Here is a 57,671-nt window from a genome sequence, read left to right on the forward strand (position 1 = left end):
CGTCAGGGTCGTATTCGCCTGAGCATGAAAGAAGCGGTCAGCGAAGATGCTGCACCTGCCTCTGATGCAACCCCTGATATGAATAACGCTGAATAAAATTTGACGTAAGGCATGGCGTCCTGTAAAAAGGGCGCCATTCGGCAAAAAAGCAAAAATGCACTCGGTTATTGTCAGTCAGAGGATTTTCCTTTAAAAGGATCTGACTTCGGGAGTAGGAAATGAATTTTTTTCTGCGTTGGTGGAGCATTGCGGCTATACTTTTTATCGCAGGATGTAGCGGCGGTAAAAATTGGCACCTTCGGGAGCCTCTTGCGGTACCCTTGCAACCATCTTTACAGCAGGAAGTGATCCTCGCCCGTATGGAGCAAATCCTGGCAAGCCGGTCATTGACTGAGGACGAATACGCCCAGCTGCTTTATCAGCGTGGTGTGTTGTATGACAGCCTTGGATTGCAGGCATTGGCACGTAATGATTTTACCGTTGCGTTATCAATGCGTCCGGATATTCCGGAGATATTTAATTACCTGGGCATTTATTTTACGCAGGCGGGCAACTTTGATGCGGCCTATGAAGCGTATGATTCTGTATTAGAGCTTGATCCAACTTATAACTACGCGCGTATGAATCGCGGTATCGCTCTGTATTACGGGGGCCGGTATCCGGTAGCGCGGGATGATCTGCAGGCGTTTTATCAAGATGATCCAAACGATCCGTTTCGCTCGCTGTGGCTCTATCTGGTCGACAAAGAGATAGATCCGAAGAAAGCACTGGCTGATTTACGCCAGCGCTATGAACAGGCGAAAGGCGGACAATGGGGCTGGAATATTGCTGAATTCTATCTGGGTGACATCAGTGAAAAAACACTGCTGGCACGCGTCGCAGAATTCTCAACGGATAACACTTCGCTCGCTGAACATCTCAGTGAAACCTACTTCTATTTAGGTAAATATTACCTAAGTCTGGGGGATACGGATAGCGCTGAAACGCTATTCAAGCTGACGGTTGCCAACAACGCACACAGTTTTGTTGAGCACCGCTACGCATTGTTGGAATTAGCTCTGTTAGGTGATGAAGAACAGGACCTGACGGATTCAGATCCACAATAGCTACGAACAAACTTCAACCCATTTTTTTTCACCATCGCTGATGTGATGGGGGGATTATTTGTTCGTTTAATAATCTTATTTGAGCCAGTTCACACTTTTAAATGAAAACAACCGACATGCGTTCCAAAGGGTTGTGTAGACTGGCCGCCATTTTGTATGAGGCACCTTTACATGACTACTGAGACTGAACTCTCTTTTGCTGAAATTGGTTTATCAGCTGATCTTTTGACTGCACTGGATGATCTGGGCTACGAGAAACCGTCCCCAATCCAGCAAGAATGTATTCCACACTTACTCGCCGGCCGTGATGTTTTGGGTATGGCTCAGACGGGGAGTGGTAAAACGGCGGCATTTGGCCTGCCATTACTGCACAATATTGATGCATCACTGAAAGCGCCACAAATCCTGGTGCTGGCACCGACCCGCGAATTAGCGGTTCAGGTTGCAGAAGCATTTACTGATTTTTCAAAACACATGCGTAACGTTAACGTGGTTGCCCTGTACGGCGGCCAGCGCTATGACGTGCAGTTACGTGCCCTGCGTCAGGGACCACAGATTGTTGTCGGTACACCGGGCCGTCTGCTGGATCACTTAAAACGCGGCACATTAGATTTATCCAAACTGAAAGGTCTGGTTCTGGACGAAGCAGATGAAATGCTGCGTATGGGCTTCATCGAAGATGTTGAAACCATCATGAGTCAGATCCCTGCGAATCACCAGACTGCACTGTTCTCTGCAACAATGCCGGAAGCGATTCGTCGTATTACCCGTCGTTTCATGAAAGATCCGCAGGAAGTACGCATTCAGAGCAGTGTAACAACCCGTCCGGACATCAGCCAGAGCTACTGGACTGCATTCGGTGCGCGTAAAAGTGAAGCACTGGTACGTTTCCTGGAAGCAGAAGATTTTGATGCGGCGATTATCTTCGTCCGTACCAAAAATGCGACCCTGGAAGTGGCTGAAAGCTTAGAGCGCAGCGGCTACAACAGTGCGGCACTGAACGGTGATATGAATCAGTCACTGCGTGAGCAGACACTGGAGCGCCTGAAAGATGGTCGTCTGGATATCCTGATCGCAACGGACGTTGCCGCCCGTGGTCTGGATGTTGAGCGTATCAGCCTGGTTGTTAACTATGACATCCCTATGGATGCAGAGTCTTATGTTCACCGTATCGGCCGTACCGGTCGTGCAGGTCGTGCGGGTCGTGCACTGCTGTTCGTGGAAAACCGCGAACGTCGTCTGCTGCGCAACATTGAACGCACCATGAAGCTGACTATTCCTGAGGTTGAATTACCAAATGCAGATCTGATTGGTCAGCGCCGTCAGGCTAAATTTGCTGAAACTATCCGCAGACAACTGGAAAGCAGTGATCTGGATCAGTACCGTGGTCTGCTGAAAAAACTGGTTTCATCTGAAGGTGATGAGACTGAAGTTGATATCGACATGGAAACACTGGCTGCAGCGCTGCTGAAAATGGCTGAAGGTGAGCGCAAGCTGATTCTGCCGGCAGACGCACCGCGTCGTCCGCGTCGTGAATTCAATGACCGCAATGACCGCAATGACCGTGGTGATGATCGTCGTCGTGGTGATCGTAATGACCGCGGTGGCGATCGCAATGACCGTGGTAGCGATCGTTTCAGCGACCGTGCTGCGGCTGATCGTGGCGCATCTGCACCACGTCGTGAACGTCGTGACGTTGGCGATATGGAGCTGTACCGTATTGAAGTGGGCCGTACAGATGGTGTTGAAGTTCGTCATATCGTGGGCGCGATTGCTAACGAAGGTGATATTAACAGCCGTTATATCGGTAACATCAAACTGTTTGATACGCACTCAACTATCGAACTGCCGAAAGGCATGCCAACTGATATGTTGCAGCACTTTATCCGTACCCGTGTCATGAACAAACCAATGAACATGACATTAGTTGGTGATGCGAAACCATTTACCCGTGAGCGTCGCCCTGGCGGCAGCACTGGTGGTAATGGCGGAAACGCAGGTAACGGCGGCCGCAGCTTCGGTGGTGGAAATCGTCGCGAAGGCGGTTCTGATCGTCCGGCAGCTGACCGTGGTAATGGCGAGCGCCGCAGCGTCCGTCGTGATGAAGGCGGCAGTGCCGCTCCGCGTCGTCGCAGCAGCAGCAGCAGTAACGGCAGCAACAATGCATAATTGATTCTCTGAATCATAAAAAGCCCGGCAGGAGTATCTCCGCCGGGCTTTTTTTTATATCTGTTACATATTGTATTTTGAAAATTACATTAAATTAATTAATGTTATCGTAGAGAACCTTTTCTCACCGAGCCTGCATAATGGCCACTATTTTGCTTGCTGCCGTTCCCACACCGGGACATATGAACCCATTGATCACCATCGGTACATGGCTGACTGTGCATCATTCAGTGCTGTTTTATACCCCGTCATGTTTCAGTGAAGCGGTAATAGCCGCAGGAATGACGCCTGTTCATGATGACAGTACCCGGTTTGATTATCGTGCTGTAGAGCACAGTTCTGTCGACTGGAATGCTGAATCCGACAGCGATTACAATACCGCGCAATTTATTAATGCAATGATTGATCATGATCTTATTAACCAGTTTAACCAGTTTAACCAGTTAGTAACGGTTATTGCAGAACAGAAAGTTGACCTTATGATTTTTGACAATATGTTTTACACGGCGTCACTACTGCTTAATGAAACAGCAAGGTATATTCCGCCGGTAATGATTATTGGTGTCACGCCGTTGCCGTGTTCGGCGCCGGATTCTCATTATTGGGGGGCCCGTCTGCCACCGGAGATTACAGATTCATTATTCGGGAAATTATCATTGCGTCAGATACGGGTACAGCAGCGTATTGCGGAGACAGAATCAAAGCTGCAGCGGGTATGCCATCAGCTCGGTCAGCCACTGATAAGCGGTCATTATAACGATTTTCTTCTGCATCAGGCAGACGCATGGCTGCATCTGTCAGTCAGGGAATTTGAGTTTATTCCCCGAATATTGCCTGAAAATATAAAGTTTATCGGGCCGTTGCCGGTAACAGGGAGAGGCTGTACGCCTGATAATATGATCCGCTGGCCGGTTCGTTATCAGTCATTACCGCTGGTGATAGTAACCCAGGGGACACTTGATACTGCAGATTTTTCGGCACTTATTGAACCTTGTCTGCGACTACTGAAAAAGAAACCTGTCAGAGTGCTGGCTGTGACAGGCAGGCGTCCGGCAACGGATATCAGGATAGCATTGCCGGATAATGTGTGCGTTGCAGAATATATTGATTTATCTGTCTGGTTACCGCAGACCTGCCTGCTTGTCGCGTACGGAGGATACGGTATTGTCAATATTGCACTGAAATATGGCGTACCTGTATTGGGTGTCAGTGACGGGGAAGGGAAAGCAGAGACATTATGCCGCTTGTTATGGAGCCGCTGCGGACTGGCGCTATTTTCCCGAACCCCGGACGAGGAGGAATTAATGCAGGGTCTGAACAAAATTCTGACAGAACAGCATTATATGCTGTACAGCGGGGTGATGCAGACACTGTATCAGCGTTGTAACCCGCAGGCAGCAGTACTGGATACAGTTCAATTGCTGACGGAGAAAACGGCTAAATCAGCCCCAGAGCTTCCTTCAGAGGTTTGAGATAGCGGCGGCTGACCGGGATAGCCTCTCCGTTACTCAGGATAAGCTCTGCCTGGCTGTTATCGCCCAGCAGGATTTCCCGCAGCCGGGTCAGATTAACCAGATACTGACGATGGCAGCGCAGCAGCGGAGTCCGGGTTTCAAGGGTGCGCAGCGTCAGTTCAGTAAAGCCTTCCTGCCCTTGTGCGCTTACCACAAACACACCACTGATACGCGAATTCACATACACCACATCTTCAACCGGCATCAGCCAGATACGATTATGTCCGCTGCATGGAATATAGCGTAGCTGCTCCGTCTGCCCGGGTAATTCTGCCGGACGAACCTGTCCCTGGCGCAGGCGGTTCAGGGTTTTATCCAGCCGCTCTTTTTCCACCGGTTTAAGCAGATAATCAAAGGCATCTTCCTCAAACGCCTGCAAGGCATACTCTTCAAAGGCGGTCAGAAAAACAATTGCCGGGCGGTGACCGGGATCAAGCATACCCACCATCTCCAGACCGGTGACGCGCGGCATCTGAATATCCAGAAATACCACATCCGGTTTAAGACGATGGATTTTACCTATCGCATCAATGGCATTGGTGCATTCACCCAGAATATGGATGTCAGGATGCGCATCAAGCAATAAACGCAGATTTTCACGGGCCAGCGGTTCATCATCAACAATTAAAACATTCATTGTGTCATTATCATTTTTTTAGTTATCAGGCGGCACAGTGGTACCTGCCGATGAATCGAGAGGTAAGGTCAGCGTAATCGTTGTTTGTACTTCGGGCACACAGTGAACACTAAGACCGTACTGCTTACCATAGCGGACTTTGATGCGTTTATCGACCAGGCTCATCCCCAGTCCGTCGCTTATTCCGTCCGGACAGTACAGCCCGGCGTTGTCAGTGATACTGACGACAAGAAGAGGACCTTCTGTATGCGCTGTCAGGGTAATTTTTCCCTGCTCAAATATCTGTGATGTACCGTGTTTTATTGCATTTTCGACGATAGGCTGCAAAGAAAAGACCGGCAGTCTGGTATGTTTTAATGTATCGGGGATGGCTATCTCCACGCACAGTTGCTCGCGAAAACGGGCTTTCTCTATTTGTAAGTAAGCATTCACATGCTCAATTTCGGCTGCCAGTGTCGCAATTTCACCCGGACGCTTTAAATTTTTACGGAAGAATGTCGAGAGATTCTGAACCAGGCTTCCGGCCTGTTCTGCATCTCTGCGGATCACTGCCTGAAGCGTATTCAGGGCATTAAACAGGAAATGTGGATTCACCTGTGCATGCAGCAGTTTTACCTCTGTCTCCAGTAGTGATTGCTTACTCCGTTCAAACTGCCCGGCGAGAATTTGTGCTGATAACAGGCTGGCTATCCCTTCACCCAGCGTCCGGTTTATGGAGCCGAACAGACGGTTTTTGACTTCATACAGCTTGATGGTACCCACCACCTGATTGTTCTCTCCGGTAAGCGGGATAACCAGGGTGGAGCCGAGTTTGCAGTGCGGGTTAATCGAGCAGCAATAAGGCATTTCATTACCGTCCGCATAAACCACTTCATTGTTGATAATAGCCTGGCGGGAGTAGGGGGAAGCAATAGGCGTACCCGGCAGATGGTGATCATCACCGACACCAATGAATGCCAGCAGTTTTTCTCTGTCAGTGATCGCCACGGCGGCAACATTCAGTTCATCATACAGAACCTGTGCCACCTGGCGGCTGTTGGTTTCATTAAACCCCTGGCGTAGTATGCCGTCAGTACTGATCGCCAGTTTCAGCGCCCGGGCGGAAAACGCACTGGTGTATTTTTCAAAAATGGCGCGTCTGTCCAGAAGAATACGGATAAACATGGCGGCACCAATGGTATTGGCGATAATCATCGGCGCGGCAATATCTTTTACCAGGTTCAATGCTTCATTAAACGGGCGGGCGAGTAACAGAATAATCGCCATCTGCGCCAGCTCGGCGATAAAAGTGACACCCGCTGCCGTCCAGGGATTAAATAATTTATTGATTTGCCCGCGCTTCATATAGTAGCGGTGAACCAGCCCGCCAATCAGCCCCTCCACGATGGTGGAAATCATACAGCTGAACGCGGTCATTCCGCCGAGGGAATAACGGTGCAGTCCGCCGGTAAAACCCACTAACAGCCCGACTGACGGACCACCAAGCAGCCCGCCGAGTACGGAGCCGATGGCCCGGGTATTGGCGATTGAGTCATTGATATTCAGTCCGAAATAGGTGCCCATGACACAGAAAACGGAAAAAATCAGGTAGCACATCAGTTTATGCGGCAGGCGGACGGTGACTTGCAACACCGGCAGCACCAGGGGCGTTTTACTGAGTACCCAGGCGATGACCAGATACACACACATCTGCTGGAGTAGCAGGAAAATCAGATTAGGATCATACATTTCGCTGTCAGATTACTCGTCCGGGAAAGATTATTTGTAACTAACTGAGATTTTATATCAAAAGTAGTTGTACAGCCGGGGGGTAAGGTTAATATTATTGCTTATATATTGTGATCCGGCGCACAAATATCTTAACGGTTTGCCGGAAAATCAGTGATACTGACGTGTTTCCCTTCTGGTAGTTTCTGGCGTGATAATTAAGGTCGAAATTAATAATGAAAAAAAAGAACCATTTTCCTGATCCTTCTGATGTTGGTACTGATTGCAATGGCGGCACTTTTCCGCGCGCATAACCAGTATCTTTTATTGCAGGGAGAAGTTGATGCGCCTGAAGTCATTGTTGCTTCTAAAGCAAAAGGGCGCGTAATTGACCGGCTGATTGAACGTGGTGATGATGTGAAGCAAGGGCAGGCACTAATCCGCCTGGTCAGCCCGGAGCTTGATGCTCAGATTGCATCATTGGTGGCAGCGCGTGATCAGGCGCAGGCGCAGTTAACCGAGTCTCTGAACGGCACCCGTGAAGAAAGTGTCCGTAACTACGCCGCACAATTGGCACAGGCTCAGGCCGAACTGGCAAATGCACAGCGGGATTTTCAGCGCATGAGCAGTATGTCCGGCAAGGGATATGTCTCAAAAACCGAGCTGGACCAGTCACGCCGTGCGCGTGATGTGGCACAGCAACGCGTACTGGCGGCTAAAGCGCAGCTTGATCAGGCAAAAAATGGTGACCGGAGCGAGCAGCGCCAGCGCTATGAAGCCGCACTGCGTCAGGCAGAACAAAAACTGGCTGAACTGAAAGTACAGCAGGATGAATTAACCGTGACAGCCCCTGTGACCGGGGAAATTGGTCCGATACCGGCAGAAATTGGTGAATTATTTAACGCCGGCAGCCCGTTGGTGACGATCATCCGTCTTCCGGAAGCCTATTTTGTTTATAACCTGCGGGAAGATATCCTGGCGAATGTGAAGAAAGGCGACAAAATCACGCTTACGGTTCCTGCCCTGAATAATCAGGAAATTGAAGCTGAAATCCGCTATATCGCGCCGATGGGGGACTACGCTACTAAACGTGCCACCCGTGCCACCGGGGATTTTGACCTGAAAACCTTTGAGGTCCGCCTGTACCCGGCGGAGCCGGTTGACGGGTTAAGACCGGGAATGAGCTCATTATGGCGCTGGGATAAATAAGGTTGCTGTGATGAGATTCCCGTCAATCTGGCGCGGCTTTCGCAGCGCTTTTTCACAAGAAACACGCCAGGCTATCCGCAGCCCGGTTTTTCACTGGCTGAGCTGGCTGTTTCCGCTGATTCTGTTTACGCTCATCAGCGCAAACTTTTCGGAAGGTACATTACTGAACCTGCCGGTTTCGGCTGTTGATTATGACCACAGCCCGTTATCACGCACGCTGGTGCGTAATCTGAATGCGGGCTCTCACGCCAGTGTCACGCCGCATGATGATCCGTCTGTCGCACTGGAGCGGATAGGCAGCGCGGAAGATTACGCCATGCTGATGATCCCCGCACGCTTTGAAAGTGATGTATTATCCGGGAAACAACCGACAGTCAGGATGTATTACAATGCGCTGTTTTATGCCTCCGGCAGCTATGCTATTCAGGATTTCAGCGGGCTGATTACAGAACTGAATGCGCAGTACCGCGCCACACTTGCCACAGAGATGGGAAAAACCGTACCAAGGCTCGCGCAGGTGACAATGACCTATGACAGCCTGTTTAATGCCAGCGGCAGTTACATTTATTATCAGCAGTTTGCGGCGACTATCCATATGCTGCAATTATTTGTGGTCACTCTCACTATCTACAGTATGTCACGCGGAACTATGCTGTTATCGATTAAGCCTCTGTTCAGCGGTGTGCTCGGGAAACTGGCGCCTTATACTTTTTTCTTTACCACCCTCCTGATGATTGAACTCGCCGCACTGGTCACATTTTCCGGTGCGAAAATGGCAGGTAACCCATTGTATATGTTACTTATCGGTTTCTTCTATGTGATGGCGGCACAGAGTGTCGGGCTATTGCTGTATACCTTCACCAGTAATGCAATTATGGCTTACAGTATGATCGGGATGCTGGTGAGTATCGCGATGGCCTTCTCCGGGATGGCGGTGCCTGAGCTGTCGATGATTTTACCGGCGCGGATTATCTCTAATCTTGAGCCGCTGACCCATGCCCTTAACGCGATGTTTGATATCTTCCTGCGCGAAGTATCATTGCAGCATATTTTGTATGTTTGTTCGGTATTGCTGATTTATCCGGTGGTGAGTGCGTTCTTTGTTCGTAACCGACTGCCTAAACGGCTGGCATTGCAGGGAGGTGCGGCGTGAAACTCTACTTTCAGACCTTCGTGAAAGTTCTGCTCGGGATGCTGGCAAAACCCATGTGGATGCTGCTGGTGGTATCACTCTGTGTTATGAGTCTGGTGTATATCCGCCCTGTATTGTGGGATTTGCCGGTTGCTGTAATAGACCGGGATCACTCTGCTGCCAGCCGCTCACTTATCCGCGATCTTGATGCAACCGCAAAAGTAGAATTACACAGTTACGATAATCTCAATACCGCACGGCAGGATATGATAATGCGTGAGTTATTCGCCATTATTATCATTCCGGCAGATTTCGAAAAGAATGTCCTTCAGGGTAAAAATATCACTGTACCGGTCTTCGGGGATGCGACAAACCGCCTCGCCAGCGGGCAGATCCAGCAGGAACTGGGTAAGGCGTATCAGGAATTACTGGCGGGTTATAATACGCGGATTTTACAGAATGCCGGATACAGCCCGGAGCAGGCATCACTGATTATCTCGCCGATTCAGGCAGAGACAGTAGCGATGTATAACCCGGGCGTCAGTTTTGCGGCGATTGTTTTTCCGGGTTTGCTGGTGATGTTATTGCAGCACTCCCTGCTGATTGCCTGTGTGCGGGTCAGTATCGCGGTGCGCGGCACTCCGAAAGGCAAACCTCCGCTGGCGGTCTATCTCGGCGCTCTGAGCGCGCTGCTGCCGATATGGCTGTTTCTCTCGACCGTCTTCTTTGCACTCTGGCCGTGGGTGCTGGGTTACCGCCAGGAAGCGCCGATGTATGAACTGTGGTTGCTGACCTTCCCGTTCCTGCTGGCAGTGCTCGGGCTGGGGAAACTGGTGACAGAATGCCTGCGCAGCGTGGAGATGATTTACCTGACGCTGGCATTTGTCACCACGCCGGTGTTTTACATGTCGGGGACTATCTGGCCATTACAGGCGATGCCGGAATGGGTGCGTTTTATTGCCTCGGCGCTGCCGTCCACCTGGGCGACAAAAGCCATCGCGGGGATTAACCAGCTTGATTTGCCGTTCAGCAGTGTGCAGGGCGATATCATTATGATGCTGGTGCTGGGGATTATTTACACGGTGACTGGTGTGTTTGTCGGCATGCTGCGCGACGGCGAACTGCGGCATCTGACCCATACATTGCGGCGGGTATTCCGGCGGAAAAATAAGAAATCAGTATGATTTCAACCCCTGCAATTCAGATAAATGCAGGGGCTTTTACTTTATGTTTATTCCACCAATTCAAGACCTGCAATATTGCGCCAGTAGCCGTTACAGTCTTGTGCCTGTGTCAGATCCAGCGGCTGTGTGCCGTCCCGGTTGTGGCGGAAATCGTCGATAACGGCGATATCTTCCGGGGCATCAGGTGAAATGCGCACAATATCCACTAATCCCTGCATTGAACGCAGATCGTTACCGAGGTTATAACAGTAGCCGCTCTGGGTCTGTGTGCCGTTGAGCACAAAGACCTGCTGATTTTCCTGTGAGAGAACCTTGCGCCCCTGCGGATACTTAATACAGCAGGTTTCACATTCATCTTTACCGCGGTTTTCTGAACGCGCCGTGAAACAGCGGGCGGAATAGGCCAGTGGCAGGTGTCCGTAGCTCATCACTTCCACTTCGAATTTATCGCGGATCCCCAGCTCGTCGCATTGCTTCAGCAAATTAACCAGCCAGTCGCGGGATAACTCAACCGGCATACACCAGCGCATCATGCCCTGTTTTTGCAGGATTTTCAGTGCCGGGGCGTTATAACAGTTCAGTCCGTGTCCTGCCACAAAAGGCAACCCGCGCTCATGCAGCATGTTAATCACACCAAAATCATGGGCTTCCAGCATAAACTCGCCGTTATCCACCAGTTTGGTTATCTCTTTCAGTTCAGAAGGCGCCTGGAGCATTGCCAGGGTGGAAATCACCACCTGTTTGCCGCTTTTCGCCACCGTTTTGGCGAGATCTATCCAGTTATCCGGCTTCATTTCCCGGCGCTTGCTGCACACGGTTTCCCCGAGATAGATGATATCGGCACTGCTTTGTGCGGCCTGCTGATAAAACTGCTCCAGTGTCGCGTTCGGCCAGTAATAGAGGACTGAACCTAATGAAAATTGCATTGTTTTTCTCCCCGTTACTGCCATTTGCGGTGATAAGCGCCGAGTGTGGTCTGACGCCCTTCAGACATACTGCCCAGCGCCTGCATCCAGGCAGCATCCGGGGCATAATTTTCCGGGTCAGCTTTACAGCGATCTATCGCCTGGCGCCAGACTTTCGCCACGTCAGTGACATACGCCGGACTGCGCTGACGACCCTCAATTTTCACGGAGGCAATATTTGCCGCCATCAGTTCCGGCAGTAATTCCAGTGTATTCAGGCTGGTTGGTTCTTCGAGGGCATGATAAGGCTTGCTGTCCACACAGTAGCGGCCTTTACACAGCGTCGGATAACCGGCGTTTTCATCAGCACCGTAGCGGTCAATCAGCACATCATTGAGGCGGGATTCCAGCCCCTGCGGGGTCTCCTGCCAGCGGACAAATCGTGCCGGTGAACAGGCACCGACCGTATTCGGTGATTCGCCGGTCAGGTAGGAAGAGAGATAACAGCGGCCTTCCGCCATAATACAGAGGCTGCCGAAAGCAAAGACTTCCAGCGGCACCGGACTGGTACGGGCGAGTTGTTTTACCTGCTGAATGGAGAGCACACGCGGCAGTACAATGCGGTGGACGGCAAAATTGCGCTGATAGAAGCGGATAGCTTCGGTATTCGTGGCAGACGCCTGAACGGAGACATGGCGCTCAATATGCGGATAGCGCTCTGCGGCATATTCGAGCATTGAGATATCTGCAAGGATCAGTGCGTCGGCACCCAAATCGGCTGCCATATCCACGGCGCGCTGCCAGCGGCTGAATCCGTCCGGATGTGCAAAGGTATTAATCGCAATATGCAGATGGCGCTGATGGCGGTGAACATACTCCACCGCCTGTTCGAGTTTTTTTTCAGTAAAATTCAGACCGGCGAAATGACGGGCATTGGTATCATCTTTTAAACCGATATAAACCGCATCTGCGCCATTATCGACGGCGGCTTTCAGTGCGGGTAAGTTACCGGCGGGACACAACAGTTCCATGGTGAGACTCTCAGACTGAATAATAAAATGATCAGAAATTGTAAATGGCAGGCTAAAAAAGGTATTGACCTGAGGCAGGTTAGTGAACAATTTGTCGCAAAAAATAATACCGTTTTCGTGCATAAAGGCGGAATCTTGTCTGCCGTCTGCCTGCAATTCGAATGACGTTGGGTATATAATTGAGTGAATAATGCGAAAATTTGACCGGAAGCCTGAGTTATTACGCAATCTTCTGGCACAATGACGCAGGAATTCAGATTAAGGAGTCAGTACGGTGTTTGCCAAAATTCGTTCCTCGCTCGTGCAAAACGGGCCTGCGTTATTGCGGTTTCCGCTGAAATTAACGCCGTTTACCCTGCAAAAACAGGTTCTTCAGCAAGTTCTGGCGCGTCAGTTTGAAGAGGCGATGACAGAAGGCGATCTCGATTTTCTGGAAGACAAGTGGCTGAAAGTGGAAGTCCGCGATATGGCGCTGTGCTGGTTTATCAGTAATCAGAATGGCCGGCTGGTGGTCAGTGCGGATGAGCAGGAAGATGTCAGCTTCAGTGGTAACGCCAATGATCTGGTACTGATTGCCGCCCGTAAAGAAGACCCGGATACCCTGTTTTTCCAGCGCCGCCTGCGTATTGAAGGTGATACTGAGCTGGGGTTGTATGTGAAGAATCTGATGGACTCAATTGATCTCGATGCGATGCCCGCGCTGCTGCGCAGTGCATTAATGCAACTGGCTGAATTTATTCAGGCGGGTATGGACGCGGAGGCCGCGCAATCACATACCGCGGTGCCGTCATGTTGATCCGCACAGAGATCCCGGTTGATGCCGCCGGTATTGATGCATTGCTGCGCACGGCATTTGGTCGTGATAATGAGGCAGATCTGCTGCACGCGCTGCGTGAGGATGCACTGCTGACTTTAGGTGTGGTGGCAACGGATGATGACGGACAGGTAGTCGGCTATGCCGGTTTTACCCCGGTTGATGTGGAAGGCGAGGATTGTCAATGGGTGGGGCTTGCACCGCTTGCAGTGGCAGAAGAGTACCGCGCTCAGGGAATTGCCCGCCAACTTGTTTATGAAGGGCTGGACAGCCTCAATGAGTTTGGTTACGGCGCGGTTGTGGTGCTTGGTGACCCCGCAATGTACAGCAAATGGGGCTTTAAACCGGCAGCAGAGTTTGATCTGCACTGTAAATGGCCGGATAGCGCCGCATACTTTCTTATTCATCCGCTGGATAACGATGCCACAGATGATTACCACGGCTTAGTCAATTACTCCGATCACTTTGACAGTTGTGAATAATCACTACCGTTAAGATATGCGGTTAAATCAGAAGGCTGGTCAGTGACCAGCCTTTCTTTTTTCTTTTTCGCCAGTTGTTTAACTCTGTACTCTTCCTTTGACGCACAGGCGCGATCAGCCAGTGCCGTCTGATAAACCACGTCCAGACCGGTTTTTCCCCGCAGGTATTTAGCCCCTTTCCCGGACTGATGTGTCGCGAACCGTTTTACGACATCCCGGGTGATCCCGGTATAAAGTGAGCCGGATTCTGTCCTGATTATGTAAAGAAACCACATTTTTATATCTGGATTACTGGTCATTTTTGTTTAATCGTGCGTTTTAATGGTTATATGAAAGGCGAATATTTTGTTGATTTTAGTCGGGTTATAATCACGCAAGTAACTAATTAATCAATGATATTCCCCATGGTAATTCTGCCCGGTGATTAATTAATTTTATTACCATCAAATATTTTGAATGACTATGGCAAAAATAGCTAATTTTCTTTTCTGCCGAAAGCGCATAGTATGACTCACATCACAGAGAGAGACTAAAAACGTCTCACGATATTATTAAAATTCTAAGGAATCATATTATGAAAATGTCTGCAATCATCCCTGCTGTTTTAGCGTTAAGTGCTGTTTCATTTGGTTCAATGGCTGCAACTGAAGTACAAACCAGCACTCAGGCTCCGGCTGGAGTTGTGTCTGTCAGCAATGTTGACACCCTGGCAAATGTAACTGCCGCTTTATCCAAAAAAGCTGATGAAGCCGGTGCGACTTCTTTCCGTATTATCTCCGCTGGTGGTGAAAACCTGATGACGGGTACTGCGGAAATTTATAAATAATCACTGAAGTCTGCCATAAAACAGCCCGGATATCCGGGACTGTCTGAACCAGCACCGGATGATATACTATCACCCGGTGTGGTTTTATTTGGGGATCAATATGGACGGGCAGCACGATTTATCAGAGATCCGACGCTATCTGAAGAAGAATCATGTTTTTACCTTGTGTACCACGGCGGATAGTGAGCTTTGGTGTGCCAGTTGCTTCTATGTGGCTGATACTGACGCCATGCTGCTGTATTTCCTCACTGAACCTCATACACAACACGGCACCATGATGCAGAAGAACCCGCAGGTTGCGGGCACCGTTTCTGCACAGACAGTCACTGTCGCAAAAATTCGCGGGATACAATTTCGTGGTGAAGTGATTGTTCTGTCAGATGAGGCAGCAAAACAGGCGCGGGCACAATATTGCCGGCGGTTTCCGGTTGCCATCGCTGCAAAGACCCCGGTCTGGGGTCTGCGGCTTGATGAGATAAAGATGGTTAATAACACGCTGGGGTTTGGTAAGAAACTGCACTGGTCGCGGATCAGCGCAGATAGTGAATAACCTGATTTGAACTGCCGCGCCAGATAATCATCGGATCATGCAGCTCCTGCACAAACTTCCCGTCGACTAACACATTGATGTGCTCAATCACTTCCCTCTGAGCATCATTCAGTTCATCCAGTTTATAGCCGGTCCACATCCAGATATCTTTCTCCGGCGGGCATTCCAGGCGGATGCGCTGCACCAGTGCCAAAATCACCGGCACATTCTGCGGATGCAGCGGATCACCGCCTGACAGTGTAATTCCCTGACGTTTGATCCGTTCATCACAGAGGTCGGCGATAATCTGTGCTTCCAGTTCCGGCGTATAAAGCGCACCGGAATCTGTGCGCCAGGTGCTTTGGTTATAGCAGCCGCGGCACTGATGGACGCAGCCTGAAACAAACAATGTACAGCGTGTACCCGGCCCGTTGACGACATCAACGGGATAGTACTGATGATAATTCATATACTCAGCCTAACTGCCCGTTTGACAGATGTTTCACGCGGCGTTTTACTTCTTCCTGCTTCCCGGCATTGAACGGACGTGCATCCGGGCTGCCGAGATAACCGCAGACACGGCGGATCACAGACACGCGGGCGGCATCATGGTTGCCGCATTTCGGGCAGACAAACCCTTTGCTGGTACAGTTAAATTCCCCGTTAAAGCCACATTCATAACACTCATCAATCGGTGTGTTGGTGCCATAATACGGAACGCGGTCATAACTGTAGTCCCAGACATCTTCCAGGGCTTTCAGGTTGTGCTGAAGGTTCGGGTATTCGCCGTAACAGATAAAACCGCCGTTCGCCAGTGGCGGATACGGGGCTTCAAAATCCAGTTTGTCGTACGGATTAACTTTTTTCTCAACATCAAGATGGAAGCTGTTGGTGTAATAGCCTTTGTCTGTCACGCCCGGGATTACGCCGAACTCAGCGGTATCCAGACGGCAGAAGCGATCGCACAGATTCTCACTTGGTGTGCTGTACAGACTGAAGGCGTAGCCGGTTTCTGTTTTCCATTCATCTGTCGCACGGCGTAAACGTTCAATAATAGCCACACCCAGCGCGCGCTGCTGCTCGTCGTCATACATGTGGGTATCGGTACCCGCCAGCGCATTAATGGTTTCGTGGATGCCGATATAACCCAGGGAAATGGATGCGCGACCGTTTTTAAAGATCTCTGTTACGGAGTCATCCGCTTTCAGCCGCACGCCGCAGGCGCCTTCCATATACAGGATAGGCGCGACGCGGGCTTTGACATTTTCCAGCCGGGCAATTCGGGTCATCAGTGCTTTTTTGGCAATCAGCAGGCGTTCATCCAGCAGCGTCCAGAACTGTTCTACGTCGGTGTGCGCTTCAATCGCAATACGCGGCAGGTTCAGGCTGATAACCCCGAGGTTATTACGACCATCATGAATTTGTTCGCCGTTCTCTTCGTATACACCGAGGAAACTGCGGCAGCCCATCGGCGTTTTAAACGAACCGGTCACTTTTACGACCTGGTCGTAGTTCAGAATATCCGGATACATGCGCTTGCTGGCGCACTCTAATGCAAGGCGTTTGATGTCATAATTCGGGTCGCCGTACTGATGATTCAGCCCTTTTTTAATGGCAAACACCAGTTTCGGGAAGACCGCTGTTTTATGATTTTTACCCAGCCCGGCAATACGGTTGCGCAAAATCGCCTGTTGGATCATACGGGATTCTTTGGAGGTTCCCAGCCCGAAACCAAAGGTGACAAACGGGGTTTGTCCGTTGGCCGTGTGCAGGGTGTTGACTTCATATTCCAGTGACTGAAAGGCGTCATAGCACTCTTTTTCGGTGCGGGAATCGGCGTAACCTTTTGCATCAGGAATTTGCCATTCTTCAGCCGTTTTCAGATGTTTGTTGTAGCTGGCGGCGACAAATGGAGCCAGAATTTCATCAATCCGGTTAATGGTGGTGCCGCCGTAAATATGGCTGGCAACCTGCGCGATAATTTGTGCTGTTACCGCAGTCGCGGTAGAGATGGACTTAGGCTGCTCTATCTCGGCGTTACCCATTTTAAAGCCATGAGTCAGCATGCCTTTTAAATCGATCAGCATACAGTTAAACATCGGAAAGAATGGCGCGTAATCCAGATCGTGATAGTGGATTTCACCACGTTCGTGTGAAATTACAACATCACGCGGTAAAATGTGCTGTTTTGCATAGTGTTTAGCCACAATGCCCGCCAGCAGGTCGCGCTGTGTCGGAATAACTTTGCTGTCTTTATTAGCATTCTCATTGAGAATGGACATATCACTTTGCTCGACCAGCCCGCGGATCTCATTATTCAGACGTCCACGCAGCTCACGCTCGACATCACGATCATGGCGGTATTCGATGTAGGTTCTTGCTAACTCTTTGTAATCACCTGACATTAACTGATTTTCAACCGCGTCCTGAATTTCACGGATATCAACATTTTCCCGGTTTTTCATTAACGAAGTGACATGAGACGCCACCTGAGAGCAGTAGTCATTATCATTAATTTGCGCGGCTTCAGCTGCTTTTTTAATGGCATCCCGGATGCGCGATTCATCAAAATTGACCTGACATCCATCACGCTTAATCACGATAGTGTGCACTTTGCTTCTCTCCGGAAATTTGGTTATCCACAGGCAAAAGCCAGCAATAATGCCTCTCTTGGGGGGTGTGGATAACACTGTGAATAAATACTACATCTTGTGTGCTTTGTATTATATAGCACTAGATATAGATTTCCTCCGGAATAAGGCGCTTAAAATTGACCTGTGTCAAAGAATTTCGGTGACATCAGAGAAACCGCACACTCCGGTGAAGTGTAAAAATGTGCGGTCTGGTTACAAAGATTATGCTAAAAGTTATTTATGTTACTTATAGCCGGTGTTTTTATCATTTTTGAAGACGAAAACATAACCGGCAACAGCAATGAGCAGGACACTGACACCGGCACCGATAGCAAGTAAGAAGCCGGTATCGATACCATAAGTATCAATGATCATCCCGACACCGGCAGAGCCGAGAGCAACCCCGACCGCCAGCCCGGTGATAAGCCAGGTAAAGCCTTCTGTCAGCATGTTAGGCGGCGCTTCCCGCTCGACAAACCCGATAGCCAGGATCATGGTCGGTGAGAAGAAGAAACCGGCGACAAACATAGTCAGCCCCAGCCCGGTAAGATCAGTGACCAGCAGCAGCGGCAGAGTGGTTAACAGCGTTGCCGCCGCCGTGAAGACAAATTGTTTTGTATAACTGAACGGCAGGCGGACAGCGCCGAAGATAAACCCGGCAATACAGGAACCGGCGGCGTAAACGGATAAAACATAACTGGCACCTTCCGGATATCCCTGCGCATTGGCGAATGCCACCGCCAGCACATCGACTGTCCCGACAATCACACCAAGCGCGAGCAGTGCCAGCATCAGCAACTGAATCGCAGGCAGGCGCAGCACTGTGCCTTTTGCCAGTCCGTCCCGCTTGTGTACCGGCGGCTCTGTGCGTTTCTGGCTGACCACCAGGAGTGTGCCGACGACCAGGAAAATAATGGCAACCAGCGGGCCTGCCTGCGGGAAGAGCGCAATACTCAGTGTGACGGAAAGCGGCGGACCGACAATAAAGCTGATTTCATCGAGTACGGACTCAAATGAATACGCGGTTTGCAGGCGCGGATCGCCTTTATAGATGTGTGTCCAGCGGGCGCGGATCATTGCAGGCATACTCGGGATTGCCCCGACGAATACAGCGGAAAGCCAGATAGCCCAGTCCGGTGCGTCATAAACAGTACACAACAGCAGAGCGATGGTGCCGAGCACGCTGATGATAATGCTTTTGGGCAGAATACGGCTTTGTCCGTAGCGATCCACCAGGCGGGCTATCATCGGCGCACAGAAAGCAGCAGAAAAGGTATAAACAGCGGCGGTGATACCTGCCATAAAGAAGGAATCACGCAACTGCGCAATCATCGTAATGATCCCGATCCCCATCATTGCGACGGTCATCCGTGCGACAAAACCCGCGCCGGAGAACGCCCGGGAGCCGGGATGCTGAAAGATGACGCGATAGGAACTAAACATAACAACCTCACAGAATATCCGCCCGTTTTCGCCGTCAGGGGGATAAATATATTTTGTCACTGCCGCCGGACCCGGCGGTAATACGATTCAATAGGTAATTAACATACATTGCGTATGTGAATCTATTGATATACGCGATGTATGTCAATTAAAAAGTGATATAGTGAGCAGATGAAATATGTTAACCCCCGGAGTGACAAGATGGTTCATAAACCACGCGCAGAGATGATAGAAGAGACCAGGACAAAGCTCATTACTGCTGCCCGGCGGCAGTTTGGCACGGCGGGCTATGCCGCGACAGTGATGGATGACCTGACCGCTCAGGCGGGTCTTACCCGTGGCGCGCTTTATCATCATTTCGGGGACAAACGGGGCTTATTCCTGGCGGTATTACAGAATCTGGATCAGGAACTGGATGCGCGCCTGGATATGGCAGAAAAAGAAGCAACGGATGAATGGCAGGCATTCAAGGCGCGCTGTCAGGGCTATCTGGCAATGAGTCTGGAGCCGGAAGTGCAGCGTATTATGTTTCGTGATGCGGCATCAGTACTGGATTATTCCATTCTTAAATCTAATGAACTGGCGTGTGTGCAGGGAATTACCCGGCGTCTTACCCATCTGATGGAAAAGGGATTGATAAAGCAGGTTTCACCGCAGGTGCTGGCGCTGTTTATTAATGGCGGGTTATATGAATGCGCAATGTGGATAGTCCACAGTGATGAACCGGATATTACATATAAAAATGTACGGGTTTCATTTAACCAGTTAATGGAAAATCTGCGGATGTAGGATGAGGTGGTTATTTAATCGTCATTTCACTATTTATCGTTCAAAACCCGGTATTCATGATTTTATTTATTAAACCGCGATATTTTTAAAAAAAAGCCCATGAAGCATGGGCAGTCAGAGGTAAAAATAATTCAGCAACAGCTGATGAAATGAAATAATAATTCTATTATCTGTTTCAGTATGTATACCCTTATTCATTCAAACTGCAGGTTCGTTGGCCGCACTACGCCTGCCGGGTCACATACTTATGTATGCTCCCCGTCTATCTTCCCTTGCCGCCTGCCTGCATCTTGAATGACGTTGGGTATATACATTAAAATGATTCCCAATCATCTCCGGCATTATTTGCATGTACCGGTTTTTCAGGAACAGAGCGCGGTAACGGCACCATAGTGCGGGTTTGAGTACCGGTCTTCAGTTCTCCGGCCTGTATATTAAATACAGATACCGCCTGAGTCAGTCTGCTTGCCTGCTCTTCAAGTGACGCTGCGGCTGCGGCAGATTGCTCAACTAATGCGGCATCCTGCTGTGTCACTCTGTCCATTTCCGTCACTGCCACACCAATCTGCTCAATCCCGCGGCGTTGTTCATCCGATGCAGAGGTTATCTCATTCATAATATTGGTGACCCGGGTAACGGCGCTGACAATTTCATCCATCGTTTCACCGGCACGCTTAACCAGAACTGCACCGGCATCGATTCTGCCGGCCGAATCCCCGATCAGAATTTTGATTTCCCGGGCGGCCTGTGCACTGCGCTGGGCAAGGCTGCGGACCTCACCGGCTACAACAGCAAATCCGCGGCCCTGCTCGCCCGCCCGTGCTGCTTCCACTGCGGCATTCAGCGCCAGAATGTTAGTCTGAAAGGCAATACTGTCAATCACATTGATGATATCGGCAATTTTCTTCGAGCTGTTCCCGATGCCGCGCATGGTATCCACGACATCATCCACAACTTTCCCGCCACGTTCTGCGGTCTCGGAGGCGGTTAACGCCAGATGGCTTGCCTGACGGGCATTATCGGCATTCTGACGCACGGTGGCTGTCAGTTCTTCCATGCTGGCTGCAGTTTCTTCGAGAGACGCTGCCTGTTTTTCTGTCCGTGCAGACAGGTTGTTATTACCGGCAGAGATCTCACTGGCACCGCTGTAAATGGCATTGGCACTATCACGGACATCCCCGACAGTTCTGGAAAGTTCACTCTGCATGTTACGCAATGTTTCAGATAGTTTTTTGATTTCATAACTCCCTGTAACATGAATCGGTTTTATCAGATTACCTTTTGCAATATGCTGAATGCTTTCCAAAAAATGATCTATAGGTAAAATAAGCAAGCGACGAATGCCGACCCAGACTAAAATAATAGTAATACAAATGCTGGCAAGTAATAATATTGTTATCCATATTATCAATGTTTCATTGCTTTTACTGTTTTTAATAAGCTTATCATGATAAATGACATCTGCGGCATAATAATTTTCATATAATTTACCGAATGTATTTTGATAGTCATTGGTAGGTTGATTGTTAAAATCATCTAACATGTTTTTGCGCAAATAATAAATTAACTCAAGCTGGGCATTATAATAATCATTAAAAGCAGAATTCATATTAACTTCAAGATTTTTTCCGAATTTACCCGGAATCGATTTAAATTCTGACCAGGCAGATTTTGTTTTTTTTTACTTGTTCCTCAGCATAATCAATTCGCTTGTTTTTTTGTGTGTCGTTTTCATAAACACCTTTCATTATACCTTTTGATATGATGTTGAGTAATGACCTGTTCTCTAAAAATATAATCCAGACACGGTCGAGTACATGGTTTTTTTTCTGATTGTATCGTCATCGTGTTATTTATTTCGTTCTGTGAGTTTATAAATCTGAAAAAATAGAATGATGATATAAGTTGCATCAAAAGAAATGCGATCAGAATAAGGGGGATCCCCGTAGATATCTTTACTTTTTCTAACATTTCTCCGCCTTCAATTAACGTTTTAGTTTCAAAAGTCAGTTATGGGATGAATTCTATAACAGAGGGTAATTAGTACCGATACTCACTACTGATATTTACGCCTGAACTATATTCAAATTTTATTGAAAAATAATGGAAAGTAAAAGGCAGTATTATTATGACAAATATCATCGGGGCTATGAAACAAACAGTAGGTGGTTTATTTGTAAGTAAGAGACTATAATTGGCCGTGTTTGTATATAAATGTTCCTGTAAGAGTAGGAACTACCTTCAGTATTCGGAGTGAAAATATATTTCGTTGGCGGTTTTATGGATTGTTAACTGAATACGTTAATGAAGTGTAATTTATTTGTTTCTGCAAATGCGAAGTGTTTTTTTGTTCTATATCTCTGTGTATATCAGATAACCGCTGATAATAATAAATCTTATTGTCCGGCCCGGTTATCGTGCTTGGTTGCTGTGCACCTGTTAAATAGACAGAGCCCCCTGACAGGGGGCTCTGTTCAAAGTCATCTCTGAAAGAGATGCTTTTTTTTACTGTCGTTCTCAGAAAGCGCAGTAATTATTTACGGACTGCGATTGCTTCGATTTCTAATTTCACGTCTTTTGGCAGACGGGCAACTTCAACGCAAGAACGTGCAGGGAAATGCGCTGCGTTGTTCTCTTTGAAGAAGGCTTCGTATGCTGCGTTCACAGTAGTGAAGTCATTCAGATCTTTAACGAAAACAGTTGTTTTCACGATATCAGCAACTTTCAGGCCTGCTTTCTCGATGATTGCTTTGATGTTTTCCAGAGATTGGCGTGCCTGAGCAGTAACGTCATCTGCAACCAGACCTGTTTTAGGGTCAACCGGGATCTGACCTGAAGTCATAACCATGTTACCCAGGTCTACAGCCTGTACATATGGGCCGATTGCTGCTGGTGCGTTTTCTGTTGCGATTACTTTAGTCATTACGGACTCCTGTAGGGTTATTATTGCTGTTAAGTTTTTAAAAACGCGGTCATTATAATCGTCTGAAATATCCGGGCAACTGACCTGGATCTATCTTATCCGTTATTAATGATGGCGTGGTGATCAAATTCTTTCTCACAATACTTACAGGTTAACACAATTTCCTGCGCAATGGACTTAACAGTAAAGCTACTTTCTACCGGCTCATTGTGACTGATACAGTTCCCGTTCGGGCAGACAATCACCCCGGTTATCCGTTCAGGCAGATTAATCGGCAATTTTTTAACTACCTGATAATTTTCAATAATATTAATCGTGGCTTTCGGTGCATAAAACCCGAGCTGGTTTGCCTGCTCCGGCGTCAGAAAGGTATCTTCCAGCTTAATCAAATCTTTACGCCCCATATTGCCGGACGGCAGATTCAGCCCGATGGTTATGCGGCTGTCTGTTTCCGTCAGGCGGAAAAATGAGAGCAGTTTAAACCCGACGTGTGCCGGGATGTGGTCGATAACAGTGCCGCATCTGATAGCTTCAACCAGTAATTTATGATCCTGAGTCATGATGTGCTCCTTATGCCGGGAAAGTTTCGTTTAACACCAGAGATAACAGCGCCTGACGGGCAAAAATCCCGTTACCGGCCTGCGGGAAGTAGTACGCGTAAGGCGTTTTATCCACATCCGGGGATATCTCATCAATGCGCGGCAGCGGGTGCAGCACTTTCAGGTTTGGCTTCACATTCACCAGATCGGCTGCGCGCAGCACAAACTGCGCTTTGACATTGGCGTATTCTGACGGGTCAAGGCGCTCTTTCTGCACGCGGGTCATGTACAGGATATCCAGCTGCGGCAAAACATCATCGATAGCATTATGTTCGCTATACGCCACGCCTTTTTCATCCAGCATGTGCAGGATATGATCCGGCATCGCCAGTGCTTTTGGTGCAATAAAATGCAGATGGTTGCCGCTGAATTTCGACAGCGCCTGTGCCAGTGAATGCACTGTGCGTCCGTATTTCAGATCTCCGACCATCGCAATGTGCAGGTTTTCCAGTCGTCCCTGGGTTTCCTGAATGGTAAAGAGGTCGAGCAGTGTTTGTGTCGGGTGCTGGTTTGCCCCGTCACCGGCATTGATAACCGGCACAGTACCTGAAAATTCAGACACCAGGCGCGCCGCACCTTCTTGCGGGTGGCGCATCACGATGGCATCAGCATACTGACTGATCACACTCATGGTATCTGCCAGCGTTTCCCCTTTTTTGCCCAGTGAGGTGTTGCTGCTGTCTGAGAAACCGACCACCGACGCGCCGAGGCGGTGGATAGCCGTTTCAAAGGAGAGCCGGGTGCGTGTCGAGGCCTCGAAGAAGCAACTTGCTATCACTTTGTGCTTCAGTAATTCAGGTTGAGGGCACTGTTTCAGCATTGCGGCTGTGTTTAATACCAGTTCCAGTTCATCGCGGTTAAGGTCGTTAATCGAGATGATATCGCGCAGGTATAACGGATTCGCCATTGGGGGTATCCTCATGTTCGTGTTCGGCCAGGCAAAAAAAAAACCCCTCGATTGAGGGGTTTCCAAAAAAAATACGGGAGGAACGCAGACCGCGCCACGCTGTGGCTGTCTGTGATATGCCGCGTTGTGCGGCACCGTCTGTGCGATGCAAGCGGTGTAAATAGTCACGCTGTACATTTTCCCCTTCCGACAAAATTGCGGGAGATTCTATACGCAATCTGTTATTCCACGCAAGCGTTTGCATCACTTTTTTTTGCGCAAAATACCTGTGATTATCCCGATATAATTAAAATTCTATGTCTTTTGAAAGAGATGCCACCATAATAGCTTTAATCGAATGCAGCCGGTTTTCGGCCTGATCAAACACCACACTGTGTTTTGACTCAAACACATCATTGGTGACTTCAATACCATTGGTAAAACCATATTCTTTCGCGAGTGCCAGCCCGATGGTGGTGTCGGTATCATGGAATGCCGGCAGACAATGCAGGAAAATCACATCCGGATTCTGTGTTTTAGTAATCACATCCTGATTCACCTGATACGGCGTCAGCAGTTTGATGCGCTCCGCCCAGACTTCTTTCGCCTCGCCCATTGAAACCCAGACATCGGTATACAGCACATCGACATCTTTCACGCCTTCGGCGACATCTTCCGTCAGGGTGATTTTACCGCCGGTTTGTGCTGCGGCCTTACGGCACTCTTCAATCAGTGAGGCGGACGGCCAGCAACTTTGTGGTGCGACAAGCCGGACATCCATCCCGGTCAGTGCTGCCATCTCTGCAATGGTATTTCCCATGTTATTACGGGAATCGCCTAAATATGCAAATTTAACGTCTGACAGCGGTTTTTTCACATGCTCCTGAATGGTCAGCAGATCGGCGAGCAGTTGTGTCGGGTGAAACTCATCCGTCAGTCCGTTCCAGACCGGAACACCGGAATATTTTGCCAGCTCTTCAACGGCTTTCTGTGAATATCCCCGGAACTGAATACCGTCATACATCCGTCCCAGCACGCGGGCAGTGTCTTTAATGGACTCTTTATGACCTATCTGGCTGCCGGATGATCCCAGGTAAGTTACCCGCGCACCCTGATCGTAAGCACCCACTTCAAAAGCACAGCGGGTGCGGGTTGAGTCTTTCTCGAAAATCAGCGCAATATTTTTACCTGTCATCAATGGCTTTTCAGTACCGGATTTTTTTGCCTTTTTCAGATAAGCAGAAAGATTGAGCAGTTTTTCAATATCGGCGGGTTTATAGTCAAGTAACCGCAGAAAGGATTGTTGATAAAAAGGGTTCATAGTAATTCCTCTGATGAATTTATATTCAATATAAATAAATAAAAATTCAATTGCAACTACGAGCTGAAATTCTTTTTTTTTTATGGGTGGCTCAATGACGCCCGCTGTGGGAAAATGCGCGGGTATCACTTATCAGAGGGCATGGCCATGTCAGAATTAGATGCGTTTTTAGAAGAACAGCGTGAAGAAACCCGCGCAATTATTACTGAGTTATTAGAGGACGGCAGCGATCCTGATGCGCAGTATACTGTTGAGCACCATTTTTCGAGCGAAGATTACGACAAATTAGAAAAAGCAGCAGTTGAAGCCTTTAAACTGGGCTATGAAGTGACTGATGCTGAAGAGCTGGAAGTGGAAGGCGGCCAGGTTGTATTATGCTGCGACATTATCAGTGAGTGCGGCCTGAAAGCAGAACATATTGATGCTCAGGTTGAGCAGCTCGCCCGTCTGGCTGAAAAGATGGACGTGGATTACGACGGCTGGGGCACGTATTTCGAAGATCCTGATGGTGAAGACGAAGACGGTGAAGAAGATGACGAAGGTGATGATGAAGGCGATGACGAAAGTCACGGCGAAACACCATTACATTGATTATCCGTTCCCCTGAAAAACCTGCCGTGGCAGGTTTTTTTGTTTTTTACTCATCATCACTTTCAGCAGAAAGTATCGACGACGGCAGGTTTCGTTCACGGCGTGAATCTGTACTGTTATCCCGCATCATCGGACGCAGCGGCGAACAGCCGAGATATTTTACATCCGGCATATTGATATCATCCTCCGCATCTTTCATCGCCTCCACGGTCTGATAAAGCACGGCACCCTTTTGCTTACTGAGTGGCGGACTGCGGCTTTCTCCGCTGTAACCCATCTGTTGTACAGTCTCCTGCTCGTCCTGCTGTGTGTGACACGCGGCGGTATTCTGTTGCGCCTGTGCTCTGAGCTGTGTGCCGGTCAGTTCCGGAACCGTCATTCCCTGTATGGCATTGATCATCCTGATCTCCTGTATTGCTGGATATAAAATGTGACATTAATCACACTAAATATGACTGTAGGGTAATTACCGGGGAATGGCTATCAGAAAAGCAACATAGATTATGTGTCAGGCGGCGCTGACTCTGTTTCATTATTTTTATAGTCAGGAAGTAAAACAGACGGGAACAGAAAAGAAAAAACCAGTCCGGAGACTGGTTTTCAGGTCATTCAGACAGGATCACAGTGCAGCAATTGTGGCTTTCTGAGCAATCAGTTTTTCTTTTGCTTCATAGTTTGCCGCCAGGCGCTCGCGCTCCTTGGCAACAACCGCTTCCGGCGCACGGCTGACAAAACCTTCGTTCGCCAGTTTGCCTTCGATAGAAGCGATTTCCTTCTCCATTTTTTCCTGCTCTTTATCCAGACGCGCCAGTTCGTCCTCTTTATTGATAAGATCAGCCATCGGGATCAGGATTTCCGCACCTTCAACCAGCTTGGTCACACAAACCGGAACAGTTTCACCCTCTTGCGTAATACGGATGGAATCCAGACGCGCCATTGCTTTGAGGAAGTTGCTGTTTTCTGCCACACGGCGCTGTGCATCTGCACTTGCGCCACGAAGCATCACTTCCAGCGGTTTACCCGGCGCAATATTCATTTCTGCACGGATATTACGGATAGCAGTGATAGTGTCTTTGATCCACTCCAGGTCACGCAGAGCCGGTTCATCAACCTGAGCGGCATCGAATTCAGGGAACGGTTGCAGCATGATAGTATCGCCCGCAATGCCTTTCACTACTTTCACGCGCTGCCAGATAGTTTCAGTGATAAACGGAATAATCGGATGCGCCAGGCGCAGCAGTGATTCCAGAACCGTGATCAGCGTATGGCGTGCTGCACGTTTTTGGGCGTCCGTTCCTTTGTGAACAGCCGGTTTGGACAGCTCCAGATACCAGTCACAGAATTGGTTCCAGGTGAATTCATACAGAATGTTGGATGCCAGGTCGAAACGGAAAGTATCCAGCGCTTCGCGGTAGGCTTTCACGGTATTGTTATATTCCGCGAGGATCCAGCGGTCTGCCAGGGAGAACTCCATTTCACCGCCGTTCTGACCGCAATCCTGTTCTTCCGTATTCATCAGCACGAAACGGCTGGCGTTCCACAGCTTGTTACAGAAGTTACGGTAACCGGACAGACGTTTCATATCCCAGTTGATATCACGCCCGGTTGATGCCAGTGCCGCCAGGGTGAAGCGCAGGGCATCTGTACCGTGGGCTTCAATCCCGTCCGGGAACTGTTTTTCTGTGCGTTTGGCAATTTTCTCTGCCATCTGCGGCTGCATCATATTACCGGTGCGTTTTTCCAGCAGTTCCGGCAGCGAAATACCGTCGATCATATCGAGAGGATCAAGTACGTTTCCTTTCGATTTCGACATTTTCTGACCTTCATCATCACGGATAAGACCCGTCATGTAGATGGTATTGAACGGAATTTGCGGTTTGCCGTTTTCATCTTTGATGAAGTGCATGGTCATCATGATCATGCGGGCAATCCAGAAGAAAATGATGTCAAAGCCGCTGACCAGCACATTGGTCGGATGGAATGTTTTCAGTTCCGGTGTGTTGTCCGGCCAGCCCAGTGTGGAGAATGTCCACAGACCGGAGGAGAACCAGGTATCCAGCACATCTTCATCCTGGCGCAGTTCAACCATCGCCGGGATATTATTTTCACGGCGGACTTCATCTTCATCACGCCCGACATACACATTGCCCTGGTTATCATACCAGGCAGGGATGCGGTGACCCCACCACAACTGACGGGAGATACACCAGTCCTGAATATCACGCATCCAGGAGAAGTACATGTTTTCGTACTGTTTAGGCACAAACTGGATATCGCCGTCTTCGACTGCTTTAATCGCTTCTTTTGCCAGCGGGGCAGTGCGCACATACCACTGGTCAGTCAGCATCGGCTCAATAACCACGCCGCCACGGTCGCCGTAAGGGACAGTCAGGTCATGTGGTTTGATCTCTTCGAGCAGACCGAGTGATTCAAATTCTTTTACGATAGTTTTACGGGCGGCAAAACGTTCCATACCACGGTACGTTTGCGGAATATCACTGCTGCACTCTGTTGATATTTCACCATTGGTATCAAATACTTCGGCTTCGGTGCGGATGTTGCCGTCGAAATCCATGATGTTAATCATGGTGAGCTGGTGGCGTTTACCGACTTCATAGTCGTTAAAGTCATGCGCCGGAGTGATTTTCACACAACCGGTGCCTTTTTCCATATCTGCGTGTTCGTCGCCGAGGATCGGAATGCGGCGGTTGACGATCGGCAGAATGATTTCTTTGCCGATCAGATCTTTATAACGCGGATCTTCCGGGTTCACTGCCACACCGGTATCACCGAGCATGGTTTCCGGACGGGTGGTGGCGACAACCAGGTAATCTTTACCATCAGCGGTTTTTGCACCATCAGCCAGCGGATAGCGGATATGCCACATGAAGCCTTTAACATCGCGGTTTTCCACTTCGAGATCAGAAATCGCGGTGTGCAGTTTCGGATCCCAGTTGACCAGGCGCTTACCGCGATAGATCAGATTATCTTTATACAGGCGGACAAACGCTTCTTTTACCGCGCGGGACAGACCTTCATCCATGGTGAAACGCTCACGTTCCCAGTCCACAGAGTTACCCAGACGGCGCATCTGGTTAGAGATATTACCGCCGGATTCAGCTTTCCATTCCCAGATTTTATCAATAAAGCCTTCGCGCCCGTAATCATGGCGGGTTTTGCCTTCTTCTGCGGCGATCTTGCGCTCAACAACCATCTGTGTCGCGATACCCGCGTGGTCAGTCCCGGACTGCCAGAGGGTATTTTTACCCTGCATGCGCTGGTAGCGGATCATAGTATCCATAATGGTTTGCTGGAACGCGTGACCCATATGCAGATTACCGGTGACATTCGGCGGCGGAATAACGATACAGAAGCTTTCTTTGTCTGTATCACCATTCGGTTTGAAATAGCCGCTCTTTTCCCAGTGCGCGTAAAGTGGCCCTTCGATTTCCGTCGGATTATACGTTTTATCCAGAGACGGTTCGTTGGTCTGTTGGCTGTCGGTTGTTTTTTCCATTTTTAATCTTTGTTTATCAGTAAGTTGGCGGCGTGGCCATTGTTAGGGTAAAGCCGACGCTGCGATAGATTTTATATCGCTCGCGCGCCAACTGTTTCAATTGTTCGTCGATAGGCACAAAGTCTATCACTTCACGGAAGGTTGTCGCAAAATCTGTGAACTGCGGCAGTAATGTAATCAGTAAATCACGCGGCGAATTTCCGCGCTTCTGCGGCCAGCACAGTTCAACAGGCGCACCATAACGCGGCCCTTCACCTGCTAAATTATGGGGAACAAACGCATCTGGTTCGCGCGCCCAGAGGGCTTCGTCGAGTTTTTCAGCCTGCTGTTGCGATTCACAGGCGATAAGTACCCGTTTCCCGTTGCGCCATGCCTCTCCCGCCAACTGACACGTCAGCCACTCGTGGGCTTCAAGGTCATCAAAGGGGGATGGCTGTTCCATCTGATAGAAGGTGGCGTTTTTCATAATATCTCTGATAGCAGAAAAGGGGATTGCACAATAATATCACAATCCCCGTTACCTTTATTTATCCGGACCTGTCCTGCAATACCGGTCAGTCGTCGGTGCTGATACCCGCACGATTTAACAGGAATTGTGCCAGCAGTGCAACCGGACGACCTGTTGCGCCTTTATTTTTACCTGAACGCCATGCCGTACCGGCGATATCCAGGTGCGCCCAATTATAGCGCGTTGCAAAGCGTGACAGGAAGCAACCCGCAGTAATCGCGCCACCCAGACGCCCGCCGGTATTGGCGAGGTCGGCAAAGTTCGACTCAATTTGCTCGTAGAACTCATCTGCCAGCGGCAGTCGCCATGCGCGGTCACCGGCTTGTTCAGATGCATTCAGCAGTTCGTGCGCCAGTGGATTGTGATTTGCCATCAGACCACTGAAATGGTTACCCAGTGCGACCATACAGGCGCCGGTCAGGGTCGCGATATCAATTACGGTTTCCGGCTCGAAACGCTCCACATAGGTCAGTGCATCACACAGTACCAGGCGGCCTTCTGCATCCGTATTGAGAACTTCGACAGTCTGGCCCGACATGGTGGTGAGGATATCTCCCGGGCGATAGGCATTGCTGCCCGGCATATTTTCACATCCCGCCAGGATCCCGACCACATTGAGCGGCAGACTCAGTTCAGCCACCATCCGCATTACGCCGTAGACAGTCGCTGCGCCGCACATGTCATATTTCATCTCATCCATGCCATCGGCAGGTTTGATAGAAATACCGCCGGAGTCGAACGTCAGCCCTTTCCCGACTAATACAATCGGACGAGCTTCCGGGTCCGGATTACCTTTATACTCAATCACCGACATCAGTGATTCATTGCGTGACCCCTGACCGACCGCCAGATACGCCAGCATTCCCAGCTCTTTCATCTGCTCTTCGCCGATAACCCGGGTGCTGAGGACAGATGAATGATTGTCTGCCAGCTGACGCGCCTGCGACGCGAGGTAAGCCGCGTTACAGATGTTCGGCGGCATATTCGCCAGATCTTTTGCTGCTTTGATGCCGGCAGAAATTGCCAGACCATGACTGATCGCTTTCTCACCGGCAGGTAGCTCACGGCGGGTAGGTACATTGAAGACCAGTTTACGCAGCGGGCGGCGTAATTCGGTTTTATTGCTCTTCAGCTGATCAAAGACATAGAGAGATTCTTTTGCTGTTTCAACAGCTTGTCTTACTTTCCAGTAATTGTTGCGTCCTTTGACGTGCAACTCAGTCAGAAAACAGACCGCTTCCATCGACCCGGTTTCGTTCAGGGTACTGATGGTTTTCTGAATAATCTGTTTGTACTGGCGCTCATCCAGCTCGCGTTCTTTCCCGCAGCCGATTAACAGGATACGCTCGGACAGGACATTCGGGACATGGTGCAGAAGCAGAGACTGCCCGACCTTGCCCTCCAGCTCGCCGCGGCGCAGCAGAGCACTGATGTAGCCGTCGCTGATTTTATCGAGCTGTTCCACAACCGGGGACAGACGACGCGGTTCGAAAATGCCGACCACAATACAAGCACTGCGTTGCTTTTCCGGACTGCCGCTTTTTACACTAAACTCCATGCGCTCTCCTGAATCTTAAAGACAAAGACATCTGCTGTCGCTAAAATGTAGCGTTCGCACTAATCTGCACCATCGATTATAAACAGTTTATGATAAGCTACGTGCGCACTTTATGAGTCCTGAACAGCACTAAAATTCCCTTTCTTTCCTGACGGGAAGGAAGAAAAGAGTGGTTTGATACCAGAATTACCCTCAGGCCGGCAAATAATGCACACAAATAGTCAACACAGACGAAGTTAGCTATTTTCATGCAAAAACACAAGTTTTCACAGGCGTATTAAGCGTGATCATTATTAGATATCTAGTGAGAGAAACACTCAAGGCACAGATTGCGATTCTGTTTATCCTGTTGTTGATCTTCTTTTGTCAGAAACTGGTTGAAGTATTGGGTGCTGCTGTTGAAGGAAGCATTCCGCCCGGGCTCGTGTTGTCATTGCTGGGATTAGGTATCCCGGAGATGGCGCAGCTTATTTTGCCGCTGAGTCTTTTCCTCGGGCTGCTGATGACATACAGCAAGCTGTATACTGAAAGTGAAATCACCGTGATGCATGCCTGCGGACTGGGTAATAATGTGCTGATAAAAGCCGCTATGATCCTGGCATTCCTTACCGCAGCCGTGGCGGCAGTCAATGTCGTCTGGCTCATTCCGTGGTCATCTCAGTATCAGGAACAGGTTCTGGCAGAAGTGAAAGCCAACCCCGGCGTAACCGCGATGGTCGGCGGACAATTTAAAACCTCCAATGACGGCAGTATGGTGCTTTATCTGGGGGATGTGAATGGCAGCGAGTTCAAAGATGTCTTTATTGCCCAACTCTGGGCGAAAGATGAACAACGCCCGTCAATTGTGATTGCCGAAAGCGGACACATGACTGAGAAAACCAACGGTAATCAGGTGGTTACGCTTGATAAAGGCACCCGCTACGAAGGTACCGCATTCCTGCGGGATTTCCGTATTACGGATTTTTCTGATTATCAGGCGATTGTTGACCACCGCAGTGCAAAAGTGGGTGACAGCAATTATCAGCAGATGACCTTGTTTGAACTGTGGCCGGAAAATGACAATGCTGCCCGCGCAGAATTTCACTGGCGTCTGACACTTATCGCCTCTGTCATTGTGATGGCACTGATGGTGGTGCCGCTGTCAGAGGTGAATCCGCGTCAGGGACGAGTGCTGAGTATGTTGCCTGCGATGCTGTTGTATCTTATTTTCTTCTTATTACAGAGTTCGCTGCGTTCAAGCGGCGAGAAAGGTAAGCTGGACCCGGCTGTCTGGCCGTGGGTGGTGAATCTCAGCTATCTGGCACTGGCTGTGGCACTGAACCTGTGGAACACCACACCGGTACGCCGTCTGCGTTTTGGCTTCACACGTTCTCAGGGAGTTGCCTGATGTTTAAAGTGCTTGTGCTTGACCGCTACATCGGGCGGACTATCCTGCAATCCATTATGATGACGCTGTTCATGCTGGTGTCGTTGTCAGGGATAATCAAGTTTGTCGATCAGCTGCGCAAAGTCGGGCAGGGAGAGTATTCCACTCTGGATGCCGGGCTTTATACCATTATGAGTATTCCGAAGGATATTCAGATTTTCTTCCCGATGGCGGCGTTGCTTGGCGCACTGATGGGACTGGGCGCTCTGGCATCACGCAGTGAGCTGGTGGTGATGCAGGCATCCGGCTACAGCCGTTTGCAGGTTGCCAGCTCAGTGATGAAAACCGCTATTCCGCTGGTGATCCTCACGATGGTGGTCGGCGAATGGCTGGCACCCTCCGGTGAGCAATGGGCGCGGAACTACCGCGCTCAGAAGACAAGCGGTGCGTCACTGCTGGCAACCAACAAAGGAATGTGGGCAAAAGACGGTAATGATTTTATCTATATTCAGCGCGTGGACAGTGAAAACCAGCTCAACGGTATCACACTGTACCGGATGAATGATGAACACAAACTCAGCTCGATTATGAATGCCGCGAGCGCGGGCTATGACAGCGCCACCAATACCTGGACACTGAACCAGATCCGGGAATCTGTTCTGAAAGATACCTATGTGATTGCCGGCGAGCAGCGGTTGTCTATGGTCTGGCAGACAAAACTGACCCCGGAAAAACTGAATGTGGCGGCGCTGGACCCGGAAGCACTGTCAATCAGCGGGTTATATCAGTATGTGAATTATTTACAGCAGAGCGGGCAGGATGCCGGGCGTTATCAGCTTAACATGTGGAAAAAAGTGTTCGCGCCGCTCTCTGTGGCAGTGATGATGCTGATGGCGCTGTCGTTTATCTTCGGACCGCTGCGCTCAGTGCCGATGGGTGTGCGGATTGTCACGGGGATAGCCTGCGGATTTGTGTTTTATGTCTCCAATGAGATTTTCGGCTCTCTGAGCCTGACCTATAAATTCCCGCCGTTCCTCGGCGCACTGTTGCCGAGCCTGCTGTTCCTGGCGATCAGCCTTTATTTACTGATTAAACGTAAGTAGCCGGGATCGGCAATTTTACAAAAGTAATCGTAATAAAACAACGCCGGTCAGTATTTGCTGACCGGCGTTGTTGTTTTATTCACAATGAACTGCATTTCTCACAGAAAATCGCGGGTATGTAAATCCGCCAGTGAGCGCACCAAATCATTGACACCATTCGGTAACGGGCTGAATTTACTGCCATCCTTACGGGTCATTACCACAAAGATACCGACATTTTTCTCCGGGATCATGGCCATATAGGTATTAAAGCCACCACCGCCACCGGTTTTCTGGTAAATCGCCGGGATATCCCCTACAGGTGCCAGATACACCCAGCCCAGCCCCAGTCCGTCAGCCTCACCAGCTACATCCATCCCTTTGATTTCATTAAGATGTCCGCGCTTGAAATAGATAGTCTGCTCTTTGGAGGCCGTTGCTTTGCGTGCTGAATGTCCGGATGAGAGAAAACCCTGCATCCACTTCTGCATATCCGCCGGTGTGGAATAAACCCCGCCGCTGCCAACCGCCGCCAGCGTGCTGTAACAATCACTCGGCTTGAAACCGACCATCAGGCGCTTACATTGTGCGGAAGAAGGATTGTAAGTTGTATCTTTCATGTTTGCCGGCTGCGTAACATATTGTCTGAACAGCTCAGGATAAGGACGTTTTCCGGCTTTTTCGAGCGCATCTGCCAGTAAGTCGTACGCAATATTGGAATAGGCGGCTTCCGTTCCCGGCTGGGCGGTCAGTTTTGTTGTTTTCAGCCATGTCCAGCGCTGGTCATGGTTTGGCCAGGTAAACACCGGGCGCCCCCATTTCCCGCCGGGCTGTTCACGCGGCAGAATACTGGTGTGGCTTGCCAGATGAAACAGGCGGATAGGCTTGCCGTTATAAGCCGGAACTTTTGTCTGCTCGTACGTGTATTTTTGCAGCGGATCATTCAGATTCACCAGCCCGTCATCCGCCATTTTTACCAGCACTTCACTGGTCATCAGTTTACTGACGGATGCAATACGGATTAGCGAATCTGTCCGTGGTTTGACACCATTACCCGGACGGGTTTCACCATAGCTGCGGTGAAAAATCTCTTTGTTATCAATCACCACCATAAACATACCGCGGGCGTCTGTGTCTGAGAAAATTTTCTCCCCGATTTCATCCACCAGTTGCGGCGCCAGTTTCAGCGGCGTTGTACTGTTATCAACAATGGACCAGTCCAGAGGCGGGCGTTCTGCGGGCGAAACAGCTTGCTTCGCAGGCTGTGAGGAACAGGCGGAGAGAGCGATTGCCAATAATGAAAAAGGCAGCAGACGCACAATATGACGGTGTAATTTACTCATGATGATTTAACAAGCCTTCCGTGCAAGCATAAAAACATAAGAATATGAGAATCAATGTAAGTCAGTTATTTTTTGAAGACACGTAACAAAATACCAATGGCGATACCAATAAAAATACCCATTGCAATCCAGCCGACAAAGCCCATATCTACCTCACATTTATCAGGAACCGGGGGTGATTATATAAGCAATTGTATTGATGTCTATTCATCCGGGGACGAATCTCCATAAATAAAACGACAATAACCCGCAGAGCTAAAAACGGGCAGAAATGTATCGGATGTAAAATAAAGCATCATCTTACTGAAATGATGGATTTTTAATCACTCAACAGACCGATGATATGATAATTCTTGCACCTCTCGGCACCACACGTATAATAACGCCGTTATCGAGAACACACTTCAGTGCCGGAGTGGCGGAATTGGTAGACGCAGTTGATTCAAAATCAACCGCTTTAGGGCGTGCCGGTTCGATTCCGCCTTCGGCATTCTTAAGTGAAATCAAGCTACCGCGAGGTGGCTTTTTTTTGTGCCTGAAATTCGCTATCCGGCTGTTTTTAGCCACCTTTCCTGTTTATAAGTTTCTGTAAAATAACATTTTAATTTCCAATTACTGGTTCGTGTAACGCGTTCCTGTTACTCCGTCGCCGTCCGGGCGCCAGCCGGGCAAAAAAACGGTTTTGACGGGGTCAACTTTGCGACGCGGTTTTTTGACCCTGTGACGGGGTATTTGATTGCGTCATGTTTGTACAAATGGTGATTGTTCAGCCTGAAATGTGGATGCTGAAGAAAATAGGAATTACTAAAGGTTAGTACAAGGTGGCTTTGGTTTTGTTCTATAAATGGAGCATGTAAGCTTATTGCGCTCCATTTATGGAACATGACGCACCTGAAATTCAGGCGCAAATTTGTGTTGTTCTATAAATGGGCTATACTGATGCTATATGCTCTATTAATGGAACAAAAGGAGAGTGTGATGGCAAAATCATTCACCCGAACCTACTCCCGTTATAGCAGCGATGCCACACGGTTGCTGGGATTGATGCTTCGTACTGCGCGTATTGAGCATAAATTAACAGTTGAAGAGTTGGCGGAACGAGCTGGTGTATCCAGGGGGCTTGTTTATCGTGCTGAACAAGGGGATATGGGATGTGCGATTGGTGTGGTGTTTGAACTGGCTGCCATAGTCGGGATTTCACTTTTTACGCCTGATCATCTGTCTATGACGTTACATACCGCAAACGCAGAAAAAACCTTATCGCTTTTGCCACGTGCAGTGCGCCACCCGAAGAAGATAATAAATGATGATTTCTGATAATAATCCTGACCGTGCGTACGTATGGATCTGGTTACCTGATGCGACCCAGCCGGTTATTGCAGGCGTCATAAACCGGGATGGTGCGAGGTTTGTATTTAACTACGGTCGTAGTTATCTGGAGCGGAAAGATGCTATCCCTATTTATGAAACGGAACTCCCGCTGGACCGGGGAACTATTTTTCCGGCACCGGGACTACAGCAAGTTAGTGCACTACGTGATGCTGCCCCGGATGCATGGGGACGTCGTGTTATTCTGAATCGGATGATGGGTGCTCAGGGTAAAGATGCTGATACTGAAAGGCTGGATGAGCTGACATATCTGCTCGAGTCAGGTTCAGACAGAATCGGGGGGCTTGATTTTCAGCTATCAGCAACAGAGTACGTGTCCCGGGCGTCTCAAAGTGCATCCCTTGAAGAGTTGATGCAGGCAGCATCTATGGTTGAAAACGGTATACCCCTGACTCCTGAACTCGATCAAGCGCTTTTTCATGGTAGTTCATTGGGCGGGGCACGACCAAAGGCAATGATAGAATCCGGGAATCGCAAATATATTGCGAAGTTCTCTTCTTCTACGGATACCTATAATGTCGTGAAAGCAGAATATGTGGCTATGCGGCTGGCTTCTATGGCCGGATTAAATGTTGCATCTGTTCTTATCCATAATACAGCAGGTAAAGATGTCATACTTGTTGAGCGTTTCGACCGTATACGAAGTGATGCAGGGTGGCAGCGTCGTTTGATGGTTTCTGCGCTGACTATTTTTGGCCTTGATGAGATGATGGCAAGATATACGAGTTATGAGGATTTGACAGATATTATTCGTCAGCGCTTTGATGCACCTAAAGAAACACTGCGGGAACTGTTCGGGCGTTTGGTTTTTAATATTATTTGCGGTAACACTGATGATCACGCCAGAAATCATGCGGCATTTTGCGATGGTAAAAAACTCAGACTGACGCCTGCTTATGATATTTGCCCTCAGAATCGTGCCGGTAATGAAGCAACGCAGGCCATGCTGATTACAGGCGAAAACAGAATGAGTAATCTTGCTGTTTGTCTGTCAGCAGCAGCCAAATTTCTGCTGAGTGAACAGGAAGCTATCGAACTTATATCCCACAGTATCAGGACTGTTCAGGAGAACTGGGATGAGATATGTAGTGAAGCCTCATTGAGCGAAGTCGATCGTAATTTATTGTGGAGACGAATGTTTCTCAACCCGTTTATTTTTGAAGGTGCCCCGGAAGCAATTGTGAACCTGCGGTGATCTGTTTTGCTGTCGATTGATTAATCGTAAACTGACAGATAGTTACAACTTGCCTGCACTGTGTTCGTTGATCATCCGGTGATGCGAACACAATGAACAGAGGCAACTACTGCGATTTGGATTTGACCCTGTGACGGCGGAAGGGCGGGGTTTTACATCACTGATCAATAAATAATGACGATATTTCTTCAAGATATATATCGCCACCTGTATACCCCGATAAAAAATATCACTATTTATCTTTTCAAATAAAAACAACGAATTAAATTTTCCCCCTCAAATTATACCAACCGGTAACTCAGCCTGTTTCGTTATTCTGCACTGTTTTTGGTTGTCCACACAGTGATGAACCCCTATGTCACCTGCTTATTAAAATGTTCAACCTTGTGAATATACTTCTTTGTTGTTCCCAGAGTACGTAAAAGTCACGATGCGATAAACCAATTCGACAAAGGAGTGACCCGGACTTATGGCATTAAGTGACATGGCAGCAAGGAACGCAAAACCTGGTAAAAAGATGTACAAACTGGCCGACGAGTACGGCCTGTATCTTCAGGTAAATCCGATCGGTACAAAGCGCTGGTATTTTAAGTTTGCATACAACGGCAAAGAGAGCCGGATAGCATTCGGCGCATATCCGCTGGTTTCACTGTCACGCGCCCGTGATAAACGCGATGAAGCCCGTCTGATGATACTGGATGGCATTCACCCGAAGCAGAAGCGTATCGCGGAGAAGGAAGCCGAAGAGGACGCGCTGAATACCTTTGAGAAAATGGCGCGGGAATGGTCACAGCAGATGCTCAGACGGCGGCGCTGGTCAGAGACGCACGCCAACCGTATCTGGCGCGATATGGAAAAGCATATTCTCCCGGCGATAGGTCAGCGGCATGTTGCAGAACTGAAAACCAAAGATTTACTGATACCGCTGCGGGTCGTGGAGGCGAATGATCGCCTGGAGCTGGCCTCACGGCTGAAGCAGCGGATCACGGATATCATGGGATATGCAGTTCAATGCGGCGTGATTGATCGCAATCCGGCGAAAGACATGGCCGGAGCGTTGATGCCGCCGCGGGTTACTCACCGCCCGGCGTTACGGCTGGAACGGTTGCCGGAGTTTCTGACGAAGCTGGATTATTACTACGGCCGCCGGCTAACCAAACTGGCGATACAGTTTACGCTGCTGACGTTTTCGCGCTCCAGTGAAATCCGGCTTGCCCGCTGGTCTGAATTCGACATAGAACGCGCCATCTGGATAATTCCGGCGGAGCGCACGCCGATCCCCGGTGTGAAATTCTCTTATCGTGGTGCGAAAATGCAGTCAGAACATATTGTGCCACTGTCGCGCCAGACTCTGGCCGTTCTGGCAGAGATCAGGACAATCAGCGGAGAGGGCGAGCTACTCTTCCCGGGCGACCACAGCCTGATAAAACCGATGAGTGAGAACACGGTGAACAATGCCCTGCGGACGATGGGATATGACACTGCTAAGGAGCTGTGCGGTCATGGTTTTCGCACCATGGCGTGCAGCGCACTGATTGAATCAGGAAAATGGTCACGGGATGCGATAGAGCGGCAGATGAGCCACCAGGAGCGCAATGCCGTCCGCGCCGCCTATATTCACAAAGCCGAACACATTGTGGAACGAAAACTGATAATGCAATGGTGGGGTGATTACCTGGATGCGGTCAGCAGGGAATTTGTGGTGCCGTATGAGTTTGAGATCGGATAATATTTAATACACTACCGGCTGTTTTTAGATGGCCGGTACTGTATATCATCTTTTAGTTTTGACTCTGTTCAGACTATTTTTCATATCCAATTCAAAGAATAACAATAAAAACCTTAACCTGATTTAACAAATGTGCAACGATTGCCGCTCTTGCTTATGGGCAGGATCGGCAGTTCACATACAGAAATATGAACTGAACTTTCAGGAAGGGTGAAGCATATCGCTATCATTCGTTATTTAGTAAGGATATTAAATATATAGGAATTATTTTTGATGGAAGATATCTCGTCGTTTTGGAACAACTGACCCAGCTTTGCCATAACGGGAAATTACCTGTTTTAGGTTTTGATCTGGATGTGAAGCGCTTTCAGGGAAAACACTATCCGTCAGCGGAACATTACGGGAAACCAACAAAACCGGATGATATGGGGCGCTATAACGATCTGTCCGGTAATACCGGGGTATGCTATTTCGCAGAGAACAGCCTGACAGCACTGGCAGAAAGTTATGGCAGGATGTATCACCATGGTCGCGGGCATTTTGCGATATCCGGCAGCAGTCTGGAGATTGCTCAGATGTACACATTGCATCCGGTATTCCCGCTGCGATTGGTTGATATGGCGACTCTTGCGTCTATGTTGCATTTGACAGCGGATCAACTGACCGGTGTTGACTACACACTGACGCAGGCTATCACGGGTTGTCTGGCAAATGATCCGGAGCGGGATTTCCATGGTATCCGTTATGCAAGCCGTCACTATCTTGCGGGGATGTGCCTCGCAGTGTTTGAACCGGAAGAGGGAAAGTTGTTTAAAATCCTGGCGTGTGAATCACTCAGTAAGTATACAGAGCATCAGTTTCTGCCTGTCGGCTGGCCTTATAAGGACATCACGGCAGAGGAGATGCTGGTGAAAATACTACACTTCGATGTGACGCTTTAATGCTGTTATGGTTCACCGGTCTGTCCGGGCCGGTGAACCCTTTTATGATGCTATCTGATTGGCGAAAAGCGTAGCCTCGCGGCGTAGCAGTGTTATTTTTTCATCGGAAGGATTATCACGGAGGATCTCAAGCGGTGTTTTTACCGGATTTTTATTATCAACGCGAACCGGGCTGGTCAGGAATGAAACCCGTGCGGTTGCATCCGTTTCCGGCGGCAGACACAGCAGAATATCGTCCAGATGAGGGAGCATTTCCGACCCCTTAAACTGAAAGACAGGGAACAGATAATCACCGCCACGGCGTACTGCAATCAGCTTGCCTTTGTTCACATGATTATTAACAGTTTGCCGTGTCACTCCCAGCAACTCACTGACCTCTTTCGCTTTTACAGTACCGCCCAGCTTATCCAGCTTCTGATAAAATCTGACTGTAGCCTGAATTCTGGCTTTAAACATCTCCATTTCGCGATCATTCATCCGCGTTTTCTTTTGCAGATAAGCATTTACAACGTAAACCAGCAGCTCAAGGTCTTCCAGTACCATGATTTCAGATACCAGAGATTTATCGTCAAAATCAGCAAAAAGGGATGAAACAAGATGACTGACGCGGCTTGCCAGCACCTCATTTGCATGAAATGAAACAGCCGGCTTTTTTCTTTCTCTTTCAGCACTGTGTGTATGCATACGATCCTCCCATTTTTCCGCATGTGACAAAGCGGGGTGGTTTACGTTTATAGTAAGTCATGATTTATAAATCGTCAAATATATGCATGAAAAACAACCTTCGGATGTGATCATTTTTGTCAGATACTGGCTGAGCACAAACCTGCCAGTGCGCGAGGGTGATGGGATACAAGATGGTTAAGGAGCTGTGCGGTTACAGTTTTTTAACCATTGTGGAACGAAAACTGATAATGCATACATAAGTTTCTGTTCTTACGATCCGGCAGTGTACAAACACTGTGTTGGTGACGTTAAAATGGTTTATATCTGAATTAGTTGATACCTTAGATATTCCTGTATCAGAGATATATAGACATCCTGATGTGGCGAGAAAAAATAAAACTGAAGCGGGTACTACATCATGGTAAAGAAAATGATCTTTGTGCTGGTAATGCTTTCTTCATTATCAATGAATGCATTATCTAAAAATATAAGCAAAATTGAAATATCTGAGTCAGGTAGTATTTATGATGGTGAAGATAATAAATATGAAAAAGAAGCATGTAAAAAATTTGTTCCAAATAAGAACCAGTTAATGAATTTTTTTTAAATTTGCTGAGGAGTCAAATGAGAATAAATGGCTGCATGATTATTATTCTGCATGTATATCGTATGGGAATGTTCAATTTGAAGATGGTTTTTCCGGGAAATGGACTATTCAGTCAAGTGGCCTTGGGTATGTGATCCCGGATAATGGTAGTCCTGTTTATTTTTTCTATAAAGATAATAAATGGGAAGATCCTAACGCCTGCACTTACGGGCTGGGTGATGAACCTGAGTCAGATCCCGGATGTTAGTATATTTATATGATTCTACTATAATTTATTGATATATATTTAATTTTAGTTATATGCAAACATCAGGCTTACGGACATTATAAGTAATACATAAGCAGCAGCAAAAATATAAGGGGCAACAATTAGTATCGCTGACAAAAATAATGCAAGCCTTAAAATCCGTCCTGATGAGATGGATGAAAGCCAAAGTGCAAGCAGAGAAAAAACAACAACTGCCAGAAAATCAATGCGCTTATAAATAAAAAAAAATGGTATCTATCAATATTATCTCATCCATGGTGATTAGTACGGGCTACGTTCCGAATCTAATATAAAATACCCGGGCACTGAAAATTTTCAATCAAAAATATCTGGCTTAACGATAAATTTGAGATGGGCACTGACACGTTGTCTGTAAATCAGCAGGGTTTTAACTGCGCCTGCCAGGAAAAAAACGTGAGAACGTCCCCCACTTCATCCCCCACATGGCTGGGTGCCACTTCTTCCCCCACCTCATTTTTAAAATTTAACGTAACTACATGTTTATTATAATATTACAGTATCGCCCCCACTTAGGTTCTATATATAACTGCGAAGTGGGGGAAAACACCGGTTTTTGTGGTACTCCGGACAGCTTCCCCCACTATTCCCCCGTTTAGTCCCCCACTTTGGTCTGATACGACAGCGGGATAATTTCCTCGCCACGCAATGTGATCAGATTGTCTTTTTCCAGCTTATCCAGCCAGCGGGAAAACTTTTTGGAGACATCAAATCCCATTGCTTTCATATCGTCACGCAGTACCGCACGGGTGCAGCTTTCGCCTTTGGCTGTCCGTGAGCGGATAGCCTGCCACAGCGCGACATGGTTGTCCGTCAGGCGCGGAACACCGGCTAAATCCGGATCAGAGGCCGGATCGTCATCCCGGACCTCACGCCCTTCGTCATTTAGTACCAGTGAGGTGATCTGGTCGCCGTCCTCATCCACATATAAATCAACAGAATGCAGATCATACGCACGGCGCGGCGGCTCTTCTGCATCTTTCATTTTGGTGCAACTGAGGATGATTGCCGGGTCTTCACCTTCGCGGCGCACATGAAACTCGACATCAAGAGCTGCACGAAACGCACTGGAGCCTCTCGCACCCTTATCCTGATCTTTGCCGGAGTGATGGATAACCAGAACAGTGGCCTGTGTGGCGGCTTTGATAAAATCACAGCCCTGAATGAATGCGCCCATATCTTTGGCTGCATTCTCATCCGAACCACCGAAACAGCGGGCGAGGGTGTCGAGTATGATCAGGCGCACCGGCATACCCGTTGCGTCTTTTACATCATTCGCGGCTTGTATCACCTGATGCACACTGTCCGGGCTTGCCGGGAAAATCGGGCAATCAACGCGGTAGAGTGAATCTATCGGACTGCCGCCGTTCAGTGTCTGTTCCCACGCACGGATACGGCGGGGTACGCCGATCCCCCCCTCACCGACAACATAAATCACCGCACCCTGTGTAACCGGTTTACCCGCCCACGGCTTGCCGGTTGCGATATGGCATCCCCACGAAACCGCCAGGAACGATTTATACGACCCGCTGGCACCATAGGCACTGGCAACACACGAACCGGGCAGATAGCCTTTGATCAGATAATCCTGACGTGTATCAAAGCCGTCAGAACCTTTGCGCAGCGGAAGATTGCTGTTGAATTGCGGCGCAGTGTAATTAATGCAGGTAAGCGGTGCGCGCTGCGGCTGATAGCACTGTTTGCGGAATGCCGCTTTTGTTGCTTCGATACCATGCTGCCGGCGGAAATCATCCCAGTCACACTGTGTGGCAGCCGGCGGCAGGGAAACCCGGCCATTGACTGCCAGCGCTGCTTTTTCTGCCTGTTCTTTGCCGGTATTGGTCGTGCCGTCAGTATGGATATCATGATCGCCCGCCAGGATAATGGCGGCCTCCGGGTGCTGACTGCGTAACGCATTCGCGATATTGATAAGATTGTTCGCGGATACGGCGGCAACAATCGCCGCCGTGGTGGTGATCAGGCTGAGCGTCAGACCGGTCGCGTAACCCTCAGTGATGATGATGGTCTCCGGATCATCCGGAAACTGAATCGTGATAAACGCGCCTTTCAGCTGAGAGCCGGGCAACAGCCGTTTTCCGCCTGCGGGATTAATCAGCTGTGCGCCGGTGAGCTCACCCGCTGTATTATTCAGCGTCAGCAACAGGCTCCCTTCACCAAAGGAGAGATCACTGATTTGCATGGTCTGCTGCGCGGTCAGGCAGGGCAGCAGTGCAGTAAGTCCTTTTGCGCTGAGATACAGGCTTTCACCTGTTTTTGTATGCTTCAGGATCTGGCGGATTTTATCCTGTGGTGCCCGGCGGCTACCTATTTTTTCTCTGGCGGGCGGTGTTGACACTGCCAACACCCGGTTTTCTGCCAATTGTGCCGCCTCAGACAGACTGCACTGTTTCACCAGTGCGACTAAATCCAGCCCGTCACCGTGACCGCATTGGTTACAGAACCAGGTGCCGCGTCCTGCTTTATTATCAAACCGGAAGCGGTCTTTTCCGCCGCAGGCTGGGCAGGCGCTGTGTCTGCCGTCCGGCTGAACCGGGATATCCAGCATCGCCATTATCGCAGGCCAGTTATGGCGGCATCGTGCCACAATATCAGTCACTGATTTATTCATCGCTGAGCACCTCCGTTGTCAGCGCAGCATTGAGCATGTTGATGCGTTCCCACAGGACGTACATCAGCAGCTCTTCAGCATAGGGGTGTTCAAGTCGGATAATGGCAAACGCGAGGGCACAGCACTGGTCAGAGAGTTCTTCAGGCGTGAGAGGGGTGTGATCATACATAAGGCACCCCCGCAGAAAATGAAATGAACAGTGGGGATAACAAAAGAAGAATGGCGGACATAAAGTGGCCTCCGATAAATGAATGGTACACATGCAGTGCATGTGAATCGATATCATTGGGATTTTCGGAACGCCAACTCCGGTTACAGATTGAACCGTAACCATGAGAATATAACGCAGATATACAATAGATAAATTACAAAAAACGCTCATTTACGCTGTTCCTCACGTTTTTTGATGTGTGTCGCAATCCATTCATTTATTTCACTTTCCACCCAGGCAATCGAGCGGGAGCCTATTTTGACAGGGCGCGGGAATTTCCCGAGACTCATCTGCACATAAACCCATGACCGCTTAAAGCCGGTTTTTTTCATCACCTCGCGAACCCGCAGTAAATTGTATTCAGTCATAATCAATCCTCTTTCCGTGTGTAAACGCGTTCAACATAGCGGCCGCGACCATCGCCATGACCCAGATCCATGGATGTCAGCGCCCTGGCTTCCGTGCGGGAATAGCCCTGCGACAGATAATGCGCAATTGCATCCTGCGCCCATGCATAACGCAGACTGTGCGGCGAGTAGCGACCGGTCAGTCCGATACGTGCGGTATGCGTGCGCCAGTAATTCATCGCTGTTTTTAGATCTGGTTTATCAATCAGTCTGCCGTTGCGGCTTTCAACAATCCGCAATGCGTTATCTATCGCCTGCTTTACGGCGTCCCGATCGATAATCTGTACCTCCCGCGGGCGGCCGCCTTTTGTACCAAACACGACAGTGATGGTGGAACAGGAATTGTGAATTCGGTTTTCCCACATTTTTATTGATGCCGCACACTGCACTGCTTCCTGCGATCTCAGCCCTAACAGGCGGGCGAGTTGCAGGGTACAGGCAAAGCCCTCATCACGCGCCTGAGCCAGTTGCAGTGCGGCCTGAAAGCGATCATCCGGGATTGCCAGCTTTGTTCCGGCACGGCTCGCACCACTTAATCCAAGCACCTTATTGGTCAGCCGTTCTGATTCAGCCAGCTTATCTCTGCCTGCTGTGCGCAGAACGCAGCGCAGTGCAGACATTTCATTTTGCAGTGAGCGCAGGGCAATTCCTGCCGATTGGCGATCTGCAATAAAGCTCTCGATATGTTTTGATTTCAGATGGCGGATATCTTTAATCTGAATATTCAGCGCGAGAAGGTGACGGCTGAATCTATCCATAATCCGGATACGGTCATGCACAGTTTTGAAACTGCCGCCGGACTGTTTCGCCAGCATGGTCATTTCCCTGGTTAATTTACTCATACGAATTTCCCTGTATTTCAGCTGACTGCATTTCTCCGGCGCATGGATTGATGCTCTGAACGATACCTGTGCGCCGGAGCGGGCAGAGGTTGAGGTATTACGGGGCGTCGGTGTTGCACTCTGTGCAGCCGCCTGCGTTAGCAGGTTATCCCCACGGGCCTGGCAGCCCGTCCCCGGTATCGGTTCAGTGTGGTTTTGGTCTCCTTTAGGTTATTTGTCAGACGCTGACGGTGGTGTCAGAGGCATGACGGATTTTGTAAGCGGTATATCTCGGGAGCTGAGAGTAGTCTGTGCGGCGGCGTCACTTTCACTGTGTAAAAGTGACGCCTTAAACACTGCGCAGCAGGACAGGCGCTTGCAGATGCCCTGAGGCATAGCAGAGCGCAGTAAGCTGCACATATCAGACACTGAGATTTGGTTTTAACGGCATTTCTTCCGGATTGCGGAAGCATATTGCGGCCACCCGGAGGCGTCAGTTGCAGGCCACGATGACTTTGGCGTGTGGTCGCCCGAAGGCGTCAGTTACAGACCACGCGATGACTTTGGCGTGTGACCACCCGAAGGCGTTTCTTGCAGGTCACTTATACCCCTATTCATTCAAACCGCAGGTTCGTTGGCTGCACTCAGCCCGCCGGGTCACATACCAATGTATGCTCCCCGTCGGTCGGAGCTTGCCGCCTGCCTGCAACTTGAATGACGTTGGGTATATATCTTATTGATATTGAAACATTGGCGGCTGTCACTGACAGCAGGTTTTACGCGTATAAACGTAGGGGGAACGGATGACGGGTTCAAGCGGGTTTACGTTTCATGAAAATGGCTAAAAAAGGCAACATTGCCGCAAAGCCAGGAAATCCCCGGAATTAGGTGGCTAATAATTTGCATCAGCAACTGTATTTGGGGTTTTGAAGGTTTCCTGAGTAGATCGGGTGATTGAGTTTTTGGGATGGGGACTGGTATTAAAAATTCAGAATTAGCGTATTCAGATGGAATCTGTATCTATACCTAGAAATTATTTAAAGGGTAGTATCTTCGGATACAGCATCAATAACGATATGATCAATCTGCCTGTTTTCATTATATTTATTCTTCGTTATTATATTTTATTCAATATATTCATAGCAGATATAATAGCCGGACTATCCGGAGGTGACATTGCTTTACTGCCAAGTGGTTAATAATTAAACCACGTACTATTTATTTACACATATTTTTTGATAGAACATATTCATTAGGAGCGAATATGGATTTTTTGTCACAAATCAGATAACCTTTTGATGTCAGGCTAACGTTGACGTAGGCTGAAAAAAAACAAACTAAAAATCATGCCGAATATTGCTATTCCTGCCAGATATTTTGCAGTGCTTACTGTTCTTTTTGTTGGTTTTATATCGCGTGATAAAATAAATCCAAAATATGCAAAATAAATAATCAAGGGGGAGCCAAAACCGAACAGACCGGTTAAGAATGAAAACTCTATTTTCTCCTTCATCAAAAAATAATCCAGATAATGAGCTATTGAAACATATATCCCATAGCCAGCCAAAAGAAGTAAAAATACAGATGAAAGGAGTAATTTGATAGAGGCTGCTTTAACCACGGCTATGTTTCCCCTGAAGGGTAAAAAACTGATCCGAATAATGAGTTGTTTCTGATTTTTTCGGTCGGTTAGGTTTTACTATAATTGATATATGCATTTGCCTTATTCCAATCAATTACATTCGTTTCATAGATATATCCCATTTCAATACCCTCTGAACCTAATTTAGCTTAGGTTAGTAAAGTTATCATCGATATGCAATTAGGGATACGCCTGGGATTCGGAAAAAGCTACTCAACGGCTGTTTTTAAGCTGGGCCCTCAGTGACAACTATGTTGACACTGAGGGGAATGTGAGCACTTTATTCTACTATCCAACTGATATTTTATATAATTTACACGGTAACGCCATTAGATTACTGAACAGTGTGATCCAATGGTGATAAAGAAACGCAAGGTATTTCTGACAGATGACCCAGTATGGAAAGTGATTTACAGAGTCTAATAATAATTCAGGCCCTTTACCAATGTTGGAATTACTAAACTTTAACTAGATCTTGTTTTTTTTATATGGTCCACAACTCCAACTAAAGAAATTTTTTCCTAACTTATGCCATTTCTCTGAAAGCTTCGGTGATAAGTTAGGATTGTATTTCTTCAAACTTCCAGTTTGTATGAACTTTAATGTATTACTAAGCAAGTGATCACCAAAGCCGTCATAATTTTCACAATCATAATCTATATCAAGTTGATTTAATATCGGCCCCCAATAGTCACCGTGTCTTTCATCAAGTGCTAATGCAGTTTTAAACTTAAAACCTTTTTTGTGATCGAAATAAAACTTTACTGCTTCATCAATAGAGCAAAGATTTTTAAAGAAAATGAGAGATTTTTTTTTTGTTCTGTAATTGATTTTGATTTATTAACACATCTTCGATTGTTGTCAAAGGAACTAATGATTCTATTTCATGTACATCTAAAATCTCTACAAAACCTGAGCGAATAGTTTTGGAACCAAGGAAATGTGAGCAAGTTCCTCCGTGTGGAGCTTTAGGGTGCTCTTTATCATTATCCACTATACAAAAAACAATTTCATTATTTTTAATTATACGTTCAAATATGTCTTTCGTACTTCCACCTCCACCGTTTAGAGCAGTGAAATTAATTTCACAACGAGATAAACTGATATTTTCTGCATAATGGATAGCTATTATTTTAAAAAAAATCAGAATCCAATGGGTTTTCACATACTATTTTAACCTTTTGTAATTGTGCTGAATCATTAAAATATAAAGGGCCACAAACAAATTTGAAATTTTCACCAGTTTGAACCCATGTGAAGGATTTATCTCTGATAGTAAAATCGACAGATACGTAGAAGGATACTTGTTGTAAGACTGCATGGTACTCAGTTAGACCGGATAAAGCCTCATGGGCATAATGTTTTGATGAATGGCTGTAGAATCCTTTTGTATCACCAATGATAGTTTTAAAAAAAATCTCTCGATGCTATTATCAAGTGTTTTTGTTCGGCAAATGACCTAAGTATATTTTCAATTGCTATTGCAAATGAGTTATTCAGTACTTTATCTGGGGTTGCATTTATAATATTAATTAACATAATTACTTACCTGAAAAAAAAACCAACCGGCCAGTTTTGAAGAAAACCATTTTCATCAAAATAAGACTTTTTAACTATAGTCTGTTGCTCTTCATTTTTTTCAAATACTAATATTGAGACATCATCCTCTGAAAGACCTTCATTATCTTCAATATATTCACCAAGCGCTTCAATCATTGTCTGACTATGTGTCTCAAAAATTATTTTTAAATCTACATTATTTTCTTTTGCTTTGGTTATAACTTTCGCAAAAATTCTTGCTAAATTATTCTGATATGATGGATGTAAATGTAATTCAGGCTGCTCAATGATAAATGTTATGGGGTTTCTATACGTGGTTGTGCGACGTTCCGTTTCAAGCCAAATAGCCGTAACTATTGGTAAAACTTGAGAATAACCAAAGCCCATATCACTAACATTATAGTTTTCACTATTTTCACCGGTATTAATTAAAATAGCAAAATGTGATCCACTTTGTTCAACTTTTATGATGAAATCAAAATTTGATTTAGTCCAAGCTTCAAATTTTAATTTATCGGCTGGTCGTAACGAATTTAAAAGCATTGCTAGATTAGAACCTGTGTGGTCTATCTCATTTACCTGTAAATCTTGAAAGCGATAAAATCTTTCAGATGTGGCTCGTAGTGGAGCTATATATTTTACGCCTCCAAATAAATTTGATAAATAAGTATTAATTATATCTATAACATTGTTAATATTCCAGCCTATTATAAATGGATATAATTCATTCATAATGTCAGTATGTTGGAGCTTAAAGTTTTTACTAAAAATTTTTTGTTCCCTAAATAAGAAGGTGACTAAATTTTCAGCATCACTTTTAGGCATAAAAGCAATTCTTTTAAAAGAATCCTGGATTTGACTCATATCCGATTTAGTATGGAAATATTGTTTTATATATTTTACAGCAAGATCAATAAATGATAACTCTAACGCTCTATCATTTCTGGCGTGTCGTAAATAGAATGATGTGTTTGAACTGATATTTTCTTCTTTACCCTTTAAAGATAGATTAGGTATGAATTGGCCAAGGTTTTTAGCTATTACACCTTCCCGCTCTACTATTTTATTACCGGATTCGATAAGTAATTTTACATTATTGTTATTTTCATCCATAGTAATAAAAATAGTTACGTCACTTAAAATTATTTTAATTGTTTTTGTTTTTGTTTTTTTTGTCTTTGGAGTAAACAGTTAACTCTACTTCAACATCTGTTGCTTGTATGTTTTGGCTAGTAAGACGATAGTAAGAATATCTTTGCAATAATTCTGGTGGAATTGAAAATGAAAAACTAAATGTAATTTCTTTTTTTTTCAGAGTTTCGAGAAAGTACATCTGTAAAATCACCAAAATCTACATACCTCCCATACCATAGTATTGGGCCAGTAGTATTTTCCTCTACAGATTGACGAAGTAAAGGAAATGTACGCAAAAGAGAACTCTTACCACTACTATTCTTACCAACGAATACTGTAATTGGTTTCAGTTCAATAAAAGTTTTATTGACAAAACTCCTGAAATTTTGAAGGCCTATACCTTTAATCATTTATCACCTCATTGCTTTCGCGCAATCAATCATTTTTATAAATGAATCTTAATATTTTGGACAGATGCGTGCAATACTTTCTCCGCTACGACAGAGTGATCGTGTCCGCCAGTAGTGGATACGCAGCTAAGTGAGTAAACTCTCAATCAGAGGTGGCTCATATGACTAAATTAGTCTTAGATACAAAGAAAACACGTAAACAGCACACCCCTGAATTTAGTATGGAGGCCCTGAAGCTGGCTGCACGCATCGGAGTGACTGCGGCTGCCCGCGAACTCAGCCTCCATGAATCGCAGCTTTATACTTGGCGTAGTAAACAGCAGCAGAAAATGCCGGTGTCAGACTGCGAAAATGAACTAGCGACTGAAAACGCCCGACTGAAAACGCCCGTCTGAAGCGGCAACTGGCTGAACGGGAGGAGGAGCTGTCCATCCTCTAAAAGACCGCGACATACTTCGCGAAACACCTGAAGTGAAGTATGTCTTTATTGAAAAATATTGGGCTGAATTCCATATCTGCGCTACGTGCTGGGTTCTTCAGGTTGCCAGCAGTGGCTGGTACCGCTTGTGTCAGCGTTGTGACACAGCAGTTCGTGCTCAGTTTTTTTACTGCAAAACAACGCTATGGTGCGCTCAGGCTGACGGATGAGTTGTATGATGGCGGCATAAAATATAACCGTAAAATGGTATCTGCGAGCCTCCGCGTTCAGGGCTTACAGGTCAAGGCTACTCAGAAATTCAGGCCGGTAAGCTACCGTAACCATGGTTTGCCTGTCTCAGAAAATGTGTTGAAACAGGATTTTTATGCGCCCGGTCCGAACCAAAAATGAGCAGGAGACATTACGTACCTGCACACCGGCGAAAGCTGGTTGTACCTGGCTGTCGTAATCGACCTGTGGTCACGGGAGGTTATCGAGTGGTCAATGTCATCTAGGATGACGGCCCGACGGGCCTGTGATGCGCTGCGTATGGCCATGGCACACCAGAATTATCCGGAACACGTGATAGTTCATACCGATCGCGTTAGCCAGTATTGTTCTGTCGAATATCGGGCAGGACTGAAAAGGCACAGCCTGACCGGCAGCATGAATGCAAGGGCTGTTGTGATGATAATGCCAGCGCGGAAAGCTTTTTTCACTCACTAAAAGTAGAAGCTGTTCACGGTGAATATTTTGCTGACAGGCAGGCGATACGGACAGAGATATTTAATTATATCGAATGTGACTATAATAAATGGCGGCGTCACAGTGTCTGTAGCGGGATCAGCCCAGAGCAGTTTGAAAACCAATAGCTCACTTAGAGTAGTGTCCACATTTGGTGGTCAGGATCAGATCAGCCTCACCCCATTTAACGATTTTAGCAGCCTGCCCGGATAACCCTTTGAAAATGGCGTCACTGATATGTTGCGGAAAATCCGCCGGTAACTCTGTGGCTACAGTGGCGATTACAGCGTCTGCGCAAGAGGCCATTTCAAGCATAAGATGACGGGCGGTATCCTGAGAAAAGCCAACCCGTGCGGCGGTACTGATAAAATGCCGTGGCTGTATCATCGCAAAATTATACTGCTTATTTTTCCCGTATAACGCCATCGCCATTTTGGCTTTTTTAAGCGGAATGCTCCTGCTGCCAAAAATAGGAAATGCAGACATCACATCATAAAGCGGCGTCATCCGGAACGATGTTTCGGGCTCGATAAACAGGCTGAAATTCTTCCCGTGACCATCAATTGCAGCCAGCATCCAGAACAGAATCTGTGATTTAAAAAATAATTCACGGTCTTGTGTGGCAAGGCGGGAGCCTAACAACAGATTCATTGCATCCGCTATTCCCGGGCCGCCGTGTGATTCATATTTCAGTGCCGGAGATACTCCCAGAGCCTGGCAAAAATCTTCCTGAGGCAACCGCATCAGCCAGCCATTCTCTGACCACTTCCGATCAAAGCGCCCGACGATAAGTACCTTTTTCTGACCAAATACGGTTAATTCAGCATCAGCTGCGGGGAATCCAAATGCTTTGGCGATACGCAAACACAGCCATTCATTTTCGCAGCTTTCCCGCAGGTCGATATTATTCTGTTCTATCCGCCCAATCGGGAGCTTAAAAATATGACTGGTAGGTGTACTGCCTTGTGGTCGCTGCCAGCAGTTCTGATACCGGAGCAGGGCTGTTTTTTCCTGAGCTCCGGCTAAAGAAATACGGAAATCAGCGCCTTCTTCCATCCCTAAAGGTGCCGTCTGATAGCCATCAAGCAGTGTTTCAATCTGATGATCATCCAGCGGCTCAGCCCGTATTTCCATGACAGACGGAATGTCACTGCCCGACGGATACAGCTGAATTGCGCCCACGCAGTCACGCCCGACACTTGCCAGCAGATCAAACGGGTGTGTTGTATCAACATGGAACCGTGCCTGCATCCTGGCAATAATCGCCTCTGAATCCGGCAGCAGGTTGCTGAAAAAATTGAATACTTCCTTACCCCTGATTCTGTTGTGCTGAAGGGGCAGTGATAATGAAATAGCACGGGAACCGGGCTCAGACAGCCATTCCGGCGTGTATTCGAATGACATAGCACCCGTACCATCCCGATACAGTGTGCCTACCACATCGCCGTTCATGGCGACTGTCAGTGCCTGTGTTTTCATTCCTTACCACTCCTTATTCCATGTTTTTTTCTCATCCGGAGTTGAGCCACGTTTCGTAACATGAAGCTCCAGATCCAGAGCGGCAAGGATTTTGAACAATGTTTCCAGCTTAGTGGATTCCGGTTTATTCTCGAAATCAGAAACGGTTGTCTGTTTGATACCAATCAGCTCAGCAGTCTGAGTCTGACTCATCTTACTGATCTTTCGTTGATCTCTGACGGCATTAGCCAGTGCAGCCGGTGATGTGACTTTCATTTTTATCCCCTATGGCGGATATTACAATGTTATCCCCTGTGGAGGATAAAATTAGAATAGCCGCTATGGGGGGTAAAGGCAATTTGTCGATTATTATAGATGAAATATCTGGTGGGATAGATATGGATTACTAATTCGCTTAATTCTTAATCACTGGTTAAATAACCAGATAATTTTGTTTTTTTCTGGGTCGAATGAGTGATAAGGTATCACCAATAAGACCCATTGGAGGTGCTATGTCAGAATTTGAATTACTCGCTCAGGATCTTCTCCAAAAATCCGGAGAGGAAGAAAAGCACCGGCAGGAAAAAGATACAAAACTCATCACTAAAGTTCTGGAGATTTATGATCAGAAGTATGTTGCTGAGTTGCTGAGAAAAGTCGGTAAAAATGAGTGGAGCAGAGAAACACTTAATCGCTGGGTCAACGGAAAGTGTGCTCCGAAATTATTAACTTCTGCTGAAGAGACTTTGCTTAAAAAGATGCTTCCGGAACCTCCGGAACACCATCCAAATTATACTTTTCGGTTTATCGACTTATTTGCCGGTATTGGCGGTATCCGTAAAGGATTTGAGTCGATTGGTGGTCATTGTGTATTTACCAGCGAATGGAATGAATATGCTGTACGTACTTATAAGGCCAACTGGTTTAATGATGAGCTGGAACACAAGTTTAACCACGATATTCGCGAAATTACACTGAGTGATGATACTGAAGTATCTGAAGCTGAAGCTTATAAGCATATAGATAAAGAAATTCCTGACCACGATGTGTTACTGGCAGGCTTTCCTTGCCAGCCTTTTAGTCTGGCAGGCGTCAGTAAAAAAAAACTCCATGGGACGTGCTCATGGTTTTGAATGTGAAGCTCAGGGAACATTATTCTTTGATGTCGCCAGAATTATTAAATCAAAGAAACCAAGTATCTTTGTATTAGAGAATGTTAAGAATCTAAAAAGTCATGATAAAGGAAAAACCTTCAAAGTCATCATGGATACACTCGATGAGTTAGGCTATGAAGTAGCGGATGCAGGAATTTCCGGTTCTGCTGATCCTAAAATTATTGATGGTAAGCATTTCCTTCCTCAACACAGGGAACGAATTGTATTAGTTGGATTCCGCCGTGATCTGAAGCTTCATGAAGGATTTACGCTGCGTGACATAAGTCGTTTTTATCCTGAAAATAGACAGACATTTGGCGGGTTATTGGAACCGATTGTTGATAGTAAATATATTTTGACTCCTAAGCTTTGGGAATATCTTTATAATTATGCCAAAAAGCATGCAGCTAAAGGTAATGGCTTTGGATTTGGACTTGTTGATCCTAATGATGCTCATAGTGTTGCCCGTACTTTATCAGCCCGTTATCACAAAGATGGCTCAGAAATACTGATTGACAGAGGTTGGGATAAAACTAAGGGTGAGGTCGATTTTAGTGATGAAAATAATCAGATTCATCGACCAAGACGATTAACTCCACGGGAATGTGCACGATTAATGGGGTTTGAAAAAATAGGTGAGAAGCCATTCAGAATACCTGTTTCTGATACTCAATCTTATCGTCAATTTGGGAATTCAGTTATTGTTCCTGTATTTGAAGCTGTCGCTAAATTACTTGAATCATATATTATTAAGTCAGTTTCAATCAGAGAGAAAACAAAAAATTAATAACATTAATCTCCGGTTTAATATGCCGGAGATTATTCTATATGCTATTAAGCAGCATAGATCCCAGTGAGTTTGGCAATAAAGCTACCTAATGTCATTAATTCGGTACGAACTGCTTCGGGGTACTTTTTATGCAAAGCAGAAGGAACGACCAAGGTTACACCTGCTTGTTGCATCTCTCTGAACTGCGCCGGTGATACTCCTTCCTGGAGAGTAAAAAGATGGATGTTTTTTATTCTGTCTGCTTCATTTAAAACTTGCCGCCAGCGATCTTTGCATGTTGTTTTTACTGCAAGCATATGGAGGTTATTATCCGGAAATGCTACATCGTGATACGCTTCGGCAGAAGGGAATATAAAATCAGGTTTTTTGTTGCCTTCAGTTACACATTGAGTCGCAAAATGAGTTAAACCATGCTCAAGGAAAAGTTGTTCAAGATGCAGCTCCAGCGACCGGCCAGCTCTCGATTTTCGTCTGTTACTGACAGAATTAGCCATTGCTATAAACTCATCAACGGACCCGAAACCTTTACGGATTATGTCGAGTACATGCATTTCTTCTATCAAGAGAAAAATATCGTACTCTACGCGCCTCCGATCAAGTAGTTGTTCATCGGGGTCTGAACAATGAGCTGAAAAATATCCGGCAGCGTATTGTATTATTTCAGTTCCTGATGGAAATTCTGTTTTCCATACATCCGGAATTTTATAACTTTTCTTTGTTATTTTTGGTTGAAGTGCTAATCCTCCAAGTATTTCTTTACCCGGACCGAATAAGAGCGTGCCGGGAATAATTTCACCAATGGCAGCTTCGATAATATCTTCTTCATCCGGGTTGTTGCAAACCCATACATCTACATGATTGCTGTCATTACCAGGCGTATGCCCGAAAGCTAATATTGCCAGTGCTCCTGTGTTTTCAGGGTCCTGAAGTGGACTCTTTGGCCCCCAACGCGTAATGCGTTTTTCATTCCTGGTTTTACCAAAAAAGCTATTATTGTAATAAATCGCACGGGCTTCAGTATCTGCACAGGAATGTGAGAAATAACAGGCACGAAGCAAGACGGAAGGATTTTGTTCTCTGGTATGATTGATAGAAGGGAAAAGCTCAGTAACAATGCCTGAAGGGATATAAAGCCCTACCTGATGCCCTCCGGTAGCTCCCGTATCGTTTGCTGAGAGGCGTTTGATGTAAAGGAAATAATTGCCAACTGACTTATCGATTAACCAGTTTTGAAATCCTGACACAGCTTTTTCCTCAATGATAATGGTCTCAGGCTCTATTGTTTCATAAATTAGTGTGAGAAGCATCGTTATTAATTATTTCTGTGAGTATATTGATTATTTTAAATTAACTCTTTGATCTATTAATGATTTTTTATTTTTATTTAATTGTTGAATGTATTGCTGGGTAATTATGACGTTGGTACTTACTTTAAATACGCTAAATATGCCAATATATAAAGTGTTTAGATAATTAATTCAGCCCAAAAACACTTTTTTGAGTCTAAACCAAAAATTAAGGTACTACCTTCTTTTGCTTGGCTCATAACATCATTTGTTTGGAAATAAAGTCGATATTCTGTACGGGTGGGATGCTTCTTTCGTGCATCATACCAAGTAACATTTGACTGGGTATAACTGTTTTTTCCCCGAACAGAAAAATTAACTTTGAATGAT

Annotated in this window: 51 protein-coding genes, 1 tRNA gene and 4 pseudogenes (2 of these 56 cut by a window edge); 23 read left to right on the plus strand and 33 right to left on the minus strand. The window is 47.3% G+C overall.

Annotated elements, in window-relative coordinates; all coding sequences use genetic code 11:
• The 4 genes from pnp to AYY16_RS10665 all read left to right on the plus strand — a co-directional run.
• Nucleotides 1-96, plus strand: the final stretch of a protein-coding gene (gene pnp, locus AYY16_RS10650) for a polyribonucleotide nucleotidyltransferase (protein ID WP_067366057.1). The gene continues 2,061 nt to the left of window position 1, outside the view; only the last 96 of its 2,157 coding nucleotides appear in the window; the start codon falls outside the window, past its left edge; it ends in the stop codon at nucleotides 94-96.
• A gap of 122 nt (nucleotides 97-218) precedes the next feature.
• On the plus strand, nucleotides 219-1,106 hold the full coding sequence (nlpI, locus tag AYY16_RS10655) for a lipoprotein NlpI (protein ID WP_067366060.1): 888 nt from the start codon (nucleotides 219-221) through the stop codon (nucleotides 1,104-1,106).
• 171 nt (nucleotides 1,107-1,277) lie between these two features.
• Complete coding sequence (locus AYY16_RS10660) at nucleotides 1,278-3,275, plus strand: DEAD/DEAH family ATP-dependent RNA helicase (protein WP_067366063.1); 1,998 nt, start codon at nucleotides 1,278-1,280, stop codon at nucleotides 3,273-3,275.
• 182 nt (nucleotides 3,276-3,457) lie between these two features.
• Nucleotides 3,458-4,747 (plus strand): glycosyltransferase, encoded by a 1,290-nt coding sequence (locus AYY16_RS10665; RefSeq protein ID WP_067366066.1) that lies wholly within the window; start codon nucleotides 3,458-3,460, stop codon nucleotides 4,745-4,747.
• On the opposite strand, the gene btsR is transcribed toward AYY16_RS10665, so the two are convergent.
• On the minus strand, nucleotides 4,713-5,426 hold the full coding sequence (btsR, locus tag AYY16_RS10670) for a two-component system response regulator BtsR (RefSeq protein WP_067366068.1): 714 nt from the start codon (nucleotides 5,424-5,426) through the stop codon (nucleotides 4,713-4,715). The two genes, AYY16_RS10665 and btsR, sit on opposite strands and share 35 nt — an antisense overlap.
• A gap of 18 nt (nucleotides 5,427-5,444) precedes the next feature.
• Nucleotides 5,445-7,154, minus strand: a complete 1,710-nt coding sequence (locus tag AYY16_RS10675) for a sensor histidine kinase (RefSeq protein ID WP_067366071.1) — start codon at nucleotides 7,152-7,154, stop codon at nucleotides 5,445-5,447.
• A 249-nt stretch (nucleotides 7,155-7,403) separates the two neighbouring features.
• On the opposite strand from AYY16_RS10675, the gene AYY16_RS10680 reads away from it, so the two are divergent.
• From AYY16_RS10680 to AYY16_RS10690, 3 genes are read left to right on the plus strand one after another with little or no spacing between them, the layout of a single operon-like run.
• Nucleotides 7,404-8,342 (plus strand): HlyD family secretion protein, encoded by a 939-nt coding sequence (locus tag AYY16_RS10680; RefSeq protein WP_067366074.1) that lies wholly within the window; start codon nucleotides 7,404-7,406, stop codon nucleotides 8,340-8,342.
• Nucleotides 8,343-8,352: 10 nt separating this feature from the next.
• Nucleotides 8,353-9,495 (plus strand): ABC transporter permease, encoded by a 1,143-nt coding sequence (locus AYY16_RS10685; RefSeq protein ID WP_067366077.1) that lies wholly within the window; start codon nucleotides 8,353-8,355, stop codon nucleotides 9,493-9,495.
• Nucleotides 9,492-10,658: an ABC transporter permease gene (locus tag AYY16_RS10690; RefSeq protein ID WP_067366079.1), complete on the plus strand. Its 1,167-nt coding sequence runs from the start codon at nucleotides 9,492-9,494 to the stop codon at nucleotides 10,656-10,658. Before AYY16_RS10685 ends, AYY16_RS10690 begins: the two co-directional genes overlap by 4 nt.
• A 47-nt stretch (nucleotides 10,659-10,705) precedes the next feature.
• On the opposite strand, the gene AYY16_RS10695 is transcribed toward AYY16_RS10690, so the two are convergent.
• Both AYY16_RS10695 and ubiU read right to left on the minus strand, forming a co-directional pair.
• Nucleotides 10,706-11,584: a U32 family peptidase gene (locus AYY16_RS10695; protein WP_067366082.1), complete on the minus strand. Its 879-nt coding sequence runs from the start codon at nucleotides 11,582-11,584 to the stop codon at nucleotides 10,706-10,708.
• A gap of 14 nt (nucleotides 11,585-11,598) precedes the next feature.
• Nucleotides 11,599-12,594, minus strand: coding sequence for a ubiquinone anaerobic biosynthesis protein UbiU (ubiU, locus tag AYY16_RS10700; RefSeq protein ID WP_067367214.1), 996 nt, complete (start codon nucleotides 12,592-12,594; stop codon nucleotides 11,599-11,601).
• Nucleotides 12,595-12,868: 274 nt separating this feature from the next.
• Here ubiU and ubiT point away from each other — a divergent pair, with 274 nt between their 5' ends.
• Together ubiT and AYY16_RS10710 are read left to right on the plus strand one after the other, a co-directional pair.
• The gene (gene ubiT, locus AYY16_RS10705) at nucleotides 12,869-13,390 is read left to right on the plus strand and encodes a ubiquinone anaerobic biosynthesis accessory factor UbiT (RefSeq protein ID WP_067366084.1); all 522 of its coding nucleotides are present in this window, start codon (nucleotides 12,869-12,871) and stop codon (nucleotides 13,388-13,390) included.
• Entirely contained in the window at nucleotides 13,384-13,890 is a 507-nt protein-coding gene (locus AYY16_RS10710; RefSeq protein ID WP_067366087.1) for a GNAT family N-acetyltransferase, read from the plus strand. Before ubiT ends, AYY16_RS10710 begins: the two co-directional genes overlap by 7 nt.
• Here the strand turns inward: AYY16_RS10710 and AYY16_RS10715 are convergent.
• Nucleotides 13,869-14,165, minus strand: coding sequence for a GIY-YIG nuclease family protein (locus AYY16_RS10715; protein WP_396672869.1), 297 nt, complete (start codon nucleotides 14,163-14,165; stop codon nucleotides 13,869-13,871). The two genes, AYY16_RS10710 and AYY16_RS10715, sit on opposite strands and share 22 nt — an antisense overlap.
• A 299-nt stretch (nucleotides 14,166-14,464) precedes the next feature.
• Here AYY16_RS10715 and AYY16_RS10720 point away from each other — a divergent pair, with 299 nt between their 5' ends.
• On the plus strand, nucleotides 14,465-14,716 hold the full coding sequence (locus AYY16_RS10720) for a YdgH/BhsA/McbA-like domain containing protein (protein WP_067366094.1): 252 nt from the start codon (nucleotides 14,465-14,467) through the stop codon (nucleotides 14,714-14,716).
• A gap of 100 nt (nucleotides 14,717-14,816) precedes the next feature.
• Nucleotides 14,817-15,266 (plus strand): YhbP family protein, encoded by a 450-nt coding sequence (locus AYY16_RS10725; RefSeq protein ID WP_067367216.1) that lies wholly within the window; start codon nucleotides 14,817-14,819, stop codon nucleotides 15,264-15,266.
• Here the strand turns inward: AYY16_RS10725 and nrdG are convergent.
• The 3 genes from nrdG to AYY16_RS10745 form a co-directional block, all read right to left on the minus strand.
• Nucleotides 15,247-15,714 carry an anaerobic ribonucleoside-triphosphate reductase-activating protein gene (gene nrdG, locus AYY16_RS10730; RefSeq protein WP_067366096.1) on the minus strand — a complete coding sequence of 156 codons (468 nt, stop codon included), beginning with the start codon at nucleotides 15,712-15,714 and terminating at the stop codon, nucleotides 15,247-15,249. The two genes, AYY16_RS10725 and nrdG, sit on opposite strands and share 20 nt — an antisense overlap.
• Before the next feature lie 4 nt (nucleotides 15,715-15,718).
• Nucleotides 15,719-17,857: an anaerobic ribonucleoside-triphosphate reductase gene (gene nrdD, locus AYY16_RS10735; RefSeq protein ID WP_067366099.1), complete on the minus strand. Its 2,139-nt coding sequence runs from the start codon at nucleotides 17,855-17,857 to the stop codon at nucleotides 15,719-15,721.
• A gap of 264 nt (nucleotides 17,858-18,121) precedes the next feature.
• Nucleotides 18,122-19,321 (minus strand): MFS transporter, encoded by a 1,200-nt coding sequence (locus tag AYY16_RS10745; RefSeq protein ID WP_067367224.1) that lies wholly within the window; start codon nucleotides 19,319-19,321, stop codon nucleotides 18,122-18,124.
• A gap of 201 nt (nucleotides 19,322-19,522) precedes the next feature.
• Between AYY16_RS10745 and AYY16_RS21430 the strand changes: the two genes are divergently transcribed.
• Complete coding sequence (locus tag AYY16_RS21430) at nucleotides 19,523-20,110, plus strand: TetR/AcrR family transcriptional regulator (protein WP_067366105.1); 588 nt, start codon at nucleotides 19,523-19,525, stop codon at nucleotides 20,108-20,110.
• Nucleotides 20,111-20,423: 313 nt separating this feature from the next.
• Here AYY16_RS21430 and AYY16_RS10755 read toward each other — a convergent pair.
• The 5 genes and pseudogenes from AYY16_RS10755 to argF all read right to left on the minus strand — a co-directional run.
• Nucleotides 20,424-21,473, minus strand: a pseudogene (locus tag AYY16_RS10755) (methyl-accepting chemotaxis protein); the annotation flags it as partial.
• Between the two features lie 1,170 nt (nucleotides 21,474-22,643).
• Nucleotides 22,644-23,033, minus strand: a complete 390-nt coding sequence (ridA, locus tag AYY16_RS10760; protein WP_067366111.1) for a 2-iminobutanoate/2-iminopropanoate deaminase — start codon at nucleotides 23,031-23,033, stop codon at nucleotides 22,644-22,646.
• A gap of 95 nt (nucleotides 23,034-23,128) precedes the next feature.
• Complete coding sequence (pyrI, locus tag AYY16_RS10765) at nucleotides 23,129-23,593, minus strand: aspartate carbamoyltransferase regulatory subunit (RefSeq protein ID WP_067366113.1); 465 nt, start codon at nucleotides 23,591-23,593, stop codon at nucleotides 23,129-23,131.
• Nucleotides 23,594-23,603: 10 nt separating this feature from the next.
• Entirely contained in the window at nucleotides 23,604-24,539 is a 936-nt protein-coding gene (pyrB, locus tag AYY16_RS10770) for an aspartate carbamoyltransferase (RefSeq protein WP_067366116.1), read from the minus strand.
• A 286-nt stretch (nucleotides 24,540-24,825) separates the two neighbouring features.
• The gene (gene argF / locus AYY16_RS10775) at nucleotides 24,826-25,839 is read right to left on the minus strand and encodes an ornithine carbamoyltransferase (protein ID WP_067367227.1); all 1,014 of its coding nucleotides are present in this window, start codon (nucleotides 25,837-25,839) and stop codon (nucleotides 24,826-24,828) included.
• A 141-nt stretch (nucleotides 25,840-25,980) separates the two neighbouring features.
• Between argF and rraB the strand changes: the two genes are divergently transcribed.
• The gene (rraB, locus tag AYY16_RS10780) at nucleotides 25,981-26,430 is read left to right on the plus strand and encodes a ribonuclease E inhibitor RraB (RefSeq protein WP_067367229.1); all 450 of its coding nucleotides are present in this window, start codon (nucleotides 25,981-25,983) and stop codon (nucleotides 26,428-26,430) included.
• 46 nt (nucleotides 26,431-26,476) lie between these two features.
• Here the strand turns inward: rraB and AYY16_RS10785 are convergent, their stop codons facing one another.
• The 4 genes from AYY16_RS10785 to pepA form a co-directional block, all read right to left on the minus strand.
• Nucleotides 26,477-26,830 (minus strand): hypothetical protein, encoded by a 354-nt coding sequence (locus tag AYY16_RS10785; RefSeq protein WP_067366119.1) that lies wholly within the window; start codon nucleotides 26,828-26,830, stop codon nucleotides 26,477-26,479.
• A 219-nt stretch (nucleotides 26,831-27,049) separates the two neighbouring features.
• A complete protein-coding gene (locus AYY16_RS10790; protein WP_150384949.1) occupies nucleotides 27,050-29,905 on the minus strand; it encodes a valine--tRNA ligase in 2,856 nt (951 codons plus the stop codon).
• A 58-nt stretch (nucleotides 29,906-29,963) separates the two neighbouring features.
• A complete protein-coding gene (locus tag AYY16_RS10795; protein ID WP_067366125.1) occupies nucleotides 29,964-30,413 on the minus strand; it encodes a DNA polymerase III subunit chi in 450 nt (149 codons plus the stop codon).
• An 88-nt stretch (nucleotides 30,414-30,501) separates the two neighbouring features.
• A complete protein-coding gene (gene pepA, locus AYY16_RS10800) occupies nucleotides 30,502-32,013 on the minus strand; it encodes a leucyl aminopeptidase (RefSeq protein ID WP_067366128.1) in 1,512 nt (503 codons plus the stop codon).
• A gap of 283 nt (nucleotides 32,014-32,296) precedes the next feature.
• Here pepA and lptF point away from each other — a divergent pair, with 283 nt between their 5' ends.
• A complete protein-coding gene (gene lptF / locus AYY16_RS10805) occupies nucleotides 32,297-33,400 on the plus strand; it encodes an LPS export ABC transporter permease LptF (RefSeq protein ID WP_067366131.1) in 1,104 nt (367 codons plus the stop codon).
• Nucleotides 33,400-34,482 carry an LPS export ABC transporter permease LptG gene (gene lptG / locus AYY16_RS10810; RefSeq protein WP_067366134.1) on the plus strand — a complete coding sequence of 361 codons (1,083 nt, stop codon included), beginning with the start codon at nucleotides 33,400-33,402 and terminating at the stop codon, nucleotides 34,480-34,482. The genes lptF and lptG overlap by 1 nt, the downstream gene beginning before the upstream one ends.
• A 98-nt stretch (nucleotides 34,483-34,580) precedes the next feature.
• On the opposite strand, the gene ampH is transcribed toward lptG, so the two are convergent.
• Nucleotides 34,581-35,804, minus strand: a complete 1,224-nt coding sequence (gene ampH, locus AYY16_RS10815; protein WP_067366137.1) for a D-alanyl-D-alanine-carboxypeptidase/endopeptidase AmpH — start codon at nucleotides 35,802-35,804, stop codon at nucleotides 34,581-34,583.
• 409 nt (nucleotides 35,805-36,213) lie between these two features.
• Here ampH and AYY16_RS10820 point away from each other — a divergent pair.
• The 5 genes from AYY16_RS10820 to AYY16_RS10840 all read left to right on the plus strand — a co-directional run bounded on the left by AYY16_RS10820 (nucleotide 36,214) and on the right by AYY16_RS10840 (nucleotide 41,058).
• Nucleotides 36,214-36,294, plus strand: a tRNA-Leu gene (locus AYY16_RS10820).
• 488 nt (nucleotides 36,295-36,782) lie between these two features.
• A complete protein-coding gene (locus AYY16_RS10825; protein WP_067367232.1) occupies nucleotides 36,783-37,121 on the plus strand; it encodes a helix-turn-helix domain-containing protein in 339 nt (112 codons plus the stop codon).
• Nucleotides 37,111-38,388 (plus strand): type II toxin-antitoxin system HipA family toxin, encoded by a 1,278-nt coding sequence (locus AYY16_RS10830; protein ID WP_067367235.1) that lies wholly within the window; start codon nucleotides 37,111-37,113, stop codon nucleotides 38,386-38,388. The genes AYY16_RS10825 and AYY16_RS10830 overlap by 11 nt, the downstream gene beginning before the upstream one ends.
• 469 nt (nucleotides 38,389-38,857) lie before the next feature.
• Nucleotides 38,858-40,117, plus strand: coding sequence for a tyrosine-type recombinase/integrase (locus AYY16_RS10835; RefSeq protein ID WP_067366140.1), 1,260 nt, complete (start codon nucleotides 38,858-38,860; stop codon nucleotides 40,115-40,117).
• A 293-nt stretch (nucleotides 40,118-40,410) separates the two neighbouring features.
• Nucleotides 40,411-41,058 carry an RES family NAD+ phosphorylase gene (locus AYY16_RS10840; protein ID WP_162271054.1) on the plus strand — a complete coding sequence of 216 codons (648 nt, stop codon included), beginning with the start codon at nucleotides 40,411-40,413 and terminating at the stop codon, nucleotides 41,056-41,058.
• Between the two features lie 42 nt (nucleotides 41,059-41,100).
• Here AYY16_RS10840 and AYY16_RS10845 read toward each other — a convergent pair whose 3' ends face one another.
• The gene (locus tag AYY16_RS10845) at nucleotides 41,101-41,742 is read right to left on the minus strand and encodes a helix-turn-helix domain-containing protein (RefSeq protein WP_067366146.1); all 642 of its coding nucleotides are present in this window, start codon (nucleotides 41,740-41,742) and stop codon (nucleotides 41,101-41,103) included.
• Between the two features lie 400 nt (nucleotides 41,743-42,142).
• On the opposite strand from AYY16_RS10845, the gene AYY16_RS10850 reads away from it, so the two are divergent.
• Complete coding sequence (locus AYY16_RS10850; protein WP_067366148.1) at nucleotides 42,143-42,331, plus strand: hypothetical protein; 189 nt, start codon at nucleotides 42,143-42,145, stop codon at nucleotides 42,329-42,331.
• 881 nt (nucleotides 42,332-43,212) lie between these two features.
• On the opposite strand, the gene AYY16_RS21055 is transcribed toward AYY16_RS10850, so the two are convergent.
• From AYY16_RS21055 to AYY16_RS21075, 10 genes and pseudogenes are all read right to left on the minus strand, one after another.
• Nucleotides 43,213-44,346, minus strand: coding sequence for a helicase RepA family protein (locus AYY16_RS21055; RefSeq protein WP_396673023.1), 1,134 nt, complete (start codon nucleotides 44,344-44,346; stop codon nucleotides 43,213-43,215).
• 9 nt (nucleotides 44,347-44,355) lie between these two features.
• Nucleotides 44,356-45,246, minus strand: a pseudogene (locus tag AYY16_RS21060) (primase-helicase zinc-binding domain-containing protein); the annotation flags it as partial.
• On the minus strand, nucleotides 45,239-45,415 hold the full coding sequence (locus AYY16_RS20545) for a hypothetical protein (protein ID WP_166417039.1): 177 nt from the start codon (nucleotides 45,413-45,415) through the stop codon (nucleotides 45,239-45,241). The gene AYY16_RS20545 and the pseudogene AYY16_RS21060, both read right to left, overlap by 8 nt.
• Before the next feature lie 209 nt (nucleotides 45,416-45,624).
• On the minus strand, nucleotides 45,625-45,825 hold the full coding sequence (locus tag AYY16_RS10860) for a helix-turn-helix transcriptional regulator (RefSeq protein ID WP_067366153.1): 201 nt from the start codon (nucleotides 45,823-45,825) through the stop codon (nucleotides 45,625-45,627).
• A gap of 2 nt (nucleotides 45,826-45,827) precedes the next feature.
• Nucleotides 45,828-46,706 carry an integrase domain-containing protein gene (locus tag AYY16_RS10865; protein ID WP_067366156.1) on the minus strand — a complete coding sequence of 293 codons (879 nt, stop codon included), beginning with the start codon at nucleotides 46,704-46,706 and terminating at the stop codon, nucleotides 45,828-45,830.
• A 1,197-nt stretch (nucleotides 46,707-47,903) separates the two neighbouring features.
• Nucleotides 47,904-47,990, minus strand: coding sequence for a DUF1240 domain-containing protein (locus AYY16_RS21065; protein WP_328585676.1), 87 nt, complete (start codon nucleotides 47,988-47,990; stop codon nucleotides 47,904-47,906).
• A 1-nt stretch (nucleotide 47,991) separates the two neighbouring features.
• On the minus strand, nucleotides 47,992-48,306 hold the full coding sequence (locus AYY16_RS10875; RefSeq protein ID WP_235846276.1) for a DUF1240 domain-containing protein: 315 nt from the start codon (nucleotides 48,304-48,306) through the stop codon (nucleotides 47,992-47,994).
• An 811-nt stretch (nucleotides 48,307-49,117) separates the two neighbouring features.
• Complete coding sequence (locus tag AYY16_RS21070; RefSeq protein ID WP_235846277.1) at nucleotides 49,118-49,492, minus strand: hypothetical protein; 375 nt, start codon at nucleotides 49,490-49,492, stop codon at nucleotides 49,118-49,120.
• A gap of 380 nt (nucleotides 49,493-49,872) precedes the next feature.
• The gene (locus tag AYY16_RS10885) at nucleotides 49,873-51,078 is read right to left on the minus strand and encodes an AAA family ATPase (RefSeq protein WP_412778963.1); all 1,206 of its coding nucleotides are present in this window, start codon (nucleotides 51,076-51,078) and stop codon (nucleotides 49,873-49,875) included.
• Between the two features lie 98 nt (nucleotides 51,079-51,176).
• Entirely contained in the window at nucleotides 51,177-51,431 is a 255-nt protein-coding gene (locus AYY16_RS21075; RefSeq protein ID WP_235846279.1) for an AAA family ATPase, read from the minus strand.
• Nucleotides 51,432-51,592: 161 nt separating this feature from the next.
• On the opposite strand from AYY16_RS21075, the pseudogene AYY16_RS10895 reads away from it, so the two are divergent.
• Nucleotides 51,593-52,721 (plus strand): annotated as a pseudogene (locus AYY16_RS10895) (IS3 family transposase).
• Nucleotide 52,722: 1 nt separating this feature from the next.
• Here AYY16_RS10895 and AYY16_RS10900 read toward each other — a convergent pair.
• Together AYY16_RS10900 and AYY16_RS10905 are read right to left on the minus strand one after the other, a co-directional pair.
• On the minus strand, nucleotides 52,723-54,072 hold the full coding sequence (locus AYY16_RS10900; RefSeq protein WP_067366160.1) for a type II toxin-antitoxin system HipA family toxin: 1,350 nt from the start codon (nucleotides 54,070-54,072) through the stop codon (nucleotides 52,723-52,725).
• A 3-nt stretch (nucleotides 54,073-54,075) separates the two neighbouring features.
• Entirely contained in the window at nucleotides 54,076-54,327 is a 252-nt protein-coding gene (locus AYY16_RS10905; protein ID WP_067366163.1) for a helix-turn-helix domain-containing protein, read from the minus strand.
• A gap of 236 nt (nucleotides 54,328-54,563) precedes the next feature.
• Between AYY16_RS10905 and AYY16_RS10910 the strand changes: the two are divergent.
• Nucleotides 54,564-55,992, plus strand: a pseudogene (locus AYY16_RS10910) (DNA cytosine methyltransferase).
• 47 nt (nucleotides 55,993-56,039) lie between these two features.
• Here AYY16_RS10910 and AYY16_RS10915 read toward each other — a convergent pair.
• The gene (locus AYY16_RS10915) at nucleotides 56,040-57,239 is read right to left on the minus strand and encodes a type II restriction endonuclease (protein WP_067367238.1); all 1,200 of its coding nucleotides are present in this window, start codon (nucleotides 57,237-57,239) and stop codon (nucleotides 56,040-56,042) included.
• A gap of 221 nt (nucleotides 57,240-57,460) precedes the next feature.
• On the minus strand, nucleotides 57,461-57,671 hold the 3' portion of the coding sequence (locus AYY16_RS20270; protein WP_156664993.1) for a hypothetical protein. 11 nt of this gene lie beyond the right edge of the window; only the last 211 of its 222 coding nucleotides appear in the window; the start codon falls outside the window, past its right edge; it ends in the stop codon at nucleotides 57,461-57,463.

The sequence above is a fragment of the Morganella psychrotolerans genome, from assembly GCF_001676155.1.
Lineage (GTDB): Bacteria > Pseudomonadota > Gammaproteobacteria > Enterobacterales > Enterobacteriaceae > Morganella > Morganella psychrotolerans.

Coding starts and splice junctions, on each gene's coding strand:
- nlpI (WP_067366060.1), top strand. CDS start 219: ATGAATTTTTTTCTGCGTTGGTGGAGCATTGCGGCTATACTTTTTATC.
- AYY16_RS10660 (WP_067366063.1), top strand. CDS start 1,278: ATGACTACTGAGACTGAACTCTCTTTTGCTGAAATTGGTTTATCAGCT.
- AYY16_RS10665 (WP_067366066.1), top strand. CDS start 3,458: ATGAACCCATTGATCACCATCGGTACATGGCTGACTGTGCATCATTCA.
- btsR (WP_067366068.1), bottom strand. CDS start 5,426: ATGAATGTTTTAATTGTTGATGATGAACCGCTGGCCCGTGAAAATCTG.
- AYY16_RS10675 (WP_067366071.1), bottom strand. CDS start 7,154: ATGTATGATCCTAATCTGATTTTCCTGCTACTCCAGCAGATGTGTGTG.
- AYY16_RS10680 (WP_067366074.1), top strand. CDS start 7,404: ATGTTGGTACTGATTGCAATGGCGGCACTTTTCCGCGCGCATAACCAG.
- AYY16_RS10685 (WP_067366077.1), top strand. CDS start 8,353: ATGAGATTCCCGTCAATCTGGCGCGGCTTTCGCAGCGCTTTTTCACAA.
- AYY16_RS10695 (WP_067366082.1), bottom strand. CDS start 11,584: ATGCAATTTTCATTAGGTTCAGTCCTCTATTACTGGCCGAACGCGACA.
- ubiU (WP_067367214.1), bottom strand. CDS start 12,594: ATGGAACTGTTGTGTCCCGCCGGTAACTTACCCGCACTGAAAGCCGCC.
- AYY16_RS10710 (WP_067366087.1), top strand. CDS start 13,384: ATGTTGATCCGCACAGAGATCCCGGTTGATGCCGCCGGTATTGATGCA.
- AYY16_RS10715 (WP_396672869.1), bottom strand. CDS start 14,165: ATGTGGTTTCTTTACATAATCAGGACAGAATCCGGCTCACTTTATACC.
- AYY16_RS10720 (WP_067366094.1), top strand. CDS start 14,465: ATGAAAATGTCTGCAATCATCCCTGCTGTTTTAGCGTTAAGTGCTGTT.
- AYY16_RS10725 (WP_067367216.1), top strand. CDS start 14,817: ATGGACGGGCAGCACGATTTATCAGAGATCCGACGCTATCTGAAGAAG.
- nrdG (WP_067366096.1), bottom strand. CDS start 15,714: ATGAATTATCATCAGTACTATCCCGTTGATGTCGTCAACGGGCCGGGT.
- AYY16_RS10745 (WP_067367224.1), bottom strand. CDS start 19,321: ATGTTTAGTTCCTATCGCGTCATCTTTCAGCATCCCGGCTCCCGGGCG.
- AYY16_RS21430 (WP_067366105.1), top strand. CDS start 19,523: ATGGTTCATAAACCACGCGCAGAGATGATAGAAGAGACCAGGACAAAG.
- ridA (WP_067366111.1), bottom strand. CDS start 23,033: ATGACTAAAGTAATCGCAACAGAAAACGCACCAGCAGCAATCGGCCCA.
- pyrI (WP_067366113.1), bottom strand. CDS start 23,593: ATGACTCAGGATCATAAATTACTGGTTGAAGCTATCAGATGCGGCACT.
- pyrB (WP_067366116.1), bottom strand. CDS start 24,539: ATGGCGAATCCGTTATACCTGCGCGATATCATCTCGATTAACGACCTT.
- argF (WP_067367227.1), bottom strand. CDS start 25,839: ATGAACCCTTTTTATCAACAATCCTTTCTGCGGTTACTTGACTATAAA.
- rraB (WP_067367229.1), top strand. CDS start 25,981: ATGGCCATGTCAGAATTAGATGCGTTTTTAGAAGAACAGCGTGAAGAA.
- AYY16_RS10785 (WP_067366119.1), bottom strand. CDS start 26,830: ATGATCAATGCCATACAGGGAATGACGGTTCCGGAACTGACCGGCACA.
- AYY16_RS10795 (WP_067366125.1), bottom strand. CDS start 30,413: ATGAAAAACGCCACCTTCTATCAGATGGAACAGCCATCCCCCTTTGAT.
- pepA (WP_067366128.1), bottom strand. CDS start 32,013: ATGGAGTTTAGTGTAAAAAGCGGCAGTCCGGAAAAGCAACGCAGTGCT.
- lptG (WP_067366134.1), top strand. CDS start 33,400: ATGTTTAAAGTGCTTGTGCTTGACCGCTACATCGGGCGGACTATCCTG.
- ampH (WP_067366137.1), bottom strand. CDS start 35,804: ATGAGTAAATTACACCGTCATATTGTGCGTCTGCTGCCTTTTTCATTA.
- AYY16_RS10825 (WP_067367232.1), top strand. CDS start 36,783: ATGGCAAAATCATTCACCCGAACCTACTCCCGTTATAGCAGCGATGCC.
- AYY16_RS10830 (WP_067367235.1), top strand. CDS start 37,111: ATGATTTCTGATAATAATCCTGACCGTGCGTACGTATGGATCTGGTTA.
- AYY16_RS10835 (WP_067366140.1), top strand. CDS start 38,858: ATGGCATTAAGTGACATGGCAGCAAGGAACGCAAAACCTGGTAAAAAG.
- AYY16_RS10845 (WP_067366146.1), bottom strand. CDS start 41,742: ATGCATACACACAGTGCTGAAAGAGAAAGAAAAAAGCCGGCTGTTTCA.
- AYY16_RS10850 (WP_067366148.1), top strand. CDS start 42,143: ATGGTAAAGAAAATGATCTTTGTGCTGGTAATGCTTTCTTCATTATCA.
- AYY16_RS20545 (WP_166417039.1), bottom strand. CDS start 45,415: ATGTATGATCACACCCCTCTCACGCCTGAAGAACTCTCTGACCAGTGC.
- AYY16_RS10860 (WP_067366153.1), bottom strand. CDS start 45,825: ATGACTGAATACAATTTACTGCGGGTTCGCGAGGTGATGAAAAAAACC.
- AYY16_RS10865 (WP_067366156.1), bottom strand. CDS start 46,706: ATGAGTAAATTAACCAGGGAAATGACCATGCTGGCGAAACAGTCCGGC.
- AYY16_RS21075 (WP_235846279.1), bottom strand. CDS start 51,431: ATGATTAAAGGTATAGGCCTTCAAAATTTCAGGAGTTTTGTCAATAAA.
- AYY16_RS10900 (WP_067366160.1), bottom strand. CDS start 54,072: ATGAAAACACAGGCACTGACAGTCGCCATGAACGGCGATGTGGTAGGC.
- AYY16_RS10905 (WP_067366163.1), bottom strand. CDS start 54,327: ATGAAAGTCACATCACCGGCTGCACTGGCTAATGCCGTCAGAGATCAA.